Consider the following 54,112-nt stretch of genomic DNA (forward strand, 5'->3'; position numbering starts at 1 on the left):
AGCGGCATCGACCGCCGCCTGCAGGCGCGCCATCAGCTGCACCCGGCGCGGCGCGCCCGCCAGGACATCCGTCTCGACGGTCGAGCCGATCACCTCGGCAATCGGGAACATCAGCGCGCGCGCCTCAAAGGCATCGCGCTGCCGGGTCAGGATCGCGCTGGCGAGCCCGGAGGCCGAGGTCTGGGTGTCCTGCGGCTCCAGCTCCTCATCGAAGACATGCCAGCGGTGATCCTCGATCGAGGAAGCCGCGCCGGTGTCGCCGCCACCGATGGCGAGGACGGCGATTGCGAGCTTCTGGGTATCGGCGAAGAAGCGGCCTTCGCGCTTTTCCATTCCGAGCGACCGGCCCGGTGGGACGATGGTGGTGAACTTGACGACGCCGTCGCTGTCGATGACCGCGCCAAAAGCATCGCCCGAGAAACCCGGATCGACGAACTCGACCGAGCCGCCGCCGGTGCCGCCGCCGAATTGACCGGCCGGGTAGGAAGACTGGTCGCGCTGGTCGATGCCGCGCAGGATCCGGCCCGAGCGATCGAATTCCAACCCGATGATCCAGTCGCCCGGCCAGCCCGAGACGTCGAGCGCCAGGCTGTAATCCGAGCCGTCGCGGACATCATGGCCGAAGACCACCACGCCGCGCGCATCCACCACTTCCTCGCTGATCCAGTCGCCCGGCCAGCCACTGCTGCGCGGGGTGACGATGCCGCCCAGCAGGCGACCGAGCCTGTCATAGGCCAGCGCCACGCCATTCAGGCCGAGGGCCAGAACCTCGCCCTCATCGCCGGGCCAACCATCGTTCAGCACCCGGTCACGGATCTGGTCACCCTCGCCCGCGCGCAGCAGCTCGGAATAGACCCCGGCGAAGACATCGTCGGCGGTGAAGGTGCCGCGGGTCTGGCCGTTCGACCTGGTGATAAGGGCCTTCCCGTTGATCCCCTCTGCCACGCTCGCGGCATCGCCAGGCCATTGATCTTGCCCCAGAGCGGCGAAGTTGTCGGCAAGACCATTAATGTCCCCCGGCGCCACGGCACCGACCAGCCGCAGCTGTCGAGGCGTCGAGTTCTGAACCCAGGCAAGATATCGGCAGCCGCCGATCAGATCTCCGGCTGCGAGAGCGTTCGCCATCCGGCCCTTGATGAGAAATGGTTCACCCGCAATGGTTGCGACCGGATCGGGCCCGATATTCGTGATGGGCCAAAGAAACTGCACCAGCGACCCTGCAGTCAGCGTCATGTGGGACTGCGTCGGGTCAACGGTAAAGGATGCAGCCTGTTCGGTTCCGCCCACTACAGGAACGGCCGCGAGAGTATCCCCCCGGCTGCTTGTTGCCCGCATCGCCGTGATCAGCGTCTGCAGTGCAGTTTCATCCCCCATCGTCTGCAGGATCGCGACCAGGATGCCTCGCAACGCAGCCTTGGATATGTCGTGCACCCCGGACTGCGGATCACCCAGCGGGACCGGGCGGCCCGAGGGCGCATTCGGCCTGCCATCGCCGGTGTATCGCTCGAACTCGCGCAGCGCGACATTGATGTCGTCGATAATCCCCATGGGGCCCCCAAGCAAAAGGCCCGCACGAAGGCGGGCTGTCGTTCCAGATTTCGAGAAGGGTTAAAGCGTGACCGTTTCCGGTCCGGCCGGGTTCGACGGCACACCGGACCCGTTGATGGTGACGGCCCAGTAATAGAGCGTCCCGGTCAGGCCGGGCGTATCGTCATAGCCGGAAACCTGCCCCGCCACCCCAGCCACGGTCTTCACCAGGGAGGCGGCACCGATGTCGTTGGTGGTGGCCCGCCAGATCTGGGTGCGGAAGTAATCCGACGCCGCGTTGATCCAGTCGAGCGAGACCGTCGCGCCTGTCGCCAGCGCGGAGAACGAACCCGGCGGATCGGGCTGGTCGGCATTGGCGGTGACATTGATCGACCCGGCGCTGACCCAGTCGGTGCGGCCGGCCCATTTGATCCGGATGGTATAGATCGCGCCGTCATCAACGATCCCAGAGACTGCGCGCAGACGACGGCCGGTCATCGCCACCCATTCCCCGGCATCGTCGTCACTGACGTCGGAGATCAGGCCCTTGGCGATCTCGGCGCGAAGCCGCAAATCGTTCCGGCCGGGATTGTCGACCGAGACGGCGACCCGCACCCCATAAACGCCCGAGCTGACCAGAACCCGCTCCTGGACCAGCGCGGCGTTCGCCGGATTCCCGACCGTGTTATTTGGCGTCGGGATTGAGGAATAGGTCAGCGGCAGGTCCGTCTCCTGGGTCGCGGGGTTCCAGGGATAAGGATTGGCCAGACTGGCGAGACCGATGTCGCAATACATCTTCGGCACGTCGAAGGAATGGCTGGTGACCTCGAAGACGCCGACCAGCTCGAATTCCGGCGCATTGATCCTGATCGTGTGCACGCCGTCGCCCTTCGGCCAGCGCGCCTTCATCCCAACCAGGTTGGTGCGGATGCTGCCGACCTGCGCGCGCCGGTCCTTGGCCATCTTGATCTTCATGAGCCGCTGCAGCTGGGTGCCGCTCGGGCACATGTCGAGGTCATGCTGCTCAGATCGCGCGCTGGCGGTTGCGAGCGCCGCGGTGTCCTTGATTTCCCGGACCTGCGTTGGCTGGTAGCCGTGGCTCGGGCTCACGAACGAGCCCTTCAGCACATTATAGGTTTCAAGCGGATTGAAGCCCTCCTGCATGCTGACCGAAAGGATGTCGGCCGAGGTGATGGTGACATCGGGTTCGGACCAGGCACCGCCCAGGATCCCGATCTTACCCTCGGCCGTCTCATAAAGCTGGCCGTCACAGACCGCGAGCATGCGCCCGGTGACATCCTTGAGCGCATCTTCGAGGGAATAATAGCCGCAGAGACGATAGCGCGGTTCGGTGCCGCCGGCCTTCAGATCGACTTCCTGTGCGCAGATCGAGGTGAATGTGGTCCAGCTGGGGCCGTCCAGCTTGGAGAGCGGGAAGTTCCAGCCATCGGCATGGGTCAGGAAATCCCGAATGCAAAGCCCGGCATTTTCGGAATAGATCTGCGAACCAGCGAGATTGCGGACCCGGGATCCGCGCAACTCAACCTGCACGACCGTCTGCGGTCCTTTCGGAAAATACTTCGCAAAATCCTCGTCAGCAGGATCCCCGAGAACAGCGTAGAAGGTGGCCTGGTCCTCTAGCCGGTGCTGCAAGGTCCAGAGCGCAGGGAAGGCGTCGAAGATGTCCCGCCAGCCAAGGCCGTCGCTGTCGAAGACACCGTCATAATTGCCGTTGTTGCCGCTGCCATCCTTGAAGAGAACCGCCGTGTAGCGGTTCACCCGCCCGCCGCCATCGGCATTTGCTGGGGTCGCCTCGGTCGCCACGGGCTGTCCGTCGACCCAGACATTCATCAGCCCATCCACCGGACCATGATGCACGGCGACAACCTGATGCAGGTGGCCGCTATGGGATTCGAAGAAGGCGCGGGTGCCACCCAGGAGCATGCGGCCCCAGCCCCGGATACGCGCGGAATCCGTCTGGTTGATGGTGGCCTGCACCTGCTGGCGCGGCACCGTCGGCTTCAGCAGCGCCGCAGCGGCCAGCGACCAGGAGAGGGTCTGCCCGACCGAGATGATCGCGCCCGCCGCCGCCGTGCCGATGCTGGCGCTCACGCCCGCCCACCAAGCCGTACCCGCGATAAAGCTGAAGATCGCCATTATTTCACCCAAGCCAGTTCGGCCGCGCGATAGCCGAGCCGTGTCAGATCCATTCCGGAAGGCGCGGTGGAAAGCCGCACCATCATTGCCCCCTGTTCATGCGCCCAGCCCTCGAAGGCGCGCAGCAGGCGCAGCCCCGTGCCATCGGTCGCGAACCAGCCGTGCTCCATCGCGATCAGCGCCGGGTTGATCACCGTGGGCTGCAACGACCCCGCAATGAATCCGGCCGCCGAGACAAAAACCACCGCCTGCGGATCCCCCAGCATCCCGGCCAGCATGCGCGCAGTCCACGGTCGATCGACCGGAACAGGTCCGCCCACCGCCGCGCGCAGATCTTCGACCATGTCGACGATGCGCAGGATGTCCTGCGGGCGGGCCAGCGCTACGACCGCCATTCGCTCTCATAGCCGTTGGCATAGAGTGGCAGGCGCTCCAGCCCCCGGTCGCCCGGGTAGCGCGCTTTCTGGTCGGCATCGGTCAGGCGACCCCGCGGCGCGCTGTTCCGGGTCATCCAGATCCCCCAAGCCTCGATTTGGATGGTGCGCTTGGTCGTGCCCTGCGCCGACCAGGGCATGCGCTGCATCGTCCCGGTATAGAGCGCCATGGGCGAACCGATCGGGTCGCCCTCCATGATCTCGCCACCACCCGAGGTCCAGGCCGCCAGCCGGGCATTGGCGAAGAGCTGGAGCGAGACCGTGACATCGCGATCGCGCACCCGGGACTTGGCCGCGAGCGCCAGGGCCAGCATCGCCGGCGTAGCCTGTACCGTGAAGGTTACCTTCCGGGCCGAAACGCCGTAACTGCTGGAGATCTCGCTGACCCCGATCAGATCGCCGAGCCCCTGCCAGCGGAAACCACCGACATCGAGATCACCGAAGCCGGTCCACCAACGCTGAGGCGATCCCTGAAAATCCATATGGACCAGGACCGCCTGCGCGATACTGCCATTGCGCAGGAGCTCATCCGGGATGGCGAGCAGATCTTCGCGCGCCCCCATTACAACGCCTCCACGAACCGCGCCTGCACGGTTTGCATGATCTCGGCATTGTCCATGATGCCTTCATCTTCCGTGGCGAGGCGCATGCGGCAGACGGGCCGGTTGATCTCGACCACCATGCCCGCGGTCACCGCCTCGCGCAGCGGTGGGTCGAATTCGACCGAAAATCGGGGGCCGTTCTCAGTCTGGCGGGACAGGTAAACCGCACGGGCGCAATAGAGGCGGTCGCGCAGGCTGAAGTAATGCCCCGGCCGCAAGCCCGTCGAATCCGGATATCGCACCTCGATCTCGGTGGCGCGAAGACCGGCATTCAGATTGAGCATGACCTGTTCGCGCGGCGCGTTCGAGAAGCCCCAATGCTCCATGGTCTGGGAAGAGTCGAAATTGCCAATCTGGTTGAAGCGACCGCCCCTGCCGTCACGATCCCTCGGACGGAAGCGCGAATAGACCGGCACCGGCGTGGTCCCGACCCTTCCGCGCATCTGCATGAGGAAAGCCCGCCATTGCAGAAGCGCCGCTTCCTGACGCAGGACAAAGCTGACCGTCGCCGTCCAGCGCCCCCGCATCGTCGGCACCACGGTATCGGTACCGTCGATGCTTTCCTCCGGGTCGAGCGACTGGCCCAGCAGACGGAACTGCGGTGCCTTCGCGATGGCCAGATGGGGAAATGTTGCCTGCATCAGCCGTCCGTCAGGTTGAAGTTTTTCATGATCGACGGCATCTCGCGGCGCAGCCGCTCATCCCGCCTGTCCAGTTCGCGACTGATCTTTTCGACCGTCCGGTCATCGGCACTGCCCTGGACGCTGATGTGCGTCGTCGGCGAGAAACTGAATGCGGTGCCCCGCCGCGATCCGAGCGCCGCCTGCGCCTGCTGCACGTTCAGCACCGCCCCGGAATGCGATGGCACCCAGACTTCGCTACGCGGCGTGTTTTCGTTGATCAGGTAGGGCATGCCCGCCTTGACCGGCCCGCCGCCGGCGCGGGCTGGCAGGCCCGCACCGCGACGTGCCGCAACCAGAGGATCGCCACCGCCACCGAGGAAACCGGTCACGGCCGCAAGCAGCCCGCCCAGCAGACCGCTACCACCGCCGCGCGCCATCGGCCCTTCGCCGAAGAGGGCCGCCTGCGCCGCAGCCTTGGCCATCATGAGCGCAAGGTTCTGCAGCACGTCCGAGAAACTTTCCCCGGCGACAATGGACTCCAGCAAGCCGTTCTTCACGCGCGCCTGCGCATCGGCCAGGAATTGCTGGGATTCCGCAACGCGGCTTTCGGCAAGGGCACGTTCGTTGGTGGTGACGATCTCGGCCTTCTTGGCTTCTCCCAGCGCCTCAATCGCCTGCCGATAGGTCATCGACCCGTTGGCCATGAGCGCATCGAGGTCGACCTGCCGGCGCTTGGCCTCTTCCAGCAGGGTATAGATCACCCGCTGGCGTTCGATCTCGCCCGTGACCTCGGCAATGGCGCGGGCCTGATCAGCCTCCCCGAGGTCCAAGGCCCTGATGGCTGCGATCTGGTCGGCCTGCGATTTGGCCAGCTCGGCCTGTTTTTGCTGCGAGAGCAGGTTACTGGACAGCTGCAGCCCGTATTCCTTGGCCTGTTTGGCGAGCCGTTCCCGTTCCTTGACCTCCTGGTCGAGCGCCTTCTGCCGGTCCTTGGCGATCTCTGGATCGAGCCTTTCAATCGACTGCTGATTCAGCGCCTGTTCGATCAGCGGCGCGGGAACATTGCGCAGCCCTTCCCATTCGTTGCGAAGCCCTTCGACACCCTGCGGCAGGCGGCGGCGCACCAGCTGGGTGGCAAGACGATCCTGCATCTTGCTGTCGAAGAGCTCATCGCCGGACAGGTTCAGTTCCGACATCAGGCCGCGCAGGGTCGTGCCGACAATCTGATACCGGCCCAGGGCCGAACTGTTGGCGGTGTTCTCGGGATGCGCCAGCATGCGCTTTTGCACCGCCAGCACCTCGTTCAGGGACATGTTGACCAGGGACAGGTTGCCGCCGGTGAACTTCGCACCGCCATAGGCCGCATTGTAATCCCCGGCCCCGGCGCTTTCCCGGCTGGCGATCAGATCGAGAATGCCCTTTTGGGAGGCGGCGCCTGTCTTTCCCCATTCGGAGAGATTGAGCCCTGTCCAGTTTTTGATGGCGGAATTGATGGTGCCGCCCAGGCCGCCGGCCAGACCCTGCATGCGTTTGACGCTGGCCTCGAAGGTGCCGTCCATCTCAGCAATGGACTGCTTGACCGCCTGAACCTCATTGTCGATCGCGGTGAGAACCCGGCCATAAGCCTCTGCCTGATCCACCTTCCCGGCCTTGATGGCTTCGGTCTGGCTTTCCTCGGCCATGCGGCGATCGTCGGCCAGCTTCCTCAGCTTCTGGGTGTTGGCGTCATAGGTGTCGAGGAGATCCTGCTGCGCCTGACGCTGCGCGCGGCCGGCGGCAGCGATCTGTTCGGCAGCGGCGGTGATCAATGTGTTCAGCTGCTGGATCTGCTCGGGGAAGCGCTTTGCGGCAGCATCGGCGCTGCCCGCGATATCGATCAGCACATCGCGCAAGTTTTCCGCATCGCGCGCGACAGCCTCTTCGCTGTTGCTGGTCTTGAGCCTGAGCCGTGCCTGTAACAGGCGCTCGGCCTGTTCCGTGGTAGCCTTATAGGCGGTGCGAACCTGCGTGATCGGATCGACGATCTGATCGAGCGGCTGCGTGGGGATGCCGAAGGACAGCCAGGACGTGCCGACCATGCCCTCGGGAACGGTGTTGGGAACCGGTGATCCGCTTCCGAGCTTGTTGGCCGCCCCAATCAGATCGACCCGGGCCTGAACCCCAGCCATCTGCTCTGTGACGTCGTTCACGCGGGCAATCTCGTCGGCCAGGTTGCCATATTTCAGGCGCAGCTGGTCGAGTGGGGTCTGGGCAGTCTCGACAGCATCGAGATAGGCCCCGGTGGTCTTCTCCAGGCTCTTCAGCTTGTCGTCGAGGGTTTCGGTGTCCATCGCGACCTTGAGAAGCGCAGCGCCGAGCGGAATGGCGATGGCCGCGCCCGCCCCCATCAACGCACCCATGGTCCCCATGCCGCCGAGGAGCTGCGGCAGCTGCTGACCGAGCGCCTGCGCGGCGCTGGTCCCGGCGCCGACCTGGGTGGCAAAATCACCGACCTGGAACCCGAGGTTCTGCAATCCGGTGCCGCCCGCCTGTCCCTTGCGACCGAGTTCCTGGACCGCATTGCCGGCATCGCGCATCTTTGCCGCGGCACGATCGACATTGGCCGTGTACTGCTTCTGGGTGATCGCGCCCCCGTCAAGCGCGCGATCGAGGCGCTTGACCTCTTCCTCATAGAGCTTGGCGGCACGATAGGCCGGATCGAAGCTGCGCTTCAGCCGGTCCATCTCGCGCTCATGCGCCCGCACCACGGCGGTGCTGGGCACACGAGCCTGGGCATCGACGAAAGCCTTCTGCGCCTCTTCGCCGCGCCTGCGGAACTCGGCGACAATCCGGTTCGCTTCCTGGACCAGCTTGGCGTCGGAAAAGCCAGCCGAGATGACAAGATCCGGTTCTTCAGCCATCAGAATCCCACAATGCCCATTTCCCTGAGATCAGCCTCGGAGAGCGCATCCGCGCCGCCGCCGCCACCGTCCGGCTTCCAGCCGTTTGCGCGTCCATAGCCTTCGACGCAGGCCATGAACTGCCAGGGCGTCATTTCTCCAACCTGGCGGGGTGCGAACCCCATCGCCGCGCCTAGCCCGTAATAGGTGCTGAACTTCCATTTGCCTCGGGGTCGGCGCTCGGCGTCGGATCGCCCGCCGGCGTATCCTCCCCCACCGGATCATCCGGTGGACCGTACAGACAAAGGAACAGAACCTCCTGCGCCGGCACCTTGAAGACGATCATCGGATGCTGGCCGAAGGTCCGGTGGACAAGGTTCTTGGCGTCGACATCGTCCATGCCGCCGCCGATCAGCCCGTTGCGCAGGATCTCCATCAACTCGGCCGCGGTCCACAGACCAGCGTTGATACGCTGCAGCAGATGCTCGGGGCCGCAATCGGTGTTCTGCTGGATCACTTCCAGCTCGGCCAGGCCGAGCCGGAAGGCATGTTCACCGCCGGCCCAGCGGATGACGACGCGCGCCATCAGGCCGCCTTCGCAAGACGGGTCGGTTTGCCATCGAACTCCAGCTGGATCGAGGCGGTAACCTTCTGACCCTTGCTGCGCTGGTTGGTCAGCGTGGTCATGATCGCCGGGCCGCTCTCATACTGGGTATCGCCGACGGCGGCGTTCTGGTTGCCCAGCCGGATCGTCTTGCGCTCACCGTTGTAGAACCAGTCGAGCATCATGTCGTTCGACTGCTGAGCCCAGACACCATCTGCCGACACGGAAACCTGAAGCGAACGGAACTCCCGTTCGACATCCATGGGCAGGGCCTCGTTGTCGCAGTCGCCAGGGGTTTCCGTGGAATCCCAGGTCGCGGTGCGGGTGATGGTCACGCCGACGAGGCCGCAGACCTTGGCCCAGGTGGTGCCGGTTTCGTCGGTCGCCACTTCGAGCGTCATCTGCTCGAATTTTTCGGTAATGGGTTTTGCCACGTTTCTGCTCCATGAAAAAAGCCGCCCGAGGGCGGCACGGTCAGTGCTGAAGGACGATGATCAGGGATCCGGGTGATGGGCGGCGTTGGCGGTCCTGGTTCTGCCCTTGCAGACGGTCGCCTTGACCTCTTCGGCGCAGCCGGCGGCGACGGCAGCATCAATGAACTCGCGCGGATAGGATTGGGCCCCTGCCTTGGGATAGGCCGACCAGCCCGCGTTCCGCGTCATGCTGGTATAGTGAAACTCGCGGTGGAAGATCGCCTTAGCCATTGCGCCATGCCTCCCTGATTGCGGCTCGGACCCGTTTGCGGATCCTGTTGTTAAATTCGGCCTTCTTGGCCTTCCACGCTGGAAAGAAGAATGGGCGGGCCGGCATATTGCGGGTGCCGAATTCGTGGAAGCGTGCATAGAACGCATCCCGCGATCCGACATAGATCTTGATCCGGATCGTGGCGTATTGCCGCCCCTTGTTTTTCCCGGACCTGATTTCGTCGATCATGAAGGCACCCGGCGGAATCTCTCCCCAGGTCCAGCCGACCGATTTCAGAAGATCACCGTCCCCCGGTTTGAAATGCCCCCGGATCAGGCTGCGGATGAAGTCACAGATCTCCTCTGCGCCCTCTTCCATTGCGAGACTCGCGGCTTCGACCGCCAGGTCTGGAATTTGCTTGAGTTTAGCAACGATACGCGGGTTAAGCTGGGCCATCTCTCACCGAAAGGACGGTTGATGCGGATCTCTCGGCTAACCCTCTGCCTTTTGATGGCTGGATCAGCGGCAAACGCACAGGGCAGCGCGCTCGAATGCCTCGTTATCAACTCTCATGTTGAGGCTATACAGAACGCCAATCTTGAAGCCTCCGCCTCACCAGCAGAAGCCATTCAATCCGTGAAGGACGCTATAAACAAAATCCTCGTAGACCCTAGAATGCCATCTGATCTTGCTGACGAGGCAAGGAAGACCGTCTTCGGAAAAGCGTTTTCTGAGTGGGAGACATCCCAAGAGCGCATTCTTGTAGGATCAGAACCAGAAGATCCGCTTTTCGATGCTCTGATGCGTGACAAATGTGGTGACGACAGGGGCTAGGCTTCGATCATCGCCTCGATCTGGATCACCCCATGAACGTTCACGCCATCGGGATCGTCCATGACCCGGACAAGCGATATCTCGAACGGGTGCATCGCGATCAGGGTGGTGTCGGCGAACCCTTTCAGAGCCGTAGCAATGTCGTCGGCCAGATCCTCGCAGAGGCCCTTGTTGCCCTCTGTCCAGACATCGATCTGTCCGGTCCAGGTTCTGCCCTCGATGCAATCGGCGTCGTCGCCGGTCCAGTAGCTCGGCCCCAGGCTGACACTGGGAAAGGGATCATCCTTGCTGGCCTTGTCATAGACCTGACCGTTCAGATCCGGCACCTGGGCAATGATCCTGTCCTGGATCATCTGGCGAAGAACCCTGCCCGCCCTCATGAGACTGCCTCGACCAGCATATCGAGGAAGGCGCGGTTGTGGGATTCGCGCGGATCCTCCTTGAGCTGATAGGTCCGGCCGTCCACCACGACCTCCCATTCGCTGGTGACCAGTTCGGTATCCCGGGTGCGCGGCACCGTGACGGAGGCGGGAGATTTCGAAGCGAGACGCGCCTGCATGACGGCTTCGCCACCACGCATCGGAACCAGCTTGGCCCAGATCGAAAAACGTTCCTGCATCTCGATGATGCGCTGGCCATCCGGCGTCCGCCCCTTCACCGGCGCCCGAAATGCGACAAACTTGCTGAATCCACCGACATCCATGTTCAGACCCGCAGCAGACGGAAGGGCGAAATCAGGTCATCTACCTCGCGCGGAATTCCCTCTCGTTCCGATTGCCCTGAACGAACCCAGTAGAAGTGTCCTGCCAGGATCAGGATCGCGCGCGATATCGCAGGCGGGACCTCAGATGGGGTTCCGAATCCGGCCGTGAACGTGATGGCGGCCGGACGTCCCTGACCGCTGCGGATGCGCAAGCCGCAATCGGTGCGATCGAAGAGCACCGCCCCGGCCTCTTCATCTGTGAATACTGCCGAGACCGTCGAGACGTCGGGGAATGGCAGGGCGACATATCCGCCCAGCCGATCAATATCCGCGCGCCACACCTGATTGACGATACACCGGCGCAGAACACCGCGCTGGCCGTCGAGCCAGGACACGGCAGCGTCGATGCAAGCATCGATCACCGCATCCTCATAGTCCCAGCTGACCTTGCAATAGTCCTTTGCCAGAGCCCGTTCGATGGGAGGTGCCGCTGGAGGTGTGACGAGCGTGAGGCGCATCAGGTTTTTGCGCCCTTGCCGTAGACAGAGAGATCGAGCCCCTGCCCCTCGAAATTGGCGTCGTTGGGCTCGGCGCGCTTGGCGTCATTCCAGTCGACGTTGTTCTGGACCGAGCTGGTGCCCGCGCGCGGGTTCGCATCGACGCTCTCATGCGACAGGTCGACCGCGGCGATAACCTCGGGCTCAGCGATGGCGCCCGACGCGCTCACCAGTTCGGTGGCAGGCTCCGGGTCGGCCGGCGCGTTCACCAACTCGGTGGTCGGCTCGGGATCTGCCGGCGCTGCCACGACTTCGGCGGGCTTTGCCGCCTCTTCTTCCTGCTTCTTCGTTGCCATCTTCCAGGCCTCCATAGATCAGGGGTTTGCCACCGGCCGGGAAAGGCCGGCGGCGTTTTCATCAGGCCGCTGCCATTTTCAGGACGCGCAGCGCCTGCGGGTCCAGCAACCCGCCACCGACGCGCTTGGTGGTGTAGAAATGGACGTAGGGCTTGTTGGTGTAGGGGTCGCGCAGCACCCGGATGCCGAGACGATCGACGATCAGGTACCCGCGCTTGAAGTCTCCGAACGCGATGGGATAGGCATCCGCGGCGACATTGGGCATGGCCGCCATCTCGGTGACCGGGAAAGCCAGGACCTGCTGCGGCTGGCCCGCCTGATAGGAGGGCTGCCAAAGATAATTGCCGTCCCCGTCCTTCAGCTTGCGGATACGGGCGAGCGAAGGCCGGTTCATGACAAAACGTGCATTCTGCGACAGCGCACCCGGCAGGCTGTAGACCAGATCGATCAGCTCATCGCTGGTGAAGGCCGCCGCGGCGGCGGTGGTCGAGACCGGAATCGCTCCGAACGGATGCGCCGCTGCGTTGGCGGCGCCAGTGGCGTAGGTCAGGAAGCCGGTCGGCTTGTTGACGCCGTTCCCCGCCACGAAGGCGATCCCTTCCTGCAGCGAGAATTCCTTCTCGACCTCACTGGCCAGCCAGGCTTCCAGGTCGATCTCGCTGTCATCGAGGATCTGCTGGGTCGCCGCCGGGTTGGCGTAGATCTCACCCGGTGTGTAGGTCATGATACCGAAGGTGCCCGACGCGGTCTGCGGGCGCGATGCCGTCTCACCGACCCAGCCCGAGCCGGTGCCGCCGAGATTGAAGATCTTCTTGAACCCGGCGCCCGAGATCGACTGGACCGAAGCGATCTGGCGCATCGGCGAAACCTCGACCAGCTTGTCGGTGATCGTGCGGTCCCATTCGATCGGCGCCAGATAGCCACCCTCGGCATCTGCCCCCTTGTTCAGCGCGGCCTGCACGTCGCCCTTGCGGAAATGGGCGCTGAAGGCGTTGCTGTATTCGGGATCCTTCGGCGCACCATCGGTGCCCGGCCCGCCGATCTTCAGCGCGGTCAGCTGGGCGGCCTGTGCATCCAGCGCCGACTGCAAGGTGCTGACGCTGGCTTCCAGCTTCTGCATCTTCTCGGTCCGGACCACATCTTCCTGGCCCTTTTTCAGATCCTTGATGGCGGTCTCGTTCTCGGCCTTGAAGGCCTCCCAGGCCTGGTTCAGCGCGGCCATCATGGCCTTCGGGTCGCCACCGGCGTCAGCGCGGACTGCGACGATACCGCGGTGAAGCGCGGTGTGGTTCATCATGCCCATAGTGATCCTCACTTTCTGAGCGTTGCGATCATCGACTGCACGAGTGCAGCCATTCCGTCGTCAGCGCCGGGCGTGACGGTCGTGGCAGCGCCGGGCTTGCCACCCTTGATCTCGGCCAGAAGCGCGCGGCGTTCGGACCGGGAAACATTCTGCTTGGCGAGAAGCGTATCGACGCGGCGGAGCGCGTTCGCACCGCCCTCGGTCCGATCTTCGAGATCAGCAGTCAGCAGGCTGTCAGCAAGTCCGGCCGCGACGGCGTCTTCGCCGTTGAACCAAGTCTCGGCATCCATCCACCCCGCGGCCTTCTTGCGGTCGACCCTGGCCTTGTCTGCGTAAACGGCCGCCATGGCCGCGTCGAACGGCTCCATGGTATCGGCGGCCTCGCGCATGTCATGGCGGTTGCCCACCGCGACGACCCAGGCGTTGTGCACCATCAGGAAACCGGCGCGGCCGATCTGGACCTCGTCCCCGGCCATGGCGATGACCGAGGCCGCCGAGGCCGCCAGCCCGAGGACGCGCACCGTGATCTTGCGCGAATCCTGGCGCAGCTGGTTGTAGATCGCGACCCCTTCGAAGAAATCCCCGCCCGGGCTGTTGATGTCGACGATCACCTCATCGGCCTTGATCGATCGCAGCGCGGCCGAGATGCGCTTCGCGGTCACGCCTTCGCCTGTCCACCAGTCTTCGCCGATGACGTCGAGAATGCTGATCACGTTGTCCCGGTCGCTGTCAGCGGCGCGCAGGCCCGAGGACCAGCGATCCATCATCTGCGGCGATGGTTCAAAGGCCTGAACCTGCGCCGGGCGGGACACCCGGATTTCAGGCGCGGCGCGCTGCGTCATCGGTGGTCTCCTTTGCGGCAGAGTTCACGGGCTGGGCGAGATCGTCGCGCAGCGGCAGGTCCATCCAGTCGCGGACCTCTTCGACATGCAGCCAAGGCTGCTGGTTGTTCACGCTCAGACCGCGCGAGAAGAATTCGGCCTGGTCCTTCATGCTGCCGCGGAGCAGCGCTGCGGCATTGAACTTGGCGTAGAATTCATCCTGTTCCCTGTCGCTGAGCAGACACCGGGAAATTGCCTGCTCCCAGGCCTCGAACCACGGGCTGAGGCCGTAACGGACAAATAGCTGACCCAAGACATCGATGCCCGTGCCCCAAGATGTGTCATTGACCATGAGCAGCGGACGCGGCACCCCGAAGACGCGGGAAATCTCCTCGACCTGATGGCCGCGCATTTCCAGGTGCTGGCTGTCCTTGGCCGTCGCTTCGAACGGCTTTGCCTCCAGCCCCTCCTCCAGGATCATCCAGCCGTTGGAATTCTCGGCACCTTGATGATCGGACATGCTGGCGACCAGCCGGTCGTAAGCCTCGTTCGACAGTTTCTTGTTCTGCGGCATCTGAAGCGCACCGCCGACCAGCATGCCCTTCTGGAAGAGCCGCGCCGCCGCACGCTCGGCCTGGAGCGCGATGCCGATGGCCTCGGCCGCTTGCCGCACCAGGGACCGGCCGCAGAGCCCGTCGAGCGTAAAGCCGCGCAGGTGAAACACGTCGTCTGCGGCCAGGTCGCGGACCCCGCCGGTTTTGCCAGAGAATTTGTATCGCACCGTCAGATCGTCACGCTGCTCGACCACCATGCGCCGCGGGTCCATCGGCAGCAGGGCGATGACCTGGTCGCCGCGCCGCACCTTCGCGGCATAGGCATTGCCGTGGATCAAGGCCCAGGACTGCATGAGCTGGCGAAACTCGAAGGCGGTCTGCCAGCCATTCGGTTTGCGGTGCAGCACCTTGAAGAGTGGATGATCCGAGGCCTTCTCGCGCGCGTCGCCGCTGCGATAAAGGTGCAGCGGCAACATCGCCATGGCGTAGGACAGCAGCGAAACGCAGCGGAACACCGCCGTGTTCTTCAAGGCGGATTCGGGCGTGACCACCGCGCCACTGGCGGAAGCCATCCCGGCTCGCAGGAATTCGGCCAGATACGGGTCGGTCAGATCGCCGATCAGCATCGACTCGTTCATGGCCTGGACGCGGGCAGCCGCAGGCTGCGCGGGCGCCGGTGTGGCATCCTCGCGACGGAACCAGCTGAGCAGCCCCATCAGACCCTCCGGATCCCGCGCGTCTCATAGACCGATGGCCCGACCCCCTCGGGGTTGCCGAACATCAGCATCGCCGCGTTGAAGGTCGCCATCAGGGCGTCGATCTTCGCGCTTCCGGCCACCTGCTTGGTCACGATGTAGTTGCTCCCCTTGAGCTCGGTTTTTGCGTTGCCGACGTTCCAGGTCATGAGACCGGTCGCACCATGGATCAACTTTCTGTCCTTCAGGCGGCGCGGCAGCGTCAGCACGGCCTGCTGGAGCTTCCAGCCCTGCCCCACGCTGATGAAGCGGTCCTCGGCGAAGCCCCGCTCCTCCAGCTCGTCGAGGAGTTCGGCAATGCCGTGGCTGTCGAGACCGATGGCTGGGCTATCGATCGGGAGAAGCCCGGCCGCCTCCAACTGGTCCACAATGTCGCAGGCCCCACGAACATCGTCCCCGACCCGCGTGCACATTGTCAGATCGCCCGCCTTCTCGAAGTCGCGCACTTTCGGCACGATTTCCGGGCGCTGTTTCAGGACGTCATCGAAGGCCCAGGCATGTGCCCAGTGCAACCAGTTGCGGGTCTCGCGCTCGCGCCCGATCACCGAGAGCGCGAACAGGTCGTCGAGCCCACCACCATCAACACCGACGACGCAGACTTCTGACCGGCGGATCAGCTCGTCCAGGTCCAGGGTTCGATCGCCACATTGCTGCCAGTAGAGCGCGCCAGGCCAGCGGTCGGCATGCATGCCCTGCCCAACTTCGACATTCAGGTGCTGAGACACCACCATTGCCAGCTTGTGCAGCCCCTCGATCTGGGCCTCTTCGATGGCGCTGGCGATGTAGTCTTCGGTCACCGACTTGTTGAGGTTCGGGTTGACCATCTTCCAGGTCTTCGGATCGCGCCAGCCATCGTTCTGCGACATTTCCGGTGGCAATTCGTAAAGCACGGGCAGCAGTGACCGGCGCAGTTCCCCGTCGCGAACCTTGCGCGCGATCGCCAGTTCCGATTTCCACACCCCGCTGGGCGGCTCCTTCGATTGCGTGGTGATCTGCAGAAGGAACCCGTCGGGCCGCTTGCCGAGCGAACCCTTGATCTCGGTGAACACCGCCTCTGCCCGCGACATCTTCGAGAACTCGTGGGTTTCGTCGATCAGCGTGAAGCTGGCCATCGCGCCGGTGACAACCGAAGGATCGGCCGACACGATCATGATCTTCGACGGGACCACCTCGTCGAGCTTGGCGATCTCGTTGTTATGCGGCGTGGCCTTGAAGACGTCGCTCAACGTCTCGTCCAGCCGGATCATCCCGGCTGCCTGGGTAAAGGCCCGCTTCGCGATCTTCTGGCTGGGCGCAATCAGCATCAGTTCCGCGTTCGGGCGTTCGTTCATGATCGCGGCAACCAGGATGATGGCTGCCGCATAGGTCGTCTTGGCATTGCCCTTGGGCACCATGAGCAGGAACTCACGGATCATCCTGACCTTGCGCACCGGGTCATAGCTGCCGAAGACGGCCCGAACGAAATCGAAGATCCAGTCGTCGCCAGCCTCGCCAAACGTGCGCGGCGTACCGATGTCATCCGGGATCTTCAGCCGCTTGAAAATTGCCAGCGCCTTGTCGGCGACGGCGTCGAAGAGCGGCAGGTCAGGGATCAGCGGTCGGCGGTTGACGACCCGCTCCTTCCAGTCCGGCAACGACGTGTCCCAATCCGGCGTCAACGACGACACAGGATCAGTTTTCATAGTTTCCCGGCTTCAGCAGGTCGCCCCACTCCGAAGGCGCTTCCCCCTTCGCAAGCGCGTTGGCCTTCTTGCGCGAAAGCTCACCTTTGCCGACATATTTCGAGGTCGGCTTTTCCTCTTCTTCTTCTTCTGGCTGGCCCATTCGATCGAGACGATCCGTCGCCAGCTTCTGGTCGTTCTTCAGGATCAGGCGGTCGAGCTCGCGCATGCCAGCGGTATTGCCTGCATTGGCCATCTCCATCGCCAGCTCCAGGCGGCGCGCCTCAAGGCGATCGCGCATCTGGTCCCGAACGACGAGCTCGGCTCTAAAATATCGCTTCAGCGTGGCCAGCGAGATTTCGACCGCGTTCGCAATCCGCTGGTTGTTCCACCCCATCGCCAGCAACATCTTGACCTTGTTGCGATCTTTCTGCGTGGCCTCGTATGGCGGGCGGCCCTTCTGCCCTTTGCCCGGGCGAACGGGGTTCCCGAAGAGGTCGAAAACGTCGCCCGACATGAAAAAAATCTCCGGCTGAGGGGGGCGCGGGTCTAGGCCCGGCGGGCCCCCGGACTTTAGACCCACCCCCCTCTATCGGGGTCCGAGGGGCCGATTTGTTCTGAAATCCCGCGATTTCGTGTGTTCAGCGCGATCCAGCGCGCTCCTCGCGCTGCTTGTCCCGGTTGTGGCAGGGGGCGCAGAGGCATTGCAGGTTGCCCGCGTCGAAGAACAGCGTGCGGTCGCCGCGATGCGGATGCACATGGTCAGCAACCAGGTCGCGGCTTTCACCCACCGTTCCGCACCGGGCGCAGGTGAACAACGCGGCCGAGATGCAGTCCCAACGCAGCCGCTGCCATTCCGCCGTTTTGTACCACTTGCGCCAGGCGACGACCTGGTCCCGGCGTTTGAGACGATCCGGACCGGCACCGACCGAAGTGACGCGCGACGACAGCGAGCCGACGCGCGGAGCGAGTTGCTTCAAGCGTGCCATGACAACCTCGGGGTCAAAGACCCGGAACAAGCCGTCGTCGCAGGAGTTATCGGCACCCAATGGAGGACCGACATGGACAAAGACCGCGAAGGCCGAACGAACCCGCAGAGCGACAGCACCTACCCGTCAGACATGGAGGGTGAACGCCGCGAGCCAGAGGGAACGGGGCACAACAAACCAAAGCCGTCGGATGCACCGTCATCCACTAACCCGGTAGATGTCGGGAAGAAGAACCGGGAAAAGCCAATCAACGACTGACGGAACGAGAAGCGCCCGCAAGGATCTCTCCCGCGGGCGCACTTCTAGATATTAGTGAATTCTGTGTCACAGACGGACCTAAGCGGTCAAGAAGATTTTTTCGCCCTGTAGCCGATCATGCGGTCCAGCGCCTCAGCCAGAGCGTGTGCGACGGCCTTCCGATGCTCGCCCTTGACTGACCACCCATGCGCAACCAGAACCTGATCCAGCGTCCGCCCCTTCAAGCAGACCATGTCGACCAGGACACGGTCGAGGATCGGGCCGCGCTGGCCATCACCCCGCGCCGACGGCCGAACCCGGCGCACCGCCATGGCAACCCCGCCACCGATACGCGACCGCAGCACGGACAGTTCCTCCGCAACCGACAGGTGCCGATCCATCCAGCCCATGCTGTCCCCGCCGCCATGCGAGGCATCGAGGCTGGACAGGCGCATGCCATCCGACGCGGCGACCTCGACCATCGCGGCATAGCGGCGGGCCATGGAGATCTGGCCCGGGGTCAAGGGCAGCGGGCGCTTGGCCCGCAGCGCCGCCGCAACCATGACGTCGAACACGTCGGCACGCCGGATAGCGGACCGGCCGCCATAGCCGCGATGTACGGCCTCGACCTTGTGCGTCCCGACCGACAGCAGCTCGATGTTGCGATGCAGGACGAAACCGCCACGCGCCGGGGATGCCAGGATGTCCGGACCGCACTCCTCGGGGATCGCGCCCGCATCCTGGATCGCGGCAAGGCGGGACGCTTCATCAGCCTTCCGGGCAGCACTCAGCGCGTGGGCTGCTTCCACCAGTTTCCTCCCCTCATCCACCTGCTCAGAACTCAACATCTTGTGGTTTTTCTTCTTCATTTCACTGCCTATTGGGTTCGCTGTTTTCTGCTTGGGCTTGACGGGCTTGAGATTGAAAGAGAGGGGCTTGAGAAATGGCCTGATTTTCCAATCCTCGATTGTTTTATATCAATGGCTTAGGCCTCTTTTTGGGCCGGAGGGGCTTGAAGGGCTTGAGATTTTACCCTTTGCGTAAGACCGGTTTCCCCCTGACCCCTCCAGAATACGCGCGCAGGTACATGCCGGTTTTTCAGGCCCGTCGCGCCCGTCAGGCCCAAAATCAGCACCTAAGCCGTTGATATCGCGCATGTGCCTCCCCTGACCCCGCCGAGAACTCCAGCCCTGCCCTTGCGTGTTTCAGGCCCGTTCGGCCCAACCACGATGCCAGGGCCCAGATGTGCGAGACGGGCCCGCAGGCCCGCCCTCTCGGATGTTGGTGATGAAGGGGGTGCGGGGTCATCTGGGGCCGCTCCATCCCGACTGGCTGTTCTGGACATCGGCCGCACGTTTCCGCGCAGAGAACTCCTCCGAGAGACGGATGCCGCGATAGCCGGTCACGCCTGACTTGCCCGGCGCAAAGGTCTTCTGGGTGTCGGGGTGCCGCCAGACCTCTGCCTTGGCCTTCATCCGCAAGGACACCCTTCGCGGGCTCCAGCGGGTTTCCCCGCGCTCCTCAATCCAGAAGTTGAAGGCATCCATCAGCTCGCGCGCGGTCATGAAGTCGCGCTCATATCCCGTGACCACCGTCGCATCCGCCAGGAAGGTGCCGATCGGGTCGCTGTCCTTGCGATAGCTTTCCGTGGCGGACATGACATCGTCCGGCTCGCGCAGCCCGCCCTCCAGGTAGTCCAGCAGGCCCTGAACCAGCCAGTTCAGGATCCCGGATCGTTCCTGCCACAGGATGTCGTCCAGTTCCTTCTTCGGGATCCGATTCTTCTCCGCGATCTGGACGGGGAAGTTCACCAGCATCAGTCGGCGCCAGATGCCATCATCCCCGCCGCGGATATCGGGAAGGTGGTTGCCCGAAATCGTCAGTTTGAAGATCGGCTGGAAGGTGATCATGTCGGTGTAGAGCGCGCGCACCATCATCGGCTCGCCCCCGGTCAGAGCCTTGACCAGCCCTTCCTGCAGCCGCTCGCCCTCTTCCGGCTCCGAGGTCCGGACCATGCGCGCGCCGATCAGCGGGATCAGGTCGGGTTGCGAATCCGAGCCGCTTTTCTTGTTCTTGCCAGTCAGGCTCTCGATCTTGGCCGTGGCGGCATAATCGCCCATCATCCGGGCCATCAGGTCAACGAGGACCGATTTCCCGTTCGCACCGCCGCCATGGAAGAACGCGAGCTTCTGGATATCCAGTCCGGACATCGACAGGCCGAACCAGCGCTGCAGGAAGCGGCGCATCTCGATATTCGGCTGGATCTGTTGAAGGAATTCGTCGAACCGAGGGCATTTGGCCTCGGGATCGAATTCCACCGGCATCACCTTGGTCAGCAGCTGGGCGCGGTCATGCGGGACCAGTTCGACATCGGCCATCGGCGTCATGCCGTTTTTGGGATCACCGGGAATCCGGTTGAACCGCAGCACACCTGAAAGGGTGTTCACGTCCAGGTCGCCCTTGTCCATGTCATCAACGGCATGGGCCAACATCACCCGGGCCTCATTGATCAGGTTCGACATCGGCCCACTGTTGCCGGCATTCTTGGCATGGGTCAGGCGTCGGCCGATCAGGCTCTTGTGCGTTTTCAGTGCGGCATCGATGCTGCGCAGCTGGCTGGTGATATGGCCAAGCTCGGTCATCAGCGCCTCGTCGCCGGCATGGCCGGGATCCGCCTCGATCTCGCCGCGCCTTTTGCGCAGCTCACGCTCTTTGGCCAGCAACTGCCGGTCGCGCTTCGACGGCTGCAGCCAATCGATCTCGCGTTCGATCAGCGCAGACATCTGATGTGCGCGCCCCCGGACAAGTGGCGAGCAGTCGCGACTGATCTCGGGATCTCGTTTCCACCGGACACCGCCCCAGACGAACCATCCGACCTGCGAGACGAACAGGAGGTTCTCACCGAAATGGATGCGGAAGCGGTATCCGTTGCCAATGTCGTTCAGCGGTTGCCGCGAGCATTGGGACACCGGATCTTCGGGCTCGTCTTCGCCCGGCCCCTGGTCTTCCGGAGGGGGCGGCGGGGGTGCATAATCCTCGGGAAGATCCTGATCGCCGTCGGCGCTGTCGCTCAGGCCGTCAGGCAGATCGACATCCTCGGCATTCTGCAGCACGGCCCGGACCTGGTCGATTGCATCGTCGTCGCGATCGTCGGTCATCGTTCAACCTTCATCTCTCTGTCCCATCAGGATGTCGTTCAGGTCCCTGCCTTCGCCGGCATGGACGATGGACCCGCGCAATCCGGGTCTCTTGATCATGGCGCGGCGCAGGCCGGCCTTGAGCTTTGCCGTGGTCAGCTTGGGGTCGCTGTCGCCGTCCTGGACGAAGACCAGCCGCTTCACCCATTCGGGCGGAAGCCACGCCTCGGAATCGTCCATGTCGGGAAGACCGGCATATTTCAGGCCGGGGCCGCGCTGCATGCGGCCGGCCATGTTGCCCAGATCGACGCCGCACCAATAGGCCGAGGCCTGCGGCGCGGGTTCCGCGATCATGGCGGAAAGGGTCGTCTCGACCCCCTCGGCCATGATCATGGTGTCGCAGCTGGGGGCAAAGCCGAGGCGGATCGCCCCGCCCTTCTTTGACCCGAGCACTTTCTTCGCGGGCAGGATCTCGCATGGCTTTCGCGGATCGGGCAGGAGCAGCTTGCCCTTGGGCTGCGACAGGTCCAGCCAGGTGCGATGCACGGCCGTCACCCGGCCGGCGGGATCGACGACGGCGCAGATCATCGCCGGGCCGGTGTGGATGGTCTCCCATGCCCCTGCCCGACCTTCGGCCGGAATCGTATAGCGCGCCACCGGGTCGAAGCGGATGGACTGCGGCATGGTCCGGAACAATTCGGGGCTGATGCCGCGCCGGGTCAGATAGTCCCGGACGGCGGTGCCCTCGGCCGGACCAGCGGCGAACCAGATATCCCGCGCGACACGGATCGAGTCCTCGCGCCTCTTCTGGGCGATGCCGTCCTGCCGCCGACGGTTCTCGGCCGCCTTGCGCCGGCGCTCTTCCCGCTCCGCATCGGTCAGACCCTCGGCGGGGCCGCAGAGCCATTCCAGCGCACCGCGAAAATCCATGCCCAGCGTGTGCTGGACCAGCGCGACCTGATCGCCCTTGGCATGGGGGCCGCAATCCTTGCGACACTGGAATATCCCGGTCTGCAGGTTGATGCCGAACCGGTCCTTGCCGCCGCATTGCGGACAGGGTCCGACCAGCTCCGCACCGGTGCGGACCAGTCCCGCAAGCTCCAGCCGCGCGACGACATCGGCCATCGGCAGGGTCTTCGCTTCACCAAGCCGGGGATCTTCGCCCTTCATGCCGCCACCCCTGCCCGCGCGCGGGCCGCCGCGATCAGATCGCGCCGACCATCGATCGTCAGGGCCCCGCGATCAGTGGTGATCGCGGGGAACATGAACAGGTGCCAGCGCTCGACCACATAGCTGCCATGGCATTTGATGCGCTTGGAGATCTCCGCGACCGGCGTTCCCCGGCAAAGCTCCTCGACGATGATCAGGTCGGCGGCCGGGCCGAGGCCGGGGTCAAGGCTGTCGAGATGCCCGACGACGATGATCTGGATCTGGGACAGGCTCATGCGGCGCGCCCCCGGATCTGTTCCCAGCCGTCAGCAAGGCGGCGACGGTCCCAATCGTTCATCACCTTCCAGGCGCGATCGTGCAGTCCGCCGTAACAGCCGGGCGACAGGGGTCGGAAGGTCAGGAATTGTTCGGCCGCCTGGATCAGCGGCACCAGGCGGACCTGCTCACGCGACACATGGCGCAGGACATCGCCAAGGATCCCGACCACGTCATCGAGATAGCCGCGGTCGACCAAGGCCGGGCGCGACAGCACCTCCAGCGCGGCAATCATTGTCTGGTCATGGACCGTCAGGCGTTGCGGATCAGTCATCGGCACAAACCTCGCGCGGTGCCCCGGACCAAGTCGTGCGCTCGACCGCCCGCTTCAGGCGGTCCCCGGCAGCGGTCCAAACTTCTTGTTCGCCGCGCGAGCTGGTGACGGTGTCGATGAAATGCTCGATCTCGCGCGTCAGCTCATGTTCGGGGCCGAAGGTCTCGAAGACCAGCTGGCCGCAGCGATCGATGGCGGCGGGGTCGACCGCACCACTCTTGGCCCCATAGGCCACCGCGATCATGGAAAACCGGGCCCGGATCGTCGGGGTCTCCCCCACGGGCACGGCAGAGATATCGCTATAATCAGTAGGAACATTCATGGCGTTTTCCTGTTGGAGCGACCGGGCGCGGCGCCGTGGTGGTAGCGGAGCCTGCCGCGCCCACATCACCGGCCTAAGAGGAGACACAGGCCGACGATAAGATTTGCGCCCTGCCGCCGAAGCGGCTCTCGACCGGAGCCAGCCGCAGGTTCCACGATCCCGGATGCTGAATTCCGCCCGAGGCGGCCGGGATCGTGGCGGGTTCCGTGAAGACGGGTCCTGCTACCCCTCTCCTTCCCCCGCCCCGGGCAACCTGAAAGCCCGTATTCCATCACCGCGCCTGCATGATCTCGGCATAGCGCGGCAGCGTCTCGACCGCGTGGGCAACGATGTCGCCATAGGGGCGACAGATGCCGTCGAACCAGTTGCAGGCGGCCTGATAGGTGACCCCAAAATGGACCGCGCATTCCTCGCGCGAACCGAAACTGGCGATCATCAGCAGCGACCAGCGGCGCGAGAACTGGTCGCGATCGAGGCGGTAACTGGCATGCGCTCGGCGCGCGGCCGCAGCGGACCGGCCCCGACCATCAAAGGCCTTGGGGTGGGACATTTGAGGCCGCGGCGAGGCAGCCTGACGAAAGTTAGGAGTCTTGAGAGGTTGGGGCATGAGAATGCTCGATGTTGGAGGCCGAGGTTCCGGCCGGTTGGGGACGAACAGAGACCCACGACTCAAAGTCGACCGCGCCGGATGTGGCGCGCTTGATTGCAGCGGCCAGATCAACGCTGGGCGACATCATTCCACGAGCGAGGCGGGATATGGTCGCCTGAGTGACACCAACTTCAGCCGCCAGCTCTTCCTGACGTCTTCGGGTGACTTTCAGATATGCGCCAAGGGTCATCATGACGGCATGATATGCCCCACACGTATATACCCGTCAAGAATTAAAATGCGCGCAGCGAATTCGACATGCGATCCAAATGAAAGCATCGTTGGAACATGAACAACATCGCGCGAATCCGAAAAGCACGCGGCTTGCGGCAGGGCGACCTGGCCGAAATGGTCGGGGTCACTCAGCCCCATATTTCTCGCATTGAGAAAGGCGACGAGGGGCCGCCGCTATCCCTATACAGGCTGATAGCCACAGCCTTGGACGTCCCCTTAGCCAGCCTTTTCTCGGACGCTCGATCGCAATCCGAGCAGGCGCTTATCGACGCTTTCCGAGCACTTTCCCCCGCACGACGAGAGGGTTGGCTTGAGATGGCTCGTCTTGTTCAGGCGGAAGTAAGAGCAGTCGATCAAGCAGACGGTCAAACGCGTCGTCAGGAAGGCTAGAAACAATCTGGGCGAATTCAGCGAGGTCTCGATCAGGCATTTGCTTTCCTATGCTCTAAAGGAACATTAGGCGAACATCCGCCGAAGGGTAAACCCACAACATCCCCGAGCCACAACCTAAGGCGGGTAAAAGAACCCGCCCATGACCCCGATATGCGGTCATAGGCGGATCAGTTCCGCCATATCGCGATCTTAGGTCGCGATCTTCATACCTGTCACGTATTTTTATACTTGACCAGTATATTCCTGTTGCGCATATTCCAAACCATCGTCTTTCGCCGATGGAGCGCCCGATGAAGATCCTTGCCTTCCCTCAGACCCCTCGCGCGGTCGCCGATGCGCGCCGGGTAATCTGCAATCCCGAACTCGCCGCGACGATGCCGGAGACCTTTCGGATCATGGCCTTTCGGATTCTTGCAAATCAGCATGGAATCCGGATCAGACAGATCCGCCACGCGGCGAATGACACCGGTGCCGGACGATGACCGGTCCGGACATGCAGGATCGCGCCCATCCCTTTGCTACGGGACGTGCGGCTGCGCGCTTTCACATCTCGGCAGATCACCTGTCGCCCGACGAAGCGATGGACCCAGGATTGTTGCCCGGTCGCCGCATGCGGTCGGTGATCTGGTTCTGCATCGCGTTCAGCTGGCTGTTCGGGGTGCTGGCCTGCGCCTTCCTGCTGGCCGCATCGGTCTATGTCTTCTTCCAGCTGATGCCATGACCCATGCGCCCGCCGGACATTCGCCTGTCCTGCCGGGCATAACTGCCCCCGGCCACTGCTCGGGCCGGGGGCCTTTTCCCATTTCGTTGGTGCAGGAGTTTTACGACCTGCGCCCCGCCGGTGGGTTCGACCTGATCATGGCGGACCCGCCATGGTCATTCGACAACTTCTCGGCCGACGGCGAGACCAAGAACGCCAAGGCGCAATACCGGTGCATGGATCTGCACGCGATCGCGGCCATGCCGGTCTCGGTGCTGGCGGCAGACCACTGTGTTCTTTGGCTCTGGGTCACCAACCCCATGCTGCGCGAAGGCATGCAGGTTCTCGATGCTTGGGGCTTTACCTTCAAGACGGCCGGGCATTGGGCCAAGCGGACCCGACACGGCAAACTGGCCTTCGGGACCGGCTACATCCTGCGCTGCGCGGGCGAACCCTTCTTGATCGGAACCCGCGGCGCACCGAAGACCACGTGCAGCGTCCGGTCGGTGATCGAGGGGCCCCTGCGCGAGCATTCCCGCAAACCAGATGAAGCATTCGCAGCAGCTGAGAAGCTGATGCCCGACGCACGCCGGCTGGAACTGTTCAGCCGCCAGCGCCGCCCCGGCTGGTCGAACTGGGGCAACGAATCCCAAAAGTTTGGAGTGCAACCATGAACACGGCGCATCGCCTTGAGTTCTTCACCGACGTCGAAGGCTATCCTTGGGCGTGCTTCGCCTGGGGTGATGTGCCGCCCGAATCCATCACGCGCGAGCGGATCGCCGAGGCCGCAGCCTATTATCACTGCCTCGACGAAGAGGCGCTGGCGCTGGAAGAGTTCCAGGTCCGGTCGCTGTGGATCTGCGCGGTGCAGGACGATTACGGCCCGACCCAAGAAGGCAGCTGGAAGTTCTGCCGTGCCGACGAGGACGGTGCCCAGCGGATCACGGGGGTACGGTTCCAATGACCCCGGTCCAGAAACAGGTGTACGAGCTGGCCAAGAGAAACCTGAGCGTACGCGAAATCTGCCGCGCAACCGGCTTGTCCGAGCACTCGGTTCGCTATGTAGGCTACCGCCTGTGCCTGACCTTCCGGTCCTCGATCAAACAGAAGGCTCCGGTGCCGGTTAGGCAACCAATCAGCGACCGGCGCACCGTCATCGTGCGGACCACTCCCACCGGATCGGCATCTGTCAATGAAAGCCGCGTGAGCGTGTCCAAGATGCCTTGGGACGAATCCGAGGGTGCGATCGCGCCCCGGCCCGAAACGGATCCGCGCTTTTCACTAGTGCGGCCAACGCCCGCGCCCAAGTCGCGGGGCGAGTTGGTGATCGAGGCGCTCCGCGCTGAGCTGGCGGAGATCCGCAATGGCTGACCGTCCCCTCCGCGTCCTGATCGCCTGCGAAACCTCTGGCGTCATGCGCCGCGCTTTCGCCGCCCGCGGCCATGACGTCTGGTCCTGCGACCTGTTGGCGGCCGAGGATGGCAGCAATCGGCATATCCGCGGCGACGTGAGGGATCTGCTGCAGGACGGATGGGATCTGCTCGCGGTCATGCATCCGCCCTGCACCCGGCTTTGCCGGTCCGGTCGCCGCTGGATGTCTGGACCGGGCAAGTGGACACCGCCAAAGCAGCTGCCCAAGGGCCGCAGTTGGGAAAGCATGAAGGCAGAGTTCGAGAACGGGGTCGCGCTATTCACCGCCTGTTGGCGGGCACCCATTGAGCGAGTGGCGATCGAGAACCCGGAAATGAACGACCTGGCGCGCGATCGGATGCCCGCGGATCTACCCGCTCCCCAGATGGTTCAACCGTTCTGGTTCGGTGAACGGGCCTATAAGGCCACAGGCTTCTATCTGCGCGGCCTGCCCCCGCTGGTGCCGACGGAAATGCTGCCAGAGCCAGAGCGGGGCAGCGACGAATGGAAGGCATGGAATGCCATCCACCGGGCCAGCCCCGGCCCTGACCGCTGGAAGATCCGCAGCCGCACTTTCGACGGGATCGCGGACGCTGGCGCCGACCAATGGGGCGGTCACTCCATGGAAGAGATCAGGAGGGCAGCGTGATGGCGGCGCCAAAGCCAACCCCTGCAGCAATTCGCCGCGCAATCGAGGGTGTCATGCAGGCAGGCCTGCCAGTCGCGGGCGTCGAGGTCTTCGAAGGAGGGCGCTTCCGGGTGCTTGCCGGAGATGCCCATCGCGAAATACCGTTCACCGAAAGTGAGGTGGATGAATGGGATCGCGCAACAGGTCTGGCGTCGTGACGCTGGTCGGCATCAAAACCGTCACGCGGCGGGGAAAAACCTATCGGTACTTCCAAACCAAGGGGCAGCCGCTCATCAAGCTGCCTGACCTGCCGGACGACCACCCGGATTTCCTGCGCGCCTACGCCGCGGCAAAAGCCAGCAAACCAGAACCCGTTCCTGCCGCCGCAGGTTCGTTCGCGGCCCTCGTCCGGTCCGCACTTGCGTCGAAAGACTTCAAGATTAAGCAGCCCGCGACCCGCCAGATGTTAAAGCGCCACTGTGATGAACTGGTGAAGGAATACGGGAATCTCGGCGCTCGCGGAGTACGCGCAAAGCACATCCGAGCCAACTTGCCGAAGGCCAATGCGCAGGGTCACCGACTGCGGACTTGGCGCTTTCTTTGCTCCTACGGCGTGACCCTCGGCCTATTGGAGCGCAACGAAGCGTTGGATGTGGCCATGCCAAAGCTGGGAAAGACTGAAGGACATCCTCCCTGGACGCCCAGCGAGATCGAAGCATTCCGAAAGCGTTGGCCCATTGGATCTGCCACGCGGGCCGCGATGGAGCTGCTGCGCTTTACCGGCGCGCGCATCAGCGATGCCGTCCTGATCGGACCAGGTATGGTCGCGCGTGACGGAGTCCTCTCCTATCGCCAACAAAAGACGGGCGGCATGGCGCATGTACCATGGTCATGCCCCATGCCTGATTTTGCCGCGCATCTCAGTCGAGACCGTGAGCTGATGATCCAGTCACTGGAGGCGCTATCCGGCCAGATGACCTTCCTGCAGGCCAAGGGCCGAACCCGCTCCGAAAAGGCGCTTGGCACCATGATACGGGAAGCCGCGATCGACACGGGATTTCAGAAGAGCGCGCACGGGCTGCGCAAAAGTCTCGCGACCGAATTGGCTGAGGGCGGAGCGTCCGCCCACCAAATCTCAGCGTGGACTGGTCACGAAACCCTACGCGAGGTCGACCACTACACCAAATCCGCGGACCGACGGCGCGCGGTCAAGGGAACGGAACAAGTCCAGAACGTTGGAAACAATCCGGACAAAGTTGGAAAACTTCCGAATAGCTGAATGAATTCAATCACCTATGGGGATGGTGGCGGACAGTGAGGGATTCGAACCCTCGAGACGGTTCCCCGCCTACACACTTTCCAGGCGTGCGCCTTCGACCACTCGGCCAACTGTCCGTGGCGGTCCGTCTAGCGTGATCTACGGACCTGCGCAAGCCGTCAGAGTTTCGAAATTCGTTTCTGAAGTTCCGCGAGTTGCCGACGGATCTCATCCATGTCGGATGGGTCGGCGGACCTGCCGGCACTGCTGCGTCCTGTGGTCGCCGGCTCATCCTCTTCCATTCCGGGACCGGTGCCCGCGGCCCAACCGGCGGTCAGCGCCTTCAGGAAAAGCTGCTGTTGGCGCTGAAGCGCCTCGAAGCCGGGCATGGTCGACATGGGATTGGGAAAGGTCGACATGTTTTCCATGATCTTCGACTGGCCTTCGCGAAGCATCTCGAAACTGGCGGCAAGGAATTGCGGTACAACCGACTGGGCCTGAGTGGTGTAGCTGCGCACAAGATCGGTCAGGACCTCGATCGGCAAGACGTTTTCGCCGCGGCTTTCATGTTCGGCAATGATCTGCAGCAGATACTGGCGGGTCAGATCGTCGCCGCTTTTCAGGTCCACGATCTGGACCTGGCGACCGGCGCGGATGAAGCCTGAAATATCCTCAAGCGTGACGTAATCGCTGGTCTCGGTATTGTAGAGGCGCCGGCTGGCATAGCGCTTGATCAAAAGGGGCGCGGTATTGTCAAGCTCGGCCATGAAACCTCCAGCGATGCATTTGCAGCATGATGGGAAAACGGCCGTCGAATTGCAAAGAAAATCGCCGGGCCATTCCTGGCCCGGACGGTGCATCATCCTTGCGGCGGTGGCGGCGGACCGCCCCGCGGCAGGAAACGGATCAGGCCTTGGCGGTCTGACCAGAGGCGACGCTGGCGGCCTTCTTGACGGCGGCCTGAGTCTCGCGCGCGGCAGATTCCGCAGCTTTCTGGGTTTCGGTCGCGATGTCCTTGCCGGCGGTCAGCATCAGGTCGACGGTGTCCATCTGGACCTTCTTCGCCACTTCGGCAAAGGCGGCCATGTGCTCGGCAGCCATCTCGGCAGCGGCCGAGGCGAAGTCGCCGACAGCCTTGGCGTATTCCGACGGCTCTTCCTTCGAGCTGGTCAGTTCGCCCACGCGTGCGATGGTATCCTTGGCCCACTGGGCCGAGATCTCGGTCGAACGTTCTGCCGCGGCCAGCGCAACCTTGGCCATCTTCTCGCCCAGCGCAGTCTGCGACTTGAACGCGTCCTGGAAGGACGAGGTGTCCACCGGGAATTTCGCCATCATCTCTTGCATGGTTTTGGTGAAGTCAGGGGTCTTGACCATTTTCCATCTCCTGGATCGGCGCGCAGGATCTCAGGGCGCCGGTGAATAACCTACGAGACCGAATATAAATGCTGCACTGCAGCATTTCAACATTTTTCGCCGCGGCGCAGCAAAAAATTTGTCAGGCCCTTTCGTGAACATAAAGACCGGGTGCCGGGCCCATCCCCTCTCCCGGTTCACGGGCCGGCACAAGCCCGCCCGCATGGGGGCGAAGCCAGTCCCCCCAGGTGGGCCACCAGCTGCCTTCATGGAAGCTAGCCTGTTCGCGCCAGGGATCGAACCCGTCGTCAAAGCCGCGATCCGACAAGTAATGGCCGTATTTCTTCTTGCCCGGCGGATTGATGATCCCGGCGATATGTCCCGACTCGGACAGGATGAAGGTCTTGTCTGCCGACCCCATCATCGACACGCCCCGCCAGCTGTCCCGCGCGGGAGCAATGTGATCGGTTTCACAGGCGATGGCGCAAAGCGGCACGGTCACGTCGCGAACACTCAGCGGCAATCCGAAAAGCTCGAACCCCTCGTTCACGAAGGTGTTCTGCTGGCAAAGGCCGCGCAGATATTCCATCGCCATGCGACCCGGCAGGTTGGTCCCGTCGCCGTTCCAGAACAGCAGATCAAAAGCCGGAGGACGCTCGCCCATCATGTAGCTTCGGATCGCGGGCGCCCAGATCAGGTCGTTGGCGCGCAGGAAGCTGAACGTCCGCGTCATCAGTTGCGAACTGAGGACACCGGTCCGCGACGCCTCCTGCCCGATGCCGGACACGAAGTCCTCTTGCAGGAAGGCAGTGAACTCTCCCTGATCCGAGAAATCGGTCAGCGTGGTGAAGAAGGTGGCAGAGTTCACCCGGTCGTCCCCGCGCTGCTTCAGAAGCGACAGGGTCAAGGCCAGCGTCGTGCCCGCGATGCAATAGCCGATCACATTCAGCTTGGGCTGGTCCGTCAGATCCAGCACCCGGTCCATGACCTCGAGATAGGCGCGGACATAGTCGTCCATCCCTGTGTCGCCATAGGATGGGTCGGGGTTCTTCCAGGCGACGACGAACAAGGTGTGGCCCTGATCCACGATCCACTTGATCAGGCTGTTCTGGGGCTTCAGGTCCAGGATGTAGAACTTGTTGATCCAGGGCGGAAAGATCACCAGCGGGATTTCATGGACCTGCTCCGTCGTGGGCTTGTACTGGATCAGCTCGAACAACGGGGTGCGGGCAACGACAGTGCCTTGCGTCGCGCCCAGGTCCTCGCCGACCCGGAACGCATCGCGATCGGCAAGCGAGACGATCATCTCGCCTCCATGTGCCTCGACATCCTGGACAAGATTCTCAAGCCCCTTGACCAGGCTTTCGCCCTCGGTCGCAAGGGCTTTCTCCAGCGCGTCAGGATTGGTCGCAAGAAAGTTCGTCGGCGCCATCATGTCGATGATCTGCCGGGTGAACCATTCGATCCGGCGCCGGTCGGTCATGTTCGACACGTCAAGATCGCTGGCCGCCTTGCGCATGGCATCGGCATTGATCTGGTATTGTCGCTTGATGAAATTGAAGAACGGATGGCTTTCCCACAGAGGGTTTGAAAAGCGCCGGTCTTTTGGCCCCTCATGGGGGGGCGCGCGGAATGTCCCTCGGGCAAGTGCCGCCTGCGCCTCGGCGAAATGGCGCAGCGTCTCGCCCCAATAGCCGACCTGCTGGCTCAGCACCCGTTCTGGCTGCTCGGCCAGCAACTTGACCCAGGCCGAGGCAGCAGCAGTGAACAGGTCGGGACCGGGTGCTTCGACCCCCGGATTCTTCGGCTCACGCGTGGCCAGCGCACTGACGAGGCGCTGAGTCAGCGACTCGATGCGCTCGATGTTCTGGGCAAGCTGTTCGGGCAGACGGCTGTGCGGGCCAAACGCGGCCTCCATGAACTCCGTCGCGCCATGCGGATGCGCGGCGGGTTCTCCGCGCGGCGAAGTGCTGGTCCCGGTCCGCACCACGGTATCGGGGGCCACAGTATCGGGCGCCACGGATTCGGGGGACGGGCTGTCGGCGGCGGTCTTGGCAGCCTTGCCTGCCCGCCCCGGCTTGCGATGGGTGGTCGTGCGGGTATCGCTGCGCTCGGGCGAATGGGCGCGGCTGGCGGCACCCCCCCGATCCGGCGACTTGGCAGTGAGCGTCGTGCCCGCCGCCTTGCCCTTGACCTTGGCCGCCGCAGGTTTGACTGGTGCAGATTTGGCGGGCGCAGCACTCACGGCAGGTTTTGCCGCAACCGGATCGGCGACCTTGGCCTTGCTGCGGGACCGCGCGGCAGAGGTTTTCTTCATCACTTCGGCGGCAGCAGGCTTGGGCGCGGATTCGCCGGACGTGCTCTTTTCGGACTTCCCGCTGGAGGAGCGGCTGCCCGCACGACTGCCCGTTCCGGCCGCAGTCCTGTTGCGCGGCGGCTTGCCGGATTTGTCGTTCCTGTCGGCCATAATTGACAATCCTCCATCGGCGTAAAATCATTATGCCTGTCCCGAAACGCAGGTAAAGCCGTGTCCTGCTCGGCGTGCCTCTAACGCATACAGGTGCATAGGATGGCGACTTACAAGGGCGCAAAGGGGATCGTTTCCTACGACGCGATGGAAACGATCCGAAACACGAATGAGTGGCTCGGCGCGACGGCACGGGCCTTCGGCTCCTATCCGGCTTTCGCGCTGATGCCGCATCCGATGTTCAAGCTGATATCGGCTTGGGGCCGTGTGACCGAGCGAAGCTTTTCCCGCATGGTCATCAAGCCTGACTGGAACCTCCCCCCCATCGTGTCCGAGGACGGGCAGGATCACATCGTCTATGTCGAGCCGGTGCTGAAGCGCGATTTCGGCGACCTCGTCCATTTCCGCGTGGCGCGTCGAGACCCGATGCCCCGACGTGTGCTGCTTGTTGCACCGATGTCGGGCCATTACGCGACGCTTCTGCGCTCGACCGTCACCTCGCTCCTGCCCGATTGCGAGGTGTATGTCACCGACTGGCACAATGCCCGCGACATTCCCGTCAGCGCCGGCAAGTTCGATGTCGAGGATTACACCCAATACCTGGTGGATTTCCTGCGCCACCTTGGCCCCGGCACGAACATGATCGCGATCTGCCAGCCCGCGCCGCTGGCACTGGCCGCGACCGCCCTGCTCGCGGCCGAGGATCCGGCACATCAGCCCCGCTCCCTGATCCTGATCGGCGGTCCCATCGATCCCGACGCCAAGGCAACCGAAGTGACCGATTTCGGCCACCGTATGACAATGGGCGAACTCGACCTCCTGTTGATCCAGCAGGTCGGCTTCAAGTATCGCGGCGCGGGACGCATGGTCTATCCGGGGCTTGCGCAGCTCAGTTCATTCATCGCGATGAATGCCGATACCCACGCCAATGCCTTCATCGACCAGATCTTCGCCGAGGCGCGGGGCGAGGCGTCCGACGGCGACCGCCACAACCGGTTCTATGACGAATACCTGGCGGTCATGGACATGACGGCCGAATTCTATCTCTCGACGGTGCAGCGCATCTTCAAGGAGAATCAGATCGCGCGGAATGAATTCACGGTGGGCGGCCGCATGGTCGACATCAAGGCGATCCGCGATGTCGCGATCATGACGGTCGAGGGTGCGAATGACGACATCTCGGCCCCCGGCCAATGTGTCGCGGCGCTGGACCTGTGCAGCAGCGTCCCGCCCGAACGCAAGGTCCAGCACCTGGAGCCGAATGCCGGGCATTACGGCATCTTCGCCGGGAAAAGCTGGCGCTTGAACATCCGTCCGCTGGTGCTCGACTTCATCGATGAACACCTCAGCAGCGAACCCCCGGCACGGCGTCGGCGCGGCGGCAGTCAGCCGGCGGATTGCGGGCGCGTCACCCCGAATGAGGAAGATGGCAAGCTAGCCATCTGACCGCAGGGCCAGGCGCGCGGCCTAGCGGGCGCGCGCCAGCACTTCCTGCACCGAATTGCCGATCAGATCTAGGCATTCAGGTGTCGAGAATCGATGATCGGCGCCCTTGACCAGAAGCAGCCGCATATCCGCGCCCGTGGCATGTGCCAGCAGATCGGTCGCCCAGTGAACCGGAACATCCTCGTCCGCGGTCCCTTGCAGGAAGCGGGTGGGAAATGGCAATTCCAGCGGCTCGGCCAGCACCTGGTGGTTGCGCCCGTCCTCGATCAGGCGGCGCGTGATGACATAGGGATCGCCGTATTCGCTGGGCCGAAGGATCTGCCCGTCGCGCAGCAGCTCCTCACGCAGGGCCGGGGTGAATTCGGGCCAGAAGCCGCGTTCGGTGAAATCGGGTGCGGCGGCGATGGTCACCAGGCCCGCCACGCGTTCGGGCAAGGCGCGAGCCAGTAGCAGGCTGATCCAGCCGCCCATGCTCGATCCGACCAGAACCTGCGGCCCGGTGGTCAGGGAAAGGATCGCGCGCGCGTCAGCCAGCCAGTCGCCGATGCAGCCATCCTCGAACGCGCCATCCGACGCACCATGCCCGGAATAGTCGAATCGCAAAAAGGCTTGACCGTGAGTCCTTGCCCATTCCTTCAGCCACAGGGCTTTGGTTCCCTGCATGTCGGATCGAAAACCACCCAGAAACACCACGCCGGGGCCCTGCCCCTCGGCTCGGCAATAGGCCAGGCGTCCATGCGGTCCATCCAGAAACTCTGTCATTCACCGTTTCCCAAATACCCTGCGGGGGAGTCGCGCGGCGCGCGACGGGGGCGCAAAGCCCCCCTCTCCCTAGCCACATTGACAACGCCCGGCAATCGCGCGGTCCCATATGCACCGTCGCATGGACACTGCCTGATCCAGATCGCGCGTCGTTGCATCCTCTCAGGCATTCCAGCGTTCATGATTGCCCGATCAAGGCAATGCCACGCTGCAGATATGCCATGACGACCTCGCTGCCGGGACGCAGCGGGTCCGCCGCCTCCCCCCTGTCCACCAGAAAAATCCGCCCAACAGGAGTTTCAACTTCGTATTCCGCATAATCGCCCAGATAGGCTGAACTTTGCACCTTGCCCGGCAGGACCTCGGCATCGGACGCCGTCCGGGCGGCGGAGATGGACAGGGCATTCGGACGCAGAGCCGCCTTTGCGGGACCGATGCGCGCAGGCGGGCCCGGCAGCTCTACCATCAGCCCCCCAAGGCTGACGCGGTTCTTTCCGTCCTCGTGCCCCAGCACCTCGCACGCGACGACATTCGCCTCGCCGATGAAATCCGCGATGAACTCCGATGCGGGATGCTGGTAAAGTTCGCGCGGAGCGCCGTCCTGTGCAATCCGGCCCTGATTCATCACGATGATGCGGTCCGAAACCGCCAGTGCCTCGTCCTGATCGTGGGTCACATAGACGGCCGTGAAGCCCAGGCGCTGCTGAAGCTCGCGGATCTCGGTGCGCACACGGCGACGCAGACGCGCGTCGAGGTTGGAGAGCGGTTCGTCCAGAAGCAGGACTTGGGGCTTCAGGACCAGTGCGCGCGCCACGGCCACGCGCTGCTGCTGCCCCCCCGAAAGCTCGGACGGCAGCCGTCCTCCCAGACCCGCCAGACCCACCAGATCGAGTCCCGCTTTTGCGGCCTCTGCCACCTCTGCCCGCGCGATGCCACTGGATTCAAGCCCATAGGCCACGTTCTGCAGCACGCTCATATGCGGAAACAATGCATAGCTTTGAAACACCATTGTCACGTCGCGGCGGTTCGGCGGCAGCCTCGTCACGTCCTGACCGCCGATCAGGATGGTGCCCGATGTCGGTGTCTCCAATCCCGCCAGCATCCTCAGCGTCGTGGTCTTGCCGCAGCCCGATGGCCCCAGCAGGGTGACCAGTTCGCCCGCGTAGATCTTCAGATCCAGACCAGGAACCGCAACGAAAGCGCCAAAGGCTTTTGTCACGGCGCGGAATTCCACCGATCCCCGTTCGGTTGAGGTCATGTTGCGGTCTTTCTGGTTGTCGCACCGGACCGGCGCAGTCTGCGTTCGCCCACCAGAAACTGGAACAGCCCGATGACGGTAAGCATCACAAGGATCAGTGCCGAGGAATAGGCGATCGCCACGCCGTAGCGGCCATTCTCGACCAACCCGACGATATAGGCCGTCGCCATGTTGTACTTGGCCGAAACAAGAAAGATCACCGCCGAGATCGAGGTGACAGCCCGCACGAAGCTGTAGACCAGCGCAGCAAGGATGGCCGGGCGCAGCAGTGGCAGGATCACCCGGCGAAGCGTGCGGCCCGACCCCGCGCCCAGCGTCAGTGAGGCCTCATCAAGACTGCCGTCGATCTGCGCCATGGCCGCCACGCCGCCACGCACCCCCACGGGCATGTTGCGGAACACAAAACAGACGATTAGGATCAGCGCCGTGCCGGTCATCTGGATTGGCGGCAGGTTGAAGGCCATGATGTAGCTGACGCCGATGACCGTGCCCGGAATGGCAAAGCTCATCATCAGGGCGAATTCGAAAAGGCCCTTGCCGGGGAAGCGTTGCCGCGCGATCAGCCAACCCGTCAACAACCCGACCGCAGCCGTAAGGGGTGCAGCCATCAGTGCGATCAGCATGGTCGTCCAGAAGCTGTTCCAGGCGACGCCGGTCCAGTGCAGGCCGTTGTTCCAGCTGATCCCGAATGCCTCGGCATAGTGTTCCAGCGTCAGGGTATGGTCGAGCCCCCAAAGCTTCACGAAGCCGCCGAAAAGGATCATCGCATAGATGACAAGGGTAAACACGCTCCACACCGCGACGATGATCGTGATGGGCCAGGAGATGCGGGCAGGAAGCCGGGCATGCGTGCCGCCGTCGCCCTTGCCGGTAACGGTGGCAAAGCTGCGGCCCGAAAGCCAAAGCCTTTGCGCCAGAAAGGCCGAAAGGGTGAAAAGCAGCAGCACGGCCGCCAGAACAGCCGCGCGCGACGGATCGTTCTGAGCGCCGACGACCGAGAAGAAGATTTCTGTCGAAAGCACGCCACCAGAGCCGCCCAGCACCATCGGATTGCCGAAATCCGCCATGCTTTCGATGAAACCGATCAGGAACGCATTGGCCAGACCCGGCGCCATCAGCGGCAGCGACACACGGCGAAAGGTGCGCCAGCGATCCGCGTGCAGCGTCTGCGAGGCTTCCTCGATCGATGGGCTGACACCCTCGACCACGCCGACCAGCACGAGGAACGAAACGGGCGTGAAGCTGAGCACCTGCGCCAACCAGATCCCGGTCAGACCATAAAGCCACCGTCCCAGTTCGAAACCGGTCATGGTTTGCACGAATTGCGTGATCGTGCCCGAGCGGCCCAGCAGCATGATCAGTGCAAGGCCCACCACGAATGGCGGGGTGATGATCGGCAGGATCGACAGAAGCCGCAATGCCTTCTTGAAGGGGACGTTGGTGCGGGTGGAGACCAGCGCGAAGGCAAGGCCAAGCGCCGTTGATGCCGTGGCTGTGCAGATGGCAAGGAAAAAGGTCCGCCATGCGACACCGCAATAGCCCCCTGCCAGACAGGACAAGCTCCAGATCTTTGGGTCGACAAGGTTGCGCGCCACTCCTTCCGCGGTGAACGAGCCGTCGAAATCCTGGAAGGCGCCGATGAAGATGGACAGGATCGGGTAAAAGACGAAGACCGCGACCAGAAGGATCAGAAGCGCAATAGAGGTCAGGACAAAGGCATCGCCCTTCAGCGTCCCCTTTTCTGCCAGTCCAAACGAGATCAGGCAGGTAAACGCGACCCCCAGCACGACCGCCCCGGCTCCGAAGGCCTGCTGGCCGGAGACTTCACCGAAGACCCGTTCCAGCAGATCCCAGTTCCATCCCCGTGTGCCGATGGCAAGGCCCTGGACCGTCAGCCAGCCCAACCCGACCCAGCCAAGCCAGATCATTGCCCGCCCCCGCGACGGCCCCGGCGAACGGGAAAAACGCAGGGTACCCGCGATCGCCAGCAGAAGAACGACTGGCCAAAGTTGCCATCGCCCCAGTGCGGCCTGCGCAGCGCCCGGCATCAACTCGGGACGGCTGAAAAGGTCGCCGATCCATTTGAAGCCAAAGAAGCCCGCACGCACCCGGTACCAGGGCAGCACCAGAGTTGCGAAGGTCGCTGCGACAAGAAGCCAGTCCAGCCGCCTGTTGTCACGGTTCATCGCGGACCCGATCGCATGCGCAAGAGCGGCCTGTTGCCGCTCTTGCGCAGTCATGGTCATTGACCGGCACGGCCGCCGATCTCGGAATCCCAGCGGGTCAGCAGCCGCTTGCGCTCGTCGGCTGAACCGAACTTGGCGAAATGGTAGTCGATCAGCTTTATCTTTGACAGGTCGGGCACCTCCTTGGCGGTGGTCGCGGCCTTGTTCGACGGGATCTGGAACGACCCGGCCTCTGGCATCAGGTTCTGCGCCTCGGGCGTCAGCACCCATTCGTAAAAGGCCTTGGCCTCGTCAGGGTTCTGGGCCCCCTCGACCAGGGACATCGAACCGACCTCGAAGCCAGTGCCCTCGCAGGGGGCGATCGTCTTGATCGGGAAGCCTTCGACCGTCTGCGACACCGCGTCGTGCATGAAGACGATGCCCAGCCCCGTCTCGCCGCGCGCAGCCGCCTTCACGGGAGCGGAACCTGATTTCGTGTATTGCGAGACATTCTTGTTGAGCGCCTTCAGATAGTCGAAGGCCTTGTCCTCGCCCATGATCTGCACCAGCGTCGCCAGCGCGGTATAGGCCGTGCCGGAGGAGTTCGGATCGGCGATCTGGATTTCGCCCTTCAGGCCGGGATCCAGCAGATCGGCCCAGCAGGCCGGTTCCTTCAAGCCCTTCTTGGCAAAGATGTCGGTGTTGTAGCCCCAGCCGAGCGCGCCGGTATAGACGCCCACGGTGCGATAGCCCGAAACCTCTGCCTGCTTGACCGCCCAGTCCTGCAACTGCGGCAGGCTGGGGGACTTGTATTCCGCGGTCAACTCGTCGGCCGCCGCCTGAAGATGGGGGTCACCGGTCCCGCCCCACCACAGATCGGTCTGCGGGTTGCGCGCCTCGGCCCGCAATTTGGCATAGGTTTCGCCCGAGGACAGGCGGACCATGTTCACATTGATCTCCGAATGCCCGGCTTCGAAAGCACCGACAAGCTTTTCGCAGATGACCACATCCGCCGAGCAGATCAGGTTGAGTTCTGCCGCCTGAGCGACTGCAGGCGAAAGCGCGGCCGACCCCAGCAGGGCGGCCAGTATCTTGATTTTCATTTCTTTCCTCCCTATCCCTGTGAAGGGCAGCTTGCTCGCAAAGCTGTGCAATGATGTTTGCGACCATTGAAATGCGAGTCAATTACAAAAATCTGCATCAGAATTTTGTCACGACTGCGCAGGGCGCTTTATTTGCAAGGCTGTGCATCTAGGCTTTGACGAACATGTCTCCATTGCCCTCACAGGCATCGGCGCCATGGAAGATCGTCACCTGCGGCACCAGGGCTCTGCTCTGCGCGGCCCGAGATTGCGGGATCAATGCCCCATGCGGCGATCAAAGCAAATATTGACTATACCATCCCAGCCAGCTGCGATAACAGACGCGTGGAAACAGGGCATATACCGTTGCGCGTCCCAACGTCGGTGACCAAACCGGATTTTTCCCGAGTTTTCAGTACATAACCCGCAACCGGGCGTTCCGTGGGCGCCAAACCGACGAGGAGGACACGCATGTCCCAGATTTCCTTGACCTTCCCCGATGGCAATTCGCGCGACTATCCCTCTGGCATCACCGCCGCCGAGGTCGCGGCCTCGATTGCCCCCAGCCTAGCCAAGAACGCGATTTCGGCCAGTCTCGACGGGGCGCATATCGACCTGCAATGGCCGATTGAGCAATCGGGCAAGATCGCGATCAACACGATGAAGGACAATGCGCCCGCGCTGGAACTGATCCGTCACGACCTTGCCCATATCATGGCGCGCGCCGTGCAGGAGCTGTGGCCGGACGTCAAGGTCACCATTGGCCCGGTCCGCGATCAGGGCTGGTTCTATGATTTCGATCGCGCCGAGCCCTTTACCCCCGACGACCTGGGCCAGATCGAGCAGCGGATGAAGCAGATCATCGCCGCCCGCGACCCGGTCCGCACCGAGGTCTGGGACCGCGCCCGCGCCATCGCGCATTACGAAGCCAAGGGCGAGCCCTTCAAGGTCGAGCTGATCAACCGCATCCCCGAGGGCGAGCCGCTGCGGATGTATTGGCACGGCGACTGGCAGGATCTTTGCCGCGGACCGCACCTGCAGAATACCGGCCAGGTTCCGGCCGATGCCTTCCGCCTGACCCATGTCGCGGGCGCCTATTGGTTGGGCGATGCCTCGCGCCCCATGCTGCAGCGCATCTATGGCGTCGCGTTCAAGAACCGCGACGACCTCAAGGCGCACCTGACCATGCTGGAGGAAGCCGCCAAGCGCGACCACCGCAAGTTGGGCAAGGAAATGGAACTGTTCCATTTCCAGGAGGAAGCGCCCGGCATGGTCTTCTGGCATCCGAACGGCTGGACGATCTACCGCGAGCTTGAGGCCTATATGCGCCGCCGCCTGATCCGCGCGGGCTATAAGGAGATCAAGACGCCGCAGGTCGTGGACCGCATCCTGTGGGAGAAGTCGGGCCACTGGGAAGCCTATCGCGAGAACATGTTCATCGTCGAGGTGGACGAAGAAGGGGCCAAGGAAAAGCGCGTCAACGCGCTGAAGCCGATGAACTGCCCCTGCCACGTCCAGGTCTATAACCAGGGCCTGAAGTCCTATCGCGACCTGCCTCTGCGTCTGGCGGAATTCGGTTCCTGCCACCGCTATGAATCCTCGGGTTCGATGCACGGCCTGATGCGGGTGCGCGGCTTCGTCCAGGATGACGCCCACATCTTCTGCACCGAGAACCAGATCGAGGCGGAATGCGCGGGCTTCATCAGCCTGCTCTCCTCGGTCTACAAGGATCTGGGCTTCGAGAAGTTCGACATCAAGCTGTCGACCCGACCCGATGTCCGCGTCGGCTCGGACGAGATCTGGGACAAGGCCGAGGCCGCCCTTTCGGGCGCCATCGAGCATCTCGGACTGCCCTATGAGGTCAATCCGGGCGACGGCGCCTTCTACGGCCCGAAGCTGGACTTCAAGTTGACCGACGCAATCGGCCGCGAATGGCAATGCGGTACCTTCCAATGCGACTTCAACCTGCCCCAGCGCCTTGGCGCGGAATATGTGGGCGAGGATGGCCACAAGCACATGCCCGTCATGCTGCACCGCGCCGTATTGGGCAGCTTCGAGCGTTTCATCGGCATCCTGATCGAAAACTATTCGGGTAAAATGCCGCTTTGGCTCGCACCGCGTCAGATTGTCGTTGCCTCTATCGTCTCGGGCGCAGATGATTACGTCCATGAAGTCGTCGAGGCGCTGCGCGCCGCCGGTTTGCGCGCCGAAGCCGATACCCGCAATGAGAAGATCAACTACAAGGTGCGCGAGCATTCGCTCGGCAAAGTACCGGTCATCATGGCGATCGGATTGAAAGAGGTCGAGGAACGCAGCGTTTCTTTGCGCCGCCTCGACAAACAGGGTAGTGAGTCCTTGTCACTTGACGAAGCAGTCGGGTCTCTACGAACCGAAGCGACCCCACCGGATCTGCGCTGACAATCAGCAAGGATCAGCGACAAATTGCCAAGCCGGCCGTGCGTTCTGATTTCTTATCAGAGTGCTCGGCCTTTTATTGCTTGCGTTTTTTTGGGAATCGTTCATCCTCTCGGACGCGTGAGCACGACTTTCTACCGCCTCCCTTCACGGGGCAGCCGGACTTACGGGAAAGGGCTGCACGGCCCCGGCCAGCAATTACGCCCCGGGTGACTTGAAGGAGAGACGGTATTATGGCTACCGGCACCGTGAAATGGTTTAACGCCACCAAAGGCTATGGCTTCATCGCGCCCGACGATGGCGGCAAAGATGTGTTCGTGCACATCTCGGCTGTCGAGCGTGCGGGCCTGACGGGCCTCAACGACAACCAGAAGATCGCTTACGAACTGCAATCCGGCCGCGACGGCCGCAGCTCGGCTTCGGATCTGAAACTGCTCTGAGCAGCAGGTTGGCGAACAGGAAACGGCCCGTCCAGGACGGGCCGTTTCTTTTTGCGAGACCGGGCTCACGATATTCCGGACCTTGTGCAACTGCGTTTGTTTTTCTGATCACCGACAATTGGTTATCAGGTCGCGCATTGCGCGATTGGAAAATTGAATGAACCTTGCCGAAGAAATCCTTCGCGCGGGCGCTGACCTGCCGGACCGGCTGGCGCTTTCGGCGCTTAGCCTGAGCCGGGCCGATCGCTGGTCGCATGCGCGACTGCGCCGCGCGGTCCTTGGCGCGGCGACGGGCCTGACCGAAGCGGGACTGCGCCCCGGCGACCGGCTGCTGCTGCCGCTTGCGCAAGGACCTTATCTTGCCGTGGCCTTTCTGGGGGCAATTGCCGCGGGAATCCTGCCAGCCGCGTTGCCGCCCCGACCGGATCCGCGTGACCTTCGGGACGCGATTGCGGCGCTTGAACCGGCGATGATCCTGGCTGATGCCAGCATGCCGGTGCCAAGCCAGCCCCCTTGCAGACTTGATCCCCGCGCGCTTGCTGGCTTCGAATCCCTGCCCGCTGCCGGGTTCGCCGACCGCGATGCAGAGGCGCCAGCCTATCTGGTGTTTTCCCAAGGCGCGCCGCTGGTCCGCCGCCACGGGTCTGCTGCCGGCCTCCCTCAAATCGCCCAGAACCTGGGCCTGTCCGCGCAGGACCGATTGCTGCACGTGATGGCGGCTGACGAAGCGCTGTCACCGGAGCTCGGCTTGCTCGCACCGCTGGTATTGGGGGCGACAGTTCTGATCCCCGCAGCGGGCCTTGCCTCGGCTCAATTGCCCCTGCTGGCGTCACGCCATGGTGCCAGCATCATCGCCGCCCCCGCGGCGATCCTGTCACAGATGCTGGCCACCGACTGGAAACCCTGGGCCAGCCTGCGGCTTGCCCTTGTCTCGGATGAGGAGACCCCGGCCCCTGCCCTTCGCGATGCATGGTGCGGGCGAACGGGGGGCGAATTGCGGACGGCGCTGCGGATCGGATAATCGTCACCCTGCACGCCCGGCCCTTGCGCGCCGCGCTCAACCGCGCGAATACCGGGAAGCCGCAATAGCGGTCCCGTATTACCAGCCTTGCCCAAAGGCCCATCGCAAGGATCGCTGATGACCGCCCAAGTTCGTCTCGACATTTTCGCTGACCCGGTCTGCCCCTGGTGCCTGATCGGCAAGGCCGAACTGGACCGCGCGCTGGAAAGCCGCCCGGAACACCCGTTCGCGATCACCTGGCAGCCTTTCCGTCTTGATCCGCAGATGCCGGCCGCCGGCATGGATTATGTCGCCTACATGAAGATGAAATTCGGCGACGAAAAGGGCATCATCCAGGCGATGAAGCCGGTGATGGAAGCGTCCGAGCGGCTGGGCCTGTGGATCAACCCCTCGCTGATCGAACGCGTCCCGAACACGTTGAACGCCCATCGCCTGCTTTACTGGGCCGGGCTTGAGGGAGTGCAGACCCCGGTCATGTCCGGCCTGATGCGTGCGCATTGGCGCGAAGGAAAGAACATCTCGAACCCCGACGTGCTCGTGGCCATCGGCGAAAGCGCGGGGATGAACGGCGAGGTGGTCCGCCGCCTTCTGGCCACGACCGAGGATCGCGACCAGGTCGCCGCGCGCGAAATCCACGCCCGCGAGCGCGGCATCAGCTCGGTTCCGACCTTCGTCGTCGCCGACAGCCATGTCGTATCCGGCGCGCAGCCCGCCGCGCTGTGGATGCAGGTGATCGACGAGCTGACTGGGCCTTAATGCCGCAGGGGGCCCCCGGCCCTTTCCTGCATCCGATCCGGCGACTATGATCTCCCCTCAGCCGAAACCGTGCCGAGGACATCCCGATGAACCGTTTCGCCGCCCCGATCGCCGAGCAGATCTGGGACATGAAATATCGATTGAAGAACGCCGAGGGCCAGCCCCTTGACCTGACTGTCGAAGATGGCTGGCGCCGTGTCGCCCGCGACCTCGCCCGCGTCGAAAAGGATCCCGCCCAGTGGGAGGATCGATTCTACGCCGCGATGGAGGACTTCCGCTTCCTGCCTGCCGGCCGCATCCTTGCTGGCGCGGGCACCGGCCGCGACGTCACGCTGTTCAACTGCTTCGTCATGGGAACGATCCCCGACAGCATGGGCGGCATCTTCGACATGCTGAAGGAAGCCGCGCTGACCATGCAGCAGGGCGGCGGCATCGGCTATGACTTCTCGACGATCCGCCCGCGCGGGGCCGAGGTCAAGGGCGTGGCCGCCGATGCCTCAGGCCCGCTGAGCTTCATGGACGTCTGGGACGCGATGTGCCGGACGATCATGTCCGCAGGCAGCCGGCGCGGTGCGATGATGGCGACCATGCGCTGCGACCATCCCGACATCGAATCCTTCATCGAGGCCAAGCAGGACAGCGCGCGCCTGCGCATGTTCAACCTGTCCGTCCTGGTGACGGACCCCTTCATGCAGGCGGTGCAGGACGATGGCGGATGGGACCTGCAATTCGGCGGCAAGGTCTATCACACCGTCAAGGCGCGGGATCTTTGGAACCGGATCATGCGGGCGACCTATGATTTCGCCGAGCCGGGCGTGATCTTCATCGATCGGATCAACCAGCAGAACAACCTGCATTACGCCGAGACAATCTCGGCAACCAACCCATGCGGCGAACAGCCCCTGCCCCCTTACGGCGCCTGCCTTCTGGGGTCCGTCAACCTTGCGCGGCTTGTCGACGCGCCCTTCACCCCCGACGCGCACATCGACGCCAAGGCGCTGGACGAACTGGTCCGCACCGCCATCCGCATGATGGACAACGTCATCGACGCTTCGAAATTCCCTTTGCCGCAGCAGGCGGAAGAGGCGCGCACCAAGCGTCGCCTTGGCCTTGGCGTCACCGGCCTTGCCGATGCGCTGCTGATGGTCGGCCTGCGTTACGGCGCGGGCGAAGCCGCCGACCAGACACGCGCCTGGATGAAGGCCATCGCACGCTCGGCCTATCTGGCCTCGGTGGATCTCGCCAGGGAAAAGGGAGCCTTCCCGCTTTTCGACGCCGAGCAGTATCTGAAATCCGGCTTCATGACGCGGATGGACGATGATGTCCGCGAAGCGGTCGCAAGCCACGGAATCCGCAATGCGCTGCTGACCTCGATCGCGCCCACCGGCACCATCTCGCTTTACGCAGGGAATGTCAGTTCGGGCATCGAGCCGGTCTTTGCCTTCACCTATATGCGCAAGGTCCTGCAAAAGGACGGCAGCCGCACCGAGGAAGAGGTCGTCGACTATGCCGTCCAGATGTGGCGCGATCTGAATGGCGACGCGCCTATGCCCGACTGGTTCGTGAACGCCCAGACGCTGGACCCGCAGGATCACGTTGCCATGCAGGCGGCGGCACAGGAATGGGTAGACTCCTCGATCTCCAAGACCATCAACTGCCCCGAGGACATTTCCTTCGAGGCGTTCAAGGACGTTTACCTTGCCGCCTGGGATCAAGGCTGCAAGGGGTGCACGACCTATCGCCCGAACGCGGTGACAGGCTCGGTCCTGTCGGTCAGCGAATCCACCGAGGCCGCCCCCGAGACGGATAGCGGCGCCGATGTCGTCTATCTGACCGAACCGCTTGACCGCCCGCCCGCGCTTGAGGGCGCGACCTACAAGCTGAAATTCCCCGGCAGCGAGCACGCGATCTATATCACGATCAACGACATCGTGCGGGCCGGGCACCGTCGTCCCTTCGAGGTGTTCATCAACTCGAAGAACATGGAGCATTATGCCTGGACCGTCGCGTTGACACGGATGATCTCGGCCGTGTTCCGGCGGGGTGGCGATGTCAGCTTCGTGGTCGAGGAGTTGAAGGCCGTCTTCGATCCGCGCGGCGGCGCATGGATCGAGGGCCGCTATGTCCCCTCGATCCTGGCGGCAATCGGGGGCGTCATCGAACGCCACCTGATCAGCACGGGCTTCATCGCGGGCGAAGGCATGGGACTGAAATCGGACCCGCAATCCGAAATCGTCGCGGTCGGGGAACGACCGCGCGGTCCCGCCTGCCCGTCCTGCGGACAATACGGCATGCGGATGATCGAAGGCTGCATGACCTGTCCGTCCTGCGGCCATTCGAAATGCGGCTAGCCCGTCAGGCGACCTGCGCGGCGGCCCTGGCGGTCGCCGCGCGGGCATTCGAGACGGCCCAGTTCAGGGCCGCATCCGCGACCTCTTCCCACCCCTCATCCAGGCACGTCCAGTGCGACCGGCCCGAAAAGATGCGCAGGTCCGTGCGCGATGGCGCGCGCCTTTGCTTCTCGTAGATCGCGCGGGTCATCGAGGCATCGGCGATCAGGTCGAGCTCTCCTCCGATCATCAGCAAGGGCGGACGGACAGGATTGTCCCATCGGATCTTCATCGGCCGGACGACGCCGTTCCAATAGACGCGGCCGGGCGTCGGCACGATATAGCGGTCATAAAGTGCGTCATGCTGTCCGGCCGGGGCAGTCTGCGCAAAGCGCGTGCGGAAGAAGTCCCGCGTCATCACCTTTGATTTGCGCCAGCTGAGCGGGTCGAGAAAGACCGGCAGCGCCGAGCGCAGCGCATGGGGATGGATCGGCACGCCGGGTGTCGGTGCAGGATTGATCGACACCCCGCTGACCCCCAGCCCGCGGTCCAGCAAATGCTGGACGATCACGCCGCCCAGCGAATGCCCTATCAGGATCGGAACCTCGGGCTGGTCGGCGATGATACGGGCATAGTGATCGACGATCTCGCGCTGTCCCAGCTGCGCCAGCGCCGGATCGGGCGCGCGCCGCAATTCGGCCGGGGGGCGATCGTCATGGGGCCAGTCCGGGGCAAGGACGCGATGGCCCGCCGCCTCGTAACGACGCTTGACCCCATCCCAGCTTGCGGAATTGAGCCATGCGCCGTGGATCAGGATGATCGTTTTCGACATGTGGTGTTCCTGTCTGGCAGTGAATGCCTAGCGCGGCTTGGCGCGGTGGCGGATGAAGCTCGCGATCCATTCCGCCGCGAGTTCGGGAACCTCGTGCTGTGGCCCGTGTCCCATCTGCGGCAGGACCACCAGATGCAGGGACTTCCACGCCCTGCTCAGCGCGAACCAGTTCGGCGCGGGAAAGACGATTTCGTGATCGCCGCTGATGACAAGAATCGGGACTGTGCCTCGCGCCAGAAAATCACGATAGCCGCCCGGGTCTGGAAACGTATCGGTGGCCGCGCGATCCTTCAGAAGCCGAAGATAGGTTTCGGGCGGAATTTCCGGGCTGCGATCGCCCCGACGGGCCGCGATGCGCTGGTGCGAGGCCTCGGCCGCAGCGCGGCTGGCGGCCGAGGCCGGTTCGAAGAACAGGATCGTCTCATCCGCAAGGTCGTTGACCGGTTTCAGCGCGGTCTCAAGAAAGATCGGCTCGGAAGGATGCTCGACCGGACCGGGGGGCGTGGTGCCGATCAGGACCAGATGTGACACGCGGTCGGGCACCATGCAGGTCGCCGCCTGCGCGGCCAGCCCGCCGATGGACCAGCCCGCCAGCGCGAAGGTATCGACGGCCAGCGCATCGGCAAGGTCGATCACGTCCCGCGCCATCGCCTCGGCCCGATAGCTTGCCTCTCCTCCCGATTGGCCAAGGCCGGAATAATCGAAGGTGATCACGCGAAAGCTGCGCGCGAGGTGGTCCAGGAAAGCGGGATCCCAACTGTCCAATACACCGCGAAAGCGCAGGCACAGGATCAGGGGTGGCCCGGACCCGATCTCGCGATAGGCAAGAGTGCGGCCATTGGTTGCAACGAAACGTGTGGGGGTGGCGCGGGCAGAAATCTTGTCGGCAAGGGCAGTCATGAACCCTCCTTCCCGTCAACGATGCGAGAGCAGAGCTGGCCCGGTCCCGCTATATATGTGCAAAAAGATCACGTATCGGCAAAGGTTTGTAAATACAGCGCGAATGAGGTTCGGGCCGATTCAGGTTGCGGCCGGGGGCATTTGCCCGAAAGCTGGGCATTCGAGCCCCTCCCCCTAGCCTTGCCAGAGGGTAGCCCCCCAGATCGCACCCGCGCCGAAGGCCTGGATCAACATTGGTCCCGCTGGCAGGCCGCCGGCCTCGGCCACATGCCACGACATGGCAAGCGGAATGGTCGCGGCCGACGAGTTGCCGTGCCACTGCAACGTGCCAAGCCGCAGGGTGTCGGAAAGCCCGGTGCGGTCTGCCACCTTGTCGAGGATGCGCGCATTGGCCTGGTGTGGCGCCCAGCAGCCCAGTTCCGCGGGAGAGACACCGCCCAGCGCCATCACCTCGCGCGCGGATTGCGCCATCGCCTCGACCGCCATGGAAAACACCGCGCGGCCATCGGGCATCTGCATCCCCAGCCCCTCCAGCGCATCCGGGGCAAAGGGCAGACGGCTGCCGCCGCGCGGGATCCGGATCGCATCGTAATGCGCCCCGTCCGATTGCAGGCGGGTCGCGCGCGGTCCCTGCCCCGGCGCACCCGGCTCCAGAAGCACCGCACCCGCCGCATCCGCGAACAGGATCCGGGTCGAGACGTCGGCGGGATCGATCCTGCGCGACAGCAGGTTCGCCGCGATGACCAGCACGGGCTGGCCGCTTAGCCGCACATGTCCCGCACCAAGGATCAGCGCGTGCACGAAGCCCGCACAGGCCCCGGCCAGATCGACCGCCCCGCATCCCAGCCCAAGGCGATGCGCGACCAGCGGCGCGGTCGGCGGCAGCAGGTGATCGGGGGTCGATGTCGCGAGCAGCAACAACCCGACCCTGTCCGGCGCACATCCCGCCTGCCGCAGCGCCATCGCACCCGCGGGAATGGCCAGATCGCTCAGCGCCTGGTCAGGGGCAGCATAATGGCGCGCCCCGATCCCACTGCGCGCCGCGATCCAGCCCGGGGGCAGATCCATCTCGGCCTCGATCTCGGCGTTCTCGACGCAGCGCGTGGGCAGGTAGTGGCCAAAGCCAGCCATGCGAACGCCGGGATCAGCCGAAGACATCTGCGGCCTCGATCATCGCGTCATGACAGGCGCGCAGCTCCGCCCCGGTGCTGCAATAGGGCGGCAGCAGATAGACCGTGCGCCCCAGCGGCCGGATCAGCAGGTCGCGCTCGGCGAAAAAGCGCATCAGTGCGGGGCCGGTATCGGCCATGTAATCCGCGCCCCCCGCCCCGATCTCGGCGGCAAGGATCGTGCCCATGCACCGGACGGAGGTCAGGCCGGGATGCCCCTCCAGCCGCATCGCGCCTTCGGCCTGTTCTGCCGCCACCGCGTCGATCCGCGCCTGCACGGGCTCTTCTCGCCATATCTGAAGGTTGGCACAGGCCGCGGCGCAGGCGATGGGGTTCGCGGTATAGGACGAGGAATGGAAGAATGTCCGGCTTCGGTCCGTCGACCAATGCGACTGGAAGATCTCCTCGCGGCACAGCGTTACCGCCAGCGGCAGATGCCCCCCCGTGATCCCTTTCGAAAGACACAGGATGTCCGGCGCGACGCCCGCGTGATCGCATGCGAGGAAGCGGCCGGTCCTGCCCCAGCCGGTCATCACCTCGTCCGCAATCAGCAAGACTCCGTGGCGCGCGCAGATGGCCGCCATCTCGGCAAGGATCGCGGGCTGGTAAAACCGCATTCCGCCCGCCCCCAGCACCAGCGGCTCAATCAACAGCGCCGCCGTGGTGGGATCGCGAGCAAAGCGTTCAAGACTGTCCAGAGTCGCCTGCTCCGAGCCCGGCTCGGGGAACGGAATCCGGTCGACCCCGAACAGCAGCGGTTCATAGGGCTGGGTGAAGCTGCCCCTTTCGCCCGCCGACATCGTCCCGACGGTATCGCCGTGATAGCTGCCCTGCATCACCACGACGCGGTGGCGCGGGCTGCCCAGATGCCGGAAATGGCCCAACGCCATCTTCAGCGCGACCTCGACCGAGGTCGAACCGCTGTCGCTGAAAAAGACGCGGCTCAGCCCCGCAGGCACCATCTTCAAAAGCCCATCGGCGAATTCGCGGGCGGGTTCATGGGTGTGACCGGCAAAGATCACCTGATCCAGACGCCCGGCCTGATCCCGGATCGCCTGAACGATGCGTGGATGGCAATGGCCATGGGTCACTACCCACCATGACGAGATCGCGTCAAAGACCTGCCGCCCGTCCTCATCCAGAAGCCAGGCGCCCTCGGCCGAAACCACCGGGCGCATCGCGGGAAACAGCGCGTGCTGCGTGAAGGGATGCCAGATCGGAGAGGTCATGCCCCCTCCACGCGAAAGGCGTCCACGGGAAACCCGGCATCAAAGGCGTGGGTCAGGCGCTCGGGGCTGACCTGTCCCATCCAGTCCAGCCGGCCAAGGCGGCGCACCCGTCCCATCCGTTCGATCGTGGCTTCAACTTCGGGTTCGGGCGCACCAACAAAGGCGATGCCGTGGACCGGAACCCCCGCACGGCGCAGGGCGGCAAGGGACAGAAGGCTGTGGTTGATCGTGCCAAGTGCGGTGCGCGCGCACAGGATCACCGGCAAGCCCCAGGTCGCGAAAAGGTCAAGGAAGGTCCGTTTGGCGTCCAGCGGCACCATCAATCCGCCCGCCCCCTCGATCACCAGGGGACGGATCGGTGGCGGATCAATCGTGCGAATATCGATTGCCACCCCCTCACGTGCGGCGGCGATATGGGGCGAGGCCGGCAGACGCAGCCGCCATGCCTCGGGCAGGACGGGACGGCCCGACAATTCCGCGACGATTTCGCTGTCGGTCTGCTCGTCCAGCCCGGACTGCACGGGTTTCCAGTAATGCCCGCCAAGACGCGCGGTCAGCCCGGCCGAGAACATGGTCTTTCCGATGCAAGTATCGGTCCCGGTTACGACGAAAGCCGTCATCCGATGTCTCCTTTTGCCGCAAGATGCCCCAGCAGGTCGAACAGCATGTCGATCTGGCCATCCTCGGGGTTCATGGTGATGGACAGCCGCAGCCGCTCGGCCCCCTTGGGGACCGTCGGCGCGCGGATGGCCCTGATGTCGAAGCCCTGCCCCGCCAGCATCTCCGAGGCCGCAAGGCTGCGGGCATCGCCCGGCACGGGTACCGGCTGGATGTGACTGCCGCTGGGGGCAAGGCCGATCTGCCGTGCGCGGACAGCAATGCGATCGACCCGCGCCTGCAATGCCCGCCGCCGTGTCGCGTCCTGCGCAAGATGGGCCAGCACGCCGCGCAGGATCTGGGCCAGCAGCGGCGATGGCGCGGTGGAATAGATAAAGCTGCGGGCGCGATTCACCAGAACCGAGATCAGCGCCGGCGCCGCACAGACAAAGGCGCCCTGCACGGCAAGCGCCTTGCCGCAGCCATGCATCAGGACGATCCGCTCTTGCCCCGCCAGACCCGCCGCGATGCCGCGCCCGCCGGGACCTAGGACGCCGGTTGCATGGGCCTCGTCCACGATCAGGAAGGCATCCTCTGCCTCGGCCAGTGCCGCCAGCGCCGCGACGGGAGCAAGGTCGCCGTCCATGGAATAAAGGCTCTCGACCGCGATCCAGACACGGCCCATGCCGCCATCGCGCCGCCAATCGCGCAGCACCTGTCGCAGGCTCTCCAAATCGTTATGCGCAAAGGCCCGGCTTTCGGCACGGCCAAGCCGGATGCCGTCGCGCGAACTGGCGTGCAGCAAGGCGTCGTGGAGAACCAGGTCAAGGGCCTGCGGCAGGGCCGAAAAGATGGCAAGATTGGCCGAGAAGCCGGAACCGAAATAAAGCGCGCTGCCGGTTCCGAAGAAAGCCGCAGCCTCTGCCTCAAGCGCTGCCAGGGGATCGTGATTGCCCCGCAGCAGCCGCGCCGCACCAGAGCCGACCGGAATACCGCTTTGCAGAGCGACATTTGCCAGTTCCCCCAGCAAGGGCGACATGCGCAGGCCAAGATAGTCGTTCGAGGCGAAATCGATCCCCTGAACGGGGCGCAATTCGCGCAGACGCTGACGCTGCGCAAGGCTGTCGAGCAAGCCCTGATGCGCCGAAAGCGTCATTCCGCCGCTTCCTGCAGACCCTCGGGGCGGATGCCCAGCCGGTCGAAAAGCTGGCGGTCGCGATCCTCGGCCGGGTTCGCGGCGGTCAGAAGCGTGTCCCCCATGAAGATCGAATTTGCCCCGGCCATGAAGCAAAGGGCCTGCATCTCGTCGCTCATTGCGGTGCGGCCCGCGGAAAGGCGGACATAGCTTTGGGGCATCAGGATCCGGGCCAATGCGGTCGTGCGCACGAAATCCAGAGGGTCGATCGGCGCTGCCGCCTCAAGCGGCGTTCCGGGCATCGGGATCAGCATGTTGATCGGAACGCTTTCGGGATGAACGGGCAGATTGGCCAGGGCCAACAGCATGTCCACACGATCGCCCGCCGCCTCGCCAAGACCCAGGATTCCGCCCGAGCAGACCTTGATCCCCGCCTCTCGGACACGCGCAAGGGTCTGGAGACGGTCGGCAAAGCTGCGAGTGCTGACGACCTGCGGGTAGAAGCCTTCCGAGGTGTCGATATTGTGGTTGTAGTAATCCAGCCCCGCCTGCTTCAACTCATGCACCTGGTGATCCGACAGCATCCCCAGCGTCATGCAGGTTTCCATCCCCAGCGCGCGCACGCCCTGGATCATCGCCACAAGCGCCGGCAGGTCGCGATCCTTCGGCTCACGCCAGGCGGCGCCCATGCAATAGCGGGTGGCCCCGGCGTCCCGTGCGCGCCGCGCCTCGGTCAGGACGCGCTCGACCTCCATCAGCTTCGAGGCGCTCAGCGTCGCGCCGTTGCGGGCGGACTGGCTGCAATAACCGCAATCCTCGGGGCAGCCGCCGGTCTTAACGGACAGCAGGCGGCTGACCTGCACCCGGTTCGGTTCAAAATTCTCCCGATGAACCGTCTGCGCCTGCAGCAGCAGGTCCGTGAAGGGCTGACGATAGATCTGCGTCGCCTCATCACGAGTCCAGTCATGGCGTGTCGCCCAAGAGTCTTCGGGCATCCCGACCTCCGATTTCCAGATAATTCCTGTTCTGGGGGATGTTTGCTAACTTCATCATAGATTTTTGCAAGAATTAATTTCTGCATCTCAATCTATTATCTATACTTATGCCGGGATGACGCGGCTCACCCGCACATGACACGCTCAGCCTTCGAAACTGATGAATCCGCCAATCTCGCACGATCACAGCCGCCCGCCGGCATAACGAGTGCTTTCAACAGCCCATTCTCCCCACGCACAGGCGCCACCCTTGTTTTTACATTAGTGCTAATATAAAATCCGCCCATGAAAACCATGCATCCGCCCGGACTGGGTGAGCTTCTGCGATATGTCGGCGAGTTGGTCGATGCTGGCGCCGCGCAGCGATATCGTGAACTTGGCCTGCCCTATCGCCCCCGCTACACGCCGATTCTGCGCGCATTGATCGCGGGACATGCCACGGTGACGGAAATCGTCGCACACAGCCACCTGACCCAAGGCGCCGTCAGTCAGACCGTCGCACTGATGGTCATGGACGGGCTTCTTGCTCGCGAGGGGGTCGAGGACGGCCGCAAAAGCGCCTTGCACGTGACCGAACGCGGCAGCGCGATGCTGGGCATCCTTCAGAACCATTGGCAGGACACCTTCGCCACGATCGAGGCGCTGGAAGCCGAGACCGGCCACCCCCTGCGGCTAGCCCTTGAAGACGCGGCTGATGCGCTGGAACGCACCGGTTTTGCGGCAAGGCTGCGGCTGGCGGCACAGGAAAGGAAACAAACATGACCAAGACTTCGAACCGGACCAACTGGTTCGACCAGGGCGGGCGCAGCTATGCCCTGTTCCGGCCGGAATATCCGCCGCAGCTGGCGGCCCGGCTGGCGGAGCTTACCCCCGGTCACGGGCGGGCACTGGACGTCGGCTGTGGAACCGGTCAATTGACCGTGCAACTGGCCGAGCATTTCGACGAGGTGATCGGACTGGACCCCAGCGCCGAACAGGTGGAAAACGCCACGAGGCACCCGCGCGTCACCTATCTTCGCTCCGCCGCCGAGGACATCCCGCTGGGTGACC

At 63.8% G+C, this 54,112-nt stretch carries 59 protein-coding genes and 1 tRNA gene (1 of these 60 cut by a window edge); 16 read left to right on the forward strand and 44 right to left on the reverse strand.

The genetic code is table 11. From position 1 onward, the window contains the following. From ACO2Q4_RS11150 to ACO2Q4_RS11250, 21 genes are all read right to left on the reverse strand, one after another. Positions 1 to 1,548, reverse strand: a 1,548-nt coding sequence (locus tag ACO2Q4_RS11150; protein WP_423319293.1) for a hypothetical protein, incomplete at its 3' end; no start/stop codon positions are given. A gap of 60 nt (positions 1,549 to 1,608) precedes the next feature. Next, a complete protein-coding gene (locus tag ACO2Q4_RS11155) occupies positions 1,609 to 3,684 on the reverse strand; it encodes a hypothetical protein (RefSeq protein WP_423319296.1) in 2,076 nt (691 codons plus the stop codon). Then, positions 3,684 to 4,079, reverse strand: coding sequence for a hypothetical protein (locus ACO2Q4_RS11160; protein ID WP_423319298.1), 396 nt, complete (start codon positions 4,077 to 4,079; stop codon positions 3,684 to 3,686). Before ACO2Q4_RS11160 ends, ACO2Q4_RS11155 begins: the two co-directional genes overlap by 1 nt. Beyond that, the gene (locus ACO2Q4_RS11165) at positions 4,067 to 4,681 is read right to left on the reverse strand and encodes a hypothetical protein (protein WP_423319300.1); all 615 of its coding nucleotides are present in this window, start codon (positions 4,679 to 4,681) and stop codon (positions 4,067 to 4,069) included. The genes ACO2Q4_RS11160 and ACO2Q4_RS11165 overlap by 13 nt, the downstream gene beginning before the upstream one ends. Continuing rightward, a complete protein-coding gene (locus ACO2Q4_RS11170; RefSeq protein ID WP_423319302.1) occupies positions 4,681 to 5,361 on the reverse strand; it encodes a hypothetical protein in 681 nt (226 codons plus the stop codon). The genes ACO2Q4_RS11165 and ACO2Q4_RS11170 overlap by 1 nt, the downstream gene beginning before the upstream one ends. Then, on the reverse strand, positions 5,361 to 8,243 hold the full coding sequence (locus ACO2Q4_RS11175) for a hypothetical protein (RefSeq protein ID WP_423319305.1): 2,883 nt from the start codon (positions 8,241 to 8,243) through the stop codon (positions 5,361 to 5,363). Before ACO2Q4_RS11175 ends, ACO2Q4_RS11170 begins: the two co-directional genes overlap by 1 nt. Further along, entirely contained in the window at positions 8,243 to 8,377 is a 135-nt protein-coding gene (locus tag ACO2Q4_RS11180) for a hypothetical protein (RefSeq protein WP_423319306.1), read from the reverse strand. Before ACO2Q4_RS11180 ends, ACO2Q4_RS11175 begins: the two co-directional genes overlap by 1 nt. Before the next feature lie 38 nt (positions 8,378 to 8,415). Further along, on the reverse strand, positions 8,416 to 8,808 hold the full coding sequence (locus ACO2Q4_RS11185) for a gene transfer agent family protein (RefSeq protein ID WP_423319308.1): 393 nt from the start codon (positions 8,806 to 8,808) through the stop codon (positions 8,416 to 8,418). Further along, positions 8,808 to 9,260, reverse strand: a complete 453-nt coding sequence (locus ACO2Q4_RS11190) for a phage tail tube protein (protein WP_423319310.1) — start codon at positions 9,258 to 9,260, stop codon at positions 8,808 to 8,810. Before ACO2Q4_RS11190 ends, ACO2Q4_RS11185 begins: the two co-directional genes overlap by 1 nt. A 60-nt stretch (positions 9,261 to 9,320) precedes the next feature. Continuing rightward, positions 9,321 to 9,530 (reverse strand): hypothetical protein, encoded by a 210-nt coding sequence (locus ACO2Q4_RS11195; protein WP_423319311.1) that lies wholly within the window; start codon positions 9,528 to 9,530, stop codon positions 9,321 to 9,323. Beyond that, positions 9,523 to 9,966: an HK97-gp10 family putative phage morphogenesis protein gene (locus ACO2Q4_RS11200; RefSeq protein ID WP_423319313.1), complete on the reverse strand. Its 444-nt coding sequence runs from the start codon at positions 9,964 to 9,966 to the stop codon at positions 9,523 to 9,525. Before ACO2Q4_RS11200 ends, ACO2Q4_RS11195 begins: the two co-directional genes overlap by 8 nt. 374 nt (positions 9,967 to 10,340) lie before the next feature. Next, positions 10,341 to 10,697, reverse strand: coding sequence for a DUF3168 domain-containing protein (locus tag ACO2Q4_RS11205; protein ID WP_423319315.1), 357 nt, complete (start codon positions 10,695 to 10,697; stop codon positions 10,341 to 10,343). Between the two features lie 23 nt (positions 10,698 to 10,720). Beyond that, on the reverse strand, positions 10,721 to 11,047 hold the full coding sequence (locus ACO2Q4_RS11210) for a phage head closure protein (protein WP_423319317.1): 327 nt from the start codon (positions 11,045 to 11,047) through the stop codon (positions 10,721 to 10,723). 2 nt (positions 11,048 to 11,049) lie between these two features. Beyond that, positions 11,050 to 11,565 (reverse strand): head-tail connector protein, encoded by a 516-nt coding sequence (locus ACO2Q4_RS11215; protein ID WP_423319319.1) that lies wholly within the window; start codon positions 11,563 to 11,565, stop codon positions 11,050 to 11,052. Beyond that, positions 11,565 to 11,900, reverse strand: coding sequence for a hypothetical protein (locus ACO2Q4_RS11220; RefSeq protein WP_423319320.1), 336 nt, complete (start codon positions 11,898 to 11,900; stop codon positions 11,565 to 11,567). Before ACO2Q4_RS11220 ends, ACO2Q4_RS11215 begins: the two co-directional genes overlap by 1 nt. A 61-nt stretch (positions 11,901 to 11,961) precedes the next feature. Next, positions 11,962 to 13,197 (reverse strand): phage major capsid protein, encoded by a 1,236-nt coding sequence (locus ACO2Q4_RS11225; RefSeq protein WP_423319322.1) that lies wholly within the window; start codon positions 13,195 to 13,197, stop codon positions 11,962 to 11,964. 14 nt (positions 13,198 to 13,211) lie between these two features. Next, positions 13,212 to 14,045 (reverse strand): head maturation protease, ClpP-related, encoded by an 834-nt coding sequence (locus ACO2Q4_RS11230; protein ID WP_423319323.1) that lies wholly within the window; start codon positions 14,043 to 14,045, stop codon positions 13,212 to 13,214. After that, on the reverse strand, positions 14,023 to 15,294 hold the full coding sequence (locus tag ACO2Q4_RS11235; protein WP_423319325.1) for a phage portal protein: 1,272 nt from the start codon (positions 15,292 to 15,294) through the stop codon (positions 14,023 to 14,025). Before ACO2Q4_RS11235 ends, ACO2Q4_RS11230 begins: the two co-directional genes overlap by 23 nt. Further along, positions 15,294 to 17,015, reverse strand: coding sequence for a terminase large subunit domain-containing protein (locus tag ACO2Q4_RS11240; protein ID WP_423319327.1), 1,722 nt, complete (start codon positions 17,013 to 17,015; stop codon positions 15,294 to 15,296). Before ACO2Q4_RS11240 ends, ACO2Q4_RS11235 begins: the two co-directional genes overlap by 1 nt. Then, a complete protein-coding gene (locus tag ACO2Q4_RS11245; protein WP_423319329.1) occupies positions 17,005 to 17,511 on the reverse strand; it encodes a resolvase in 507 nt (168 codons plus the stop codon). Before ACO2Q4_RS11245 ends, ACO2Q4_RS11240 begins: the two co-directional genes overlap by 11 nt. Positions 17,512 to 17,635: 124 nt before the next feature. Then, positions 17,636 to 17,983, reverse strand: a complete 348-nt coding sequence (locus tag ACO2Q4_RS11250) for an HNH endonuclease (RefSeq protein ID WP_423319331.1) — start codon at positions 17,981 to 17,983, stop codon at positions 17,636 to 17,638. A 72-nt stretch (positions 17,984 to 18,055) separates the two neighbouring features. On the opposite strand from ACO2Q4_RS11250, the gene ACO2Q4_RS11255 reads away from it, so the two are divergent. Next, on the forward strand, positions 18,056 to 18,241 hold the full coding sequence (locus tag ACO2Q4_RS11255) for a hypothetical protein (protein WP_423319333.1): 186 nt from the start codon (positions 18,056 to 18,058) through the stop codon (positions 18,239 to 18,241). An 86-nt stretch (positions 18,242 to 18,327) separates the two neighbouring features. Here the strand turns inward: ACO2Q4_RS11255 and ACO2Q4_RS11260 are convergent, their stop codons facing one another. The 8 genes from ACO2Q4_RS11260 to ACO2Q4_RS11295 form a co-directional block, all read right to left on the reverse strand. Next, a complete protein-coding gene (locus ACO2Q4_RS11260) occupies positions 18,328 to 19,029 on the reverse strand; it encodes a hypothetical protein (protein ID WP_423319336.1) in 702 nt (233 codons plus the stop codon). Positions 19,030 to 19,524: 495 nt separating this feature from the next. Continuing rightward, a complete protein-coding gene (locus ACO2Q4_RS11265) occupies positions 19,525 to 21,378 on the reverse strand; it encodes a phage/plasmid primase, P4 family (protein ID WP_423319338.1) in 1,854 nt (617 codons plus the stop codon). Between the two features lie 3 nt (positions 21,379 to 21,381). Beyond that, positions 21,382 to 22,527 carry a DUF7146 domain-containing protein gene (locus ACO2Q4_RS11270; protein WP_423319340.1) on the reverse strand — a complete coding sequence of 382 codons (1,146 nt, stop codon included), beginning with the start codon at positions 22,525 to 22,527 and terminating at the stop codon, positions 21,382 to 21,384. Beyond that, positions 22,524 to 22,802: a hypothetical protein gene (locus tag ACO2Q4_RS11275; RefSeq protein ID WP_423319341.1), complete on the reverse strand. Its 279-nt coding sequence runs from the start codon at positions 22,800 to 22,802 to the stop codon at positions 22,524 to 22,526. Before ACO2Q4_RS11275 ends, ACO2Q4_RS11270 begins: the two co-directional genes overlap by 4 nt. Next, positions 22,799 to 23,116, reverse strand: a complete 318-nt coding sequence (locus ACO2Q4_RS11280; RefSeq protein WP_423319343.1) for a hypothetical protein — start codon at positions 23,114 to 23,116, stop codon at positions 22,799 to 22,801. The genes ACO2Q4_RS11275 and ACO2Q4_RS11280 overlap by 4 nt, the downstream gene beginning before the upstream one ends. Continuing rightward, positions 23,109 to 23,438, reverse strand: a complete 330-nt coding sequence (locus ACO2Q4_RS11285) for a hypothetical protein (RefSeq protein WP_423319345.1) — start codon at positions 23,436 to 23,438, stop codon at positions 23,109 to 23,111. The genes ACO2Q4_RS11280 and ACO2Q4_RS11285 overlap by 8 nt, the downstream gene beginning before the upstream one ends. Before the next feature lie 271 nt (positions 23,439 to 23,709). After that, positions 23,710 to 23,988, reverse strand: coding sequence for a hypothetical protein (locus tag ACO2Q4_RS11290; RefSeq protein ID WP_423319347.1), 279 nt, complete (start codon positions 23,986 to 23,988; stop codon positions 23,710 to 23,712). Between the two features lie 31 nt (positions 23,989 to 24,019). Beyond that, positions 24,020 to 24,280, reverse strand: a complete 261-nt coding sequence (locus ACO2Q4_RS11295) for a helix-turn-helix transcriptional regulator (protein WP_423319349.1) — start codon at positions 24,278 to 24,280, stop codon at positions 24,020 to 24,022. A gap of 95 nt (positions 24,281 to 24,375) precedes the next feature. On the opposite strand from ACO2Q4_RS11295, the gene ACO2Q4_RS11300 reads away from it, so the two are divergent. The 7 genes from ACO2Q4_RS11300 to ACO2Q4_RS11330 all read left to right on the forward strand — a co-directional run bounded on the left by ACO2Q4_RS11300 (position 24,376) and on the right by ACO2Q4_RS11330 (position 28,731). Then, positions 24,376 to 24,711 (forward strand): helix-turn-helix domain-containing protein, encoded by a 336-nt coding sequence (locus tag ACO2Q4_RS11300; protein ID WP_423319351.1) that lies wholly within the window; start codon positions 24,376 to 24,378, stop codon positions 24,709 to 24,711. A gap of 481 nt (positions 24,712 to 25,192) precedes the next feature. After that, complete coding sequence (locus ACO2Q4_RS11305; protein ID WP_423319353.1) at positions 25,193 to 25,435, forward strand: hypothetical protein; 243 nt, start codon at positions 25,193 to 25,195, stop codon at positions 25,433 to 25,435. Continuing rightward, positions 25,432 to 26,088, forward strand: coding sequence for an MT-A70 family methyltransferase (locus ACO2Q4_RS11310; protein ID WP_423319354.1), 657 nt, complete (start codon positions 25,432 to 25,434; stop codon positions 26,086 to 26,088). Before ACO2Q4_RS11305 ends, ACO2Q4_RS11310 begins: the two co-directional genes overlap by 4 nt. Beyond that, positions 26,085 to 26,378, forward strand: coding sequence for a hypothetical protein (locus tag ACO2Q4_RS11315; protein WP_423319356.1), 294 nt, complete (start codon positions 26,085 to 26,087; stop codon positions 26,376 to 26,378). Before ACO2Q4_RS11310 ends, ACO2Q4_RS11315 begins: the two co-directional genes overlap by 4 nt. Next, the gene (locus tag ACO2Q4_RS11320; RefSeq protein WP_423319358.1) at positions 26,375 to 26,785 is read left to right on the forward strand and encodes a hypothetical protein; all 411 of its coding nucleotides are present in this window, start codon (positions 26,375 to 26,377) and stop codon (positions 26,783 to 26,785) included. Before ACO2Q4_RS11315 ends, ACO2Q4_RS11320 begins: the two co-directional genes overlap by 4 nt. Then, positions 26,778 to 27,473, forward strand: coding sequence for a hypothetical protein (locus tag ACO2Q4_RS11325; RefSeq protein ID WP_423319360.1), 696 nt, complete (start codon positions 26,778 to 26,780; stop codon positions 27,471 to 27,473). Before ACO2Q4_RS11320 ends, ACO2Q4_RS11325 begins: the two co-directional genes overlap by 8 nt. A gap of 166 nt (positions 27,474 to 27,639) precedes the next feature. Continuing rightward, on the forward strand, positions 27,640 to 28,731 hold the full coding sequence (locus ACO2Q4_RS11330; protein WP_423319361.1) for a tyrosine-type recombinase/integrase: 1,092 nt from the start codon (positions 27,640 to 27,642) through the stop codon (positions 28,729 to 28,731). 26 nt (positions 28,732 to 28,757) lie between these two features. On the opposite strand, the gene ACO2Q4_RS11335 is transcribed toward ACO2Q4_RS11330, so the two are convergent. From ACO2Q4_RS11335 to phaC, 4 genes are all read right to left on the reverse strand, one after another. After that, positions 28,758 to 28,847: transfer RNA gene (locus tag ACO2Q4_RS11335), tRNA-Ser, on the reverse strand. Between the two features lie 42 nt (positions 28,848 to 28,889). Beyond that, entirely contained in the window at positions 28,890 to 29,477 is a 588-nt protein-coding gene (gene phaR, locus ACO2Q4_RS11340; protein WP_311759046.1) for a polyhydroxyalkanoate synthesis repressor PhaR, read from the reverse strand. A gap of 139 nt (positions 29,478 to 29,616) precedes the next feature. Then, positions 29,617 to 30,084 carry a Phasin gene (locus ACO2Q4_RS11345; RefSeq protein ID WP_311759045.1) on the reverse strand — a complete coding sequence of 156 codons (468 nt, stop codon included), beginning with the start codon at positions 30,082 to 30,084 and terminating at the stop codon, positions 29,617 to 29,619. Positions 30,085 to 30,205: 121 nt separating this feature from the next. Beyond that, positions 30,206 to 32,530 (reverse strand): class I poly(R)-hydroxyalkanoic acid synthase, encoded by a 2,325-nt coding sequence (phaC, locus tag ACO2Q4_RS11350; RefSeq protein ID WP_423319364.1) that lies wholly within the window; start codon positions 32,528 to 32,530, stop codon positions 30,206 to 30,208. 102 nt (positions 32,531 to 32,632) lie between these two features. On the opposite strand from phaC, the gene phaZ reads away from it, so the two are divergent. Beyond that, positions 32,633 to 33,976, forward strand: coding sequence for a polyhydroxyalkanoate depolymerase (phaZ, locus tag ACO2Q4_RS11355; RefSeq protein ID WP_423319366.1), 1,344 nt, complete (start codon positions 32,633 to 32,635; stop codon positions 33,974 to 33,976). Positions 33,977 to 33,997: 21 nt separating this feature from the next. On the opposite strand, the gene ACO2Q4_RS11360 is transcribed toward phaZ, so the two are convergent. The 4 genes from ACO2Q4_RS11360 to ACO2Q4_RS11375 all read right to left on the reverse strand — a co-directional run bounded on the left by ACO2Q4_RS11360 (position 33,998) and on the right by ACO2Q4_RS11375 (position 39,264). Further along, complete coding sequence (locus ACO2Q4_RS11360) at positions 33,998 to 34,738, reverse strand: alpha/beta hydrolase (protein ID WP_423319368.1); 741 nt, start codon at positions 34,736 to 34,738, stop codon at positions 33,998 to 34,000. 178 nt (positions 34,739 to 34,916) lie between these two features. After that, the gene (locus ACO2Q4_RS11365) at positions 34,917 to 35,996 is read right to left on the reverse strand and encodes an ABC transporter ATP-binding protein (protein WP_423319370.1); all 1,080 of its coding nucleotides are present in this window, start codon (positions 35,994 to 35,996) and stop codon (positions 34,917 to 34,919) included. Continuing rightward, entirely contained in the window at positions 35,993 to 38,182 is a 2,190-nt protein-coding gene (locus ACO2Q4_RS11370; protein WP_423319372.1) for an ABC transporter permease, read from the reverse strand. Before ACO2Q4_RS11370 ends, ACO2Q4_RS11365 begins: the two co-directional genes overlap by 4 nt. A 56-nt stretch (positions 38,183 to 38,238) precedes the next feature. Next, positions 38,239 to 39,264 (reverse strand): ABC transporter substrate-binding protein, encoded by a 1,026-nt coding sequence (locus ACO2Q4_RS11375; RefSeq protein ID WP_423319374.1) that lies wholly within the window; start codon positions 39,262 to 39,264, stop codon positions 38,239 to 38,241. A gap of 450 nt (positions 39,265 to 39,714) precedes the next feature. Here ACO2Q4_RS11375 and thrS point away from each other — a divergent pair, with 450 nt between their 5' ends. From thrS to ACO2Q4_RS11400, 5 genes are all read left to right on the forward strand, one after another. Further along, positions 39,715 to 41,661: a threonine--tRNA ligase gene (gene thrS, locus ACO2Q4_RS11380; RefSeq protein ID WP_423319376.1), complete on the forward strand. Its 1,947-nt coding sequence runs from the start codon at positions 39,715 to 39,717 to the stop codon at positions 41,659 to 41,661. A gap of 230 nt (positions 41,662 to 41,891) precedes the next feature. After that, on the forward strand, positions 41,892 to 42,098 hold the full coding sequence (locus ACO2Q4_RS11385; RefSeq protein WP_011747293.1) for a cold-shock protein: 207 nt from the start codon (positions 41,892 to 41,894) through the stop codon (positions 42,096 to 42,098). A gap of 157 nt (positions 42,099 to 42,255) precedes the next feature. Then, positions 42,256 to 43,119 (forward strand): AMP-binding protein, encoded by an 864-nt coding sequence (locus tag ACO2Q4_RS11390; protein WP_423319379.1) that lies wholly within the window; start codon positions 42,256 to 42,258, stop codon positions 43,117 to 43,119. Between the two features lie 117 nt (positions 43,120 to 43,236). Continuing rightward, positions 43,237 to 43,875 (forward strand): DsbA family oxidoreductase, encoded by a 639-nt coding sequence (locus tag ACO2Q4_RS11395; protein WP_423319381.1) that lies wholly within the window; start codon positions 43,237 to 43,239, stop codon positions 43,873 to 43,875. Between the two features lie 86 nt (positions 43,876 to 43,961). Then, positions 43,962 to 46,226 carry an adenosylcobalamin-dependent ribonucleoside-diphosphate reductase gene (locus ACO2Q4_RS11400; protein WP_423319383.1) on the forward strand — a complete coding sequence of 755 codons (2,265 nt, stop codon included), beginning with the start codon at positions 43,962 to 43,964 and terminating at the stop codon, positions 46,224 to 46,226. 4 nt (positions 46,227 to 46,230) lie between these two features. On the opposite strand, the gene ACO2Q4_RS11405 is transcribed toward ACO2Q4_RS11400, so the two are convergent. The 7 genes from ACO2Q4_RS11405 to bioB all read right to left on the reverse strand — a co-directional run bounded on the left by ACO2Q4_RS11405 (position 46,231) and on the right by bioB (position 53,062). After that, on the reverse strand, positions 46,231 to 47,037 hold the full coding sequence (locus tag ACO2Q4_RS11405; RefSeq protein WP_423319385.1) for an alpha/beta hydrolase: 807 nt from the start codon (positions 47,035 to 47,037) through the stop codon (positions 46,231 to 46,233). A gap of 27 nt (positions 47,038 to 47,064) precedes the next feature. Then, on the reverse strand, positions 47,065 to 47,937 hold the full coding sequence (locus ACO2Q4_RS11410) for an alpha/beta fold hydrolase (protein WP_423319387.1): 873 nt from the start codon (positions 47,935 to 47,937) through the stop codon (positions 47,065 to 47,067). A gap of 174 nt (positions 47,938 to 48,111) precedes the next feature. Then, the gene (locus tag ACO2Q4_RS11415; RefSeq protein WP_423319389.1) at positions 48,112 to 49,095 is read right to left on the reverse strand and encodes a beta-ketoacyl-ACP synthase 3; all 984 of its coding nucleotides are present in this window, start codon (positions 49,093 to 49,095) and stop codon (positions 48,112 to 48,114) included. After that, positions 49,082 to 50,335: an adenosylmethionine--8-amino-7-oxononanoate transaminase gene (locus ACO2Q4_RS11420; RefSeq protein ID WP_423319391.1), complete on the reverse strand. Its 1,254-nt coding sequence runs from the start codon at positions 50,333 to 50,335 to the stop codon at positions 49,082 to 49,084. Before ACO2Q4_RS11420 ends, ACO2Q4_RS11415 begins: the two co-directional genes overlap by 14 nt. Continuing rightward, a complete protein-coding gene (gene bioD, locus ACO2Q4_RS11425; protein WP_423319393.1) occupies positions 50,332 to 50,955 on the reverse strand; it encodes a dethiobiotin synthase in 624 nt (207 codons plus the stop codon). Before bioD ends, ACO2Q4_RS11420 begins: the two co-directional genes overlap by 4 nt. Next, a complete protein-coding gene (locus ACO2Q4_RS11430) occupies positions 50,952 to 52,088 on the reverse strand; it encodes an aminotransferase class I/II-fold pyridoxal phosphate-dependent enzyme (protein WP_423319394.1) in 1,137 nt (378 codons plus the stop codon). Before ACO2Q4_RS11430 ends, bioD begins: the two co-directional genes overlap by 4 nt. Then, a complete protein-coding gene (bioB, locus tag ACO2Q4_RS11435; RefSeq protein WP_423319396.1) occupies positions 52,085 to 53,062 on the reverse strand; it encodes a biotin synthase BioB in 978 nt (325 codons plus the stop codon). Before bioB ends, ACO2Q4_RS11430 begins: the two co-directional genes overlap by 4 nt. A 285-nt stretch (positions 53,063 to 53,347) precedes the next feature. On the opposite strand from bioB, the gene ACO2Q4_RS11440 reads away from it, so the two are divergent. Together ACO2Q4_RS11440 and ACO2Q4_RS11445 are read left to right on the forward strand one after the other, a co-directional pair. Continuing rightward, positions 53,348 to 53,824: a MarR family transcriptional regulator gene (locus ACO2Q4_RS11440; protein WP_423319398.1), complete on the forward strand. Its 477-nt coding sequence runs from the start codon at positions 53,348 to 53,350 to the stop codon at positions 53,822 to 53,824. Continuing rightward, positions 53,821 to 54,112, forward strand: partial view of a class I SAM-dependent methyltransferase gene (locus ACO2Q4_RS11445; protein WP_423319400.1) — the 5' portion only. The gene runs 467 nt beyond the window's last position; 292 of the gene's 759 nt are visible here — the first part of the coding sequence; the start codon lies at positions 53,821 to 53,823; the stop codon falls past the right edge of the window. Before ACO2Q4_RS11440 ends, ACO2Q4_RS11445 begins: the two co-directional genes overlap by 4 nt.

Source organism: Paracoccus sp. KR1-242 (assembly GCF_049446195.1).
Classification (GTDB): domain Bacteria; phylum Pseudomonadota; class Alphaproteobacteria; order Rhodobacterales; family Rhodobacteraceae; genus Paracoccus; species Paracoccus broussonetiae.

Excerpts from the sequence above, each read along its gene's own strand:
- ACO2Q4_RS11155 (WP_423319296.1), bottom strand. The coding sequence starts at position 3,684 with ATGGCGATCTTCAGCTTTATCGCGGGTACGGCTTGGTGGGCGGGCGTG.
- ACO2Q4_RS11160 (WP_423319298.1), bottom strand. The coding sequence starts at position 4,079 with ATGGCGGTCGTAGCGCTGGCCCGCCCGCAGGACATCCTGCGCATCGTC.
- ACO2Q4_RS11165 (WP_423319300.1), bottom strand. The coding sequence starts at position 4,681 with ATGGGGGCGCGCGAAGATCTGCTCGCCATCCCGGATGAGCTCCTGCGC.
- ACO2Q4_RS11170 (WP_423319302.1), bottom strand. The coding sequence starts at position 5,361 with ATGCAGGCAACATTTCCCCATCTGGCCATCGCGAAGGCACCGCAGTTC.
- ACO2Q4_RS11175 (WP_423319305.1), bottom strand. The coding sequence starts at position 8,243 with ATGGCTGAAGAACCGGATCTTGTCATCTCGGCTGGCTTTTCCGACGCC.
- ACO2Q4_RS11180 (WP_423319306.1), bottom strand. The coding sequence starts at position 8,377 with ATGACGCCCTGGCAGTTCATGGCCTGCGTCGAAGGCTATGGACGCGCA.
- ACO2Q4_RS11185 (WP_423319308.1), bottom strand. The coding sequence starts at position 8,808 with ATGGCGCGCGTCGTCATCCGCTGGGCCGGCGGTGAACATGCCTTCCGG.
- ACO2Q4_RS11195 (WP_423319311.1), bottom strand. The coding sequence starts at position 9,530 with ATGGCTAAGGCGATCTTCCACCGCGAGTTTCACTATACCAGCATGACG.
- ACO2Q4_RS11200 (WP_423319313.1), bottom strand. The coding sequence starts at position 9,966 with ATGGCCCAGCTTAACCCGCGTATCGTTGCTAAACTCAAGCAAATTCCA.
- ACO2Q4_RS11205 (WP_423319315.1), bottom strand. The coding sequence starts at position 10,697 with ATGATCCAGGACAGGATCATTGCCCAGGTGCCGGATCTGAACGGTCAG.
- ACO2Q4_RS11210 (WP_423319317.1), bottom strand. The coding sequence starts at position 11,047 with ATGGATGTCGGTGGATTCAGCAAGTTTGTCGCATTTCGGGCGCCGGTG.
- ACO2Q4_RS11215 (WP_423319319.1), bottom strand. The coding sequence starts at position 11,565 with ATGCGCCTCACGCTCGTCACACCTCCAGCGGCACCTCCCATCGAACGG.
- ACO2Q4_RS11220 (WP_423319320.1), bottom strand. The coding sequence starts at position 11,900 with ATGGCAACGAAGAAGCAGGAAGAAGAGGCGGCAAAGCCCGCCGAAGTC.
- ACO2Q4_RS11225 (WP_423319322.1), bottom strand. The coding sequence starts at position 13,197 with ATGATGAACCACACCGCGCTTCACCGCGGTATCGTCGCAGTCCGCGCT.
- ACO2Q4_RS11230 (WP_423319323.1), bottom strand. The coding sequence starts at position 14,045 with ATGACGCAGCGCGCCGCGCCTGAAATCCGGGTGTCCCGCCCGGCGCAG.
- ACO2Q4_RS11235 (WP_423319325.1), bottom strand. The coding sequence starts at position 15,294 with ATGGGGCTGCTCAGCTGGTTCCGTCGCGAGGATGCCACACCGGCGCCC.
- ACO2Q4_RS11240 (WP_423319327.1), bottom strand. The coding sequence starts at position 17,015 with ATGAAAACTGATCCTGTGTCGTCGTTGACGCCGGATTGGGACACGTCG.
- ACO2Q4_RS11245 (WP_423319329.1), bottom strand. The coding sequence starts at position 17,511 with ATGTCGGGCGACGTTTTCGACCTCTTCGGGAACCCCGTTCGCCCGGGC.
- ACO2Q4_RS11250 (WP_423319331.1), bottom strand. The coding sequence starts at position 17,983 with ATGGCACGCTTGAAGCAACTCGCTCCGCGCGTCGGCTCGCTGTCGTCG.
- ACO2Q4_RS11255 (WP_423319333.1), top strand. The coding sequence starts at position 18,056 with ATGGACAAAGACCGCGAAGGCCGAACGAACCCGCAGAGCGACAGCACC.
- ACO2Q4_RS11265 (WP_423319338.1), bottom strand. The coding sequence starts at position 21,378 with ATGACCGACGATCGCGACGACGATGCAATCGACCAGGTCCGGGCCGTG.
- ACO2Q4_RS11270 (WP_423319340.1), bottom strand. The coding sequence starts at position 22,527 with ATGAAGGGCGAAGATCCCCGGCTTGGTGAAGCGAAGACCCTGCCGATG.
- ACO2Q4_RS11275 (WP_423319341.1), bottom strand. The coding sequence starts at position 22,802 with ATGAGCCTGTCCCAGATCCAGATCATCGTCGTCGGGCATCTCGACAGC.
- ACO2Q4_RS11280 (WP_423319343.1), bottom strand. The coding sequence starts at position 23,116 with ATGACTGATCCGCAACGCCTGACGGTCCATGACCAGACAATGATTGCC.
- ACO2Q4_RS11285 (WP_423319345.1), bottom strand. The coding sequence starts at position 23,438 with ATGAATGTTCCTACTGATTATAGCGATATCTCTGCCGTGCCCGTGGGG.
- ACO2Q4_RS11290 (WP_423319347.1), bottom strand. The coding sequence starts at position 23,988 with ATGTCCCACCCCAAGGCCTTTGATGGTCGGGGCCGGTCCGCTGCGGCC.
- ACO2Q4_RS11295 (WP_423319349.1), bottom strand. The coding sequence starts at position 24,280 with ATGATGACCCTTGGCGCATATCTGAAAGTCACCCGAAGACGTCAGGAA.
- ACO2Q4_RS11300 (WP_423319351.1), top strand. The coding sequence starts at position 24,376 with ATGAACAACATCGCGCGAATCCGAAAAGCACGCGGCTTGCGGCAGGGC.
- ACO2Q4_RS11305 (WP_423319353.1), top strand. The coding sequence starts at position 25,193 with ATGACCGGTCCGGACATGCAGGATCGCGCCCATCCCTTTGCTACGGGA.
- ACO2Q4_RS11310 (WP_423319354.1), top strand. The coding sequence starts at position 25,432 with ATGACCCATGCGCCCGCCGGACATTCGCCTGTCCTGCCGGGCATAACT.
- ACO2Q4_RS11315 (WP_423319356.1), top strand. The coding sequence starts at position 26,085 with ATGAACACGGCGCATCGCCTTGAGTTCTTCACCGACGTCGAAGGCTAT.
- ACO2Q4_RS11320 (WP_423319358.1), top strand. The coding sequence starts at position 26,375 with ATGACCCCGGTCCAGAAACAGGTGTACGAGCTGGCCAAGAGAAACCTG.
- ACO2Q4_RS11325 (WP_423319360.1), top strand. The coding sequence starts at position 26,778 with ATGGCTGACCGTCCCCTCCGCGTCCTGATCGCCTGCGAAACCTCTGGC.
- ACO2Q4_RS11330 (WP_423319361.1), top strand. The coding sequence starts at position 27,640 with ATGGGATCGCGCAACAGGTCTGGCGTCGTGACGCTGGTCGGCATCAAA.
- phaR (WP_311759046.1), bottom strand. The coding sequence starts at position 29,477 with ATGGCCGAGCTTGACAATACCGCGCCCCTTTTGATCAAGCGCTATGCC.
- ACO2Q4_RS11345 (WP_311759045.1), bottom strand. The coding sequence starts at position 30,084 with ATGGTCAAGACCCCTGACTTCACCAAAACCATGCAAGAGATGATGGCG.
- phaC (WP_423319364.1), bottom strand. The coding sequence starts at position 32,530 with ATGGCCGACAGGAACGACAAATCCGGCAAGCCGCCGCGCAACAGGACT.
- phaZ (WP_423319366.1), top strand. The coding sequence starts at position 32,633 with ATGGCGACTTACAAGGGCGCAAAGGGGATCGTTTCCTACGACGCGATG.
- ACO2Q4_RS11360 (WP_423319368.1), bottom strand. The coding sequence starts at position 34,738 with ATGACAGAGTTTCTGGATGGACCGCATGGACGCCTGGCCTATTGCCGA.
- ACO2Q4_RS11365 (WP_423319370.1), bottom strand. The coding sequence starts at position 35,996 with ATGACCTCAACCGAACGGGGATCGGTGGAATTCCGCGCCGTGACAAAA.
- ACO2Q4_RS11370 (WP_423319372.1), bottom strand. The coding sequence starts at position 38,182 with ATGAACCGTGACAACAGGCGGCTGGACTGGCTTCTTGTCGCAGCGACC.
- ACO2Q4_RS11375 (WP_423319374.1), bottom strand. The coding sequence starts at position 39,264 with ATGAAAATCAAGATACTGGCCGCCCTGCTGGGGTCGGCCGCGCTTTCG.
- thrS (WP_423319376.1), top strand. The coding sequence starts at position 39,715 with ATGTCCCAGATTTCCTTGACCTTCCCCGATGGCAATTCGCGCGACTAT.
- ACO2Q4_RS11385 (WP_011747293.1), top strand. The coding sequence starts at position 41,892 with ATGGCTACCGGCACCGTGAAATGGTTTAACGCCACCAAAGGCTATGGC.
- ACO2Q4_RS11390 (WP_423319379.1), top strand. The coding sequence starts at position 42,256 with ATGAACCTTGCCGAAGAAATCCTTCGCGCGGGCGCTGACCTGCCGGAC.
- ACO2Q4_RS11395 (WP_423319381.1), top strand. The coding sequence starts at position 43,237 with ATGACCGCCCAAGTTCGTCTCGACATTTTCGCTGACCCGGTCTGCCCC.
- ACO2Q4_RS11400 (WP_423319383.1), top strand. The coding sequence starts at position 43,962 with ATGAACCGTTTCGCCGCCCCGATCGCCGAGCAGATCTGGGACATGAAA.
- ACO2Q4_RS11405 (WP_423319385.1), bottom strand. The coding sequence starts at position 47,037 with ATGTCGAAAACGATCATCCTGATCCACGGCGCATGGCTCAATTCCGCA.
- ACO2Q4_RS11410 (WP_423319387.1), bottom strand. The coding sequence starts at position 47,937 with ATGACTGCCCTTGCCGACAAGATTTCTGCCCGCGCCACCCCCACACGT.
- ACO2Q4_RS11415 (WP_423319389.1), bottom strand. The coding sequence starts at position 49,095 with ATGTCTTCGGCTGATCCCGGCGTTCGCATGGCTGGCTTTGGCCACTAC.
- ACO2Q4_RS11420 (WP_423319391.1), bottom strand. The coding sequence starts at position 50,335 with ATGACCTCTCCGATCTGGCATCCCTTCACGCAGCACGCGCTGTTTCCC.
- bioD (WP_423319393.1), bottom strand. The coding sequence starts at position 50,955 with ATGACGGCTTTCGTCGTAACCGGGACCGATACTTGCATCGGAAAGACC.
- ACO2Q4_RS11430 (WP_423319394.1), bottom strand. The coding sequence starts at position 52,088 with ATGACGCTTTCGGCGCATCAGGGCTTGCTCGACAGCCTTGCGCAGCGT.
- bioB (WP_423319396.1), bottom strand. The coding sequence starts at position 53,062 with ATGCCCGAAGACTCTTGGGCGACACGCCATGACTGGACTCGTGATGAG.
- ACO2Q4_RS11440 (WP_423319398.1), top strand. The coding sequence starts at position 53,348 with ATGAAAACCATGCATCCGCCCGGACTGGGTGAGCTTCTGCGATATGTC.